This window comes from Pseudomonas fluorescens group sp. PF-1, from assembly GCF_054481335.1.
Genome location: NZ_JBTMNG010000002.1, coordinates 343,175 through 387,500, shown reverse-complemented (window position 1 = coordinate 387,500; position 44,326 = coordinate 343,175). Strand labels below are relative to the sequence as shown.

Genomic DNA, 44,326 nt, shown 5'->3' with positions numbered 1-44,326 from the left:
AAGGTCCGCAAGAATCTGTCCGGCCCATGGCCCGGCCAGCACCCGCGATAAATCCAGAACCCGTAGATGCGAAAGCGCGCCCATGGCCGTTCTCCTATTAATAGAACGCCTGGATGCCGGTTTGCGCACGACCAAGGATCAGCGCATGGACGTCATGCGTACCTTCGTAGGTATTCACCACTTCCAGATTGACCAGATGGCGAGCGACGCCAAACTCATCGGAGATGCCGTTGCCGCCGAGCATATCGCGAGCCATGCGAGCGATGTCCAAAGACTTGCCGCAGGAGTTGCGCTTCATCATCGAAGTGATTTCGACCGCCGCAGTGCCTTCGTCTTTCATGCGACCCAGACGCAGGCAGCCTTGCAGCGCCATGGTGATTTCGGTCTGCATGTCAGCCAGCTTCTTCTGAATCAGTTGAGTGGCGGCCAATGGGCGACCGAACTGCTGACGATCCAGCGTGTATTGGCGAGCGGTGTGCCAGCAGAACTCGGCAGCACCCAGCGCACCCCAGGCAATCCCGTAACGAGCCGAGTTGAGGCAAGTAAAAGGACCCTTAAGGCCACGGATATCGGGGAAGATGTTCTCTTCCGGCACAAATACGTTGTCCATGACGATTTCACCGGTGATCGACGCACGCAGGCCAACCTTGCCGTGAATGGCAGGAGCGCTCAGGCCCTTCCAGCCTTTCTCCAGAACGAAACCGCGGATATCACCCGCATCGTCTTTGCCCCAAACGACAAACACGTCAGCGATTGGGCTGTTGGTAATCCACATTTTGTTACCGGTCAGGCTGTAGCCACCTTCCACTTTGCGCGCACGGGTAATCATCGCGCCTGGGTCGGAACCATGGTTGGGTTCGGTCAGACCAAAGCAGCCGATCCATTCACCCGAGGCCAGTTTCGGCAAGTACTTCTGCTTCTGCGCTTCAGTACCAAATTCATTGATTGGCACCATCACCAGAGAGGACTGCACACTCATCATCGAACGATAGCCGGAGTCGACACGCTCGACTTCACGGGCAATCAGGCCATAGCTGACATAGTTGAGGCCGCTGCCACCGTACTGCTCAGGGATGGTCGCGCCCAGCAGGCCCACTTCACCCATTTCGCGGAAGATCGCCGGATCGGTCTTTTCATGACGGAAAGCTTCGAGAACGCGCGGCGCGAGGCTCTGCTGAGCGAACTGCGCAGCGGTGTCGCGGATCATGCGCTCTTCTTCAGTGAGCTGTTGATCCAGCAGCAAGGGATCGATCCAGTTGAAGCTAGCTTTACCGGCCATGAGTATGTCCTCTCGAAACAGGTCTAATAACGTGGACTGATGCTAGGCCGGGTTGGACCTCCCGACAAACGAGGATTTTGCATACTGTTGTGCTAATTTCTCACTCCGAAACGTCGCAAAACCCATTTAATGCAATGAATTAGTGAGGTTGGCGTACATGCGCAGAAAAATACCCAGCACAACCGCCCTGATCAGTTTCGAAGCGGCAGCGCGCAACGAGAGCTTTACCAAGGCAGCACAGGAGCTTTCGCTGACACAGGGCGCCATTTGCCGCCAGATTGCCAGCCTCGAAGACTTCCTCGGCGTAGAGCTGTTCCGACGCTCGCGACGCGGAGTCAAACTGACCGAAGCCGGACTTTCTTACAGCCGCCGAGTCGCCACTCAACTGGACGCGGTGGAGCGCGACACCTTGTCCGTGATGGGACAGCAGGGTGCCAACGTGATCGAGCTGGCCGTGGTGCCGACCTTCGGCACCCAATGGCTGCTACCTCGATTGAAGGATTTTCAGAAAAAGCACCCGGAAGTGACGGTCAACCTGACTAACCGCACACGCCCCTTCCTGTTTGCCGACACCGACTTTGATGCCGCGATTTACTTTGGTGACGCGGACTGGTCGGGTACAGAATCCCACCGACTGATGGGCGAGCATCCGCTCCCGGTATGTAGCCCTGCCCTACTGGGAAACAAGACCGTTCTGACAGCCGATGAACTCGCGGAGCTGCCCCTCCTGCAGCAGACCACCCGACCCTATGCCTGGCGGCAGTGGTTCGACTCCCAGCACCTGAATGTCCCTCGCGACATGACAGGGCCACGCTACGAGCTATTCTCCATGCTGGCTCAGGCAGCCATGCACGACATGGGAATTGCCCTGATACCGCCATTCCTGATTCAGCGCGAACTGACCGAGAAACGCTTGGTGATCGCCAACCCTCAGGCCCTCTCGAGCATCAAGGCCTATTACCTGATGATTCCTGAGCGAAAGGTCGAATCTGCGTCATTAAGGGCTTTTCGAGACTGGCTGGTGAATCAAGCACACAGCTACAGCCTAGAGAAATGAAGGCTTAGAGGCATTAGCTGACCCCGTAGTCAGCAAAATAAAAACCCTACAGATATAAGTATTTGTCGCATTTTCGCAGACTGTAGACAAAGGTAGTACAGACGTCCTACAAGCGCCTGAAGACGTGGCTTTGAGCTTCTATCTGAAAGCAATGCCGCATCATTCATATGGCCGATGCATAAATGGCTGAAAATCCGCCAAACTCCTTGCAAGGCACGGGTTATAAGGGATTGAGCCGATTAGTTGCGACATTCGGTCACGGGGTGACTTGTAGTTAATTTTCCGTCACCCGTCATAATTCCTTGAAGGGCACAAAGTTCGCCTGCAAAATGCCGCGCCCCGCCCTGATTTGGCGGGATCGTGCTGATCAGCCGCCCCAGTCGCACCATCCGTAGTGCATGGGTTTACTCAATAAGATCACGCAGGAGATTTGACGTGCACATTGGTGTTCCTCTCGAAACCCAGACGGGTGAAACACGGGTTGCTGCAACCCCGGAAACCATCAAGAAGCTGATCGGCCAGGGTCATAAGGTCACTGTACAAAGCGGCGCCGGCATTAACGCCAGTGTTGTCGACAGTGCTTATGAAGCGGCAGGCGCGATCATTGGCAGCGCCAACGATGCGTTTGGTGCGGAGCTGATTCTTAAGGTGGTCGCGCCCAGCGACAGCGAGCTGGCGCTGATCAAGCGCGGCACCGTTGTGGTGGGCATGCTCAACCCGTTCAGCAATGAAACCATCGCCAAAATGGCTGAGTGCGGCATGACCGCGTTCGCGCTGGAGGCCGCACCGCGTACCTCCCGCGCCCAAAGCCTGGATGTGCTGTCCTCGCAAGCCAACATTGCCGGCTATAAAGCCGTGCTGCTGGCCGCTCATTACTACCCGCGCTTCATGCCGATGCTGATGACCGCTGCAGGTACCGTGAAAGCGGCGCGCGTGCTGATTCTCGGCGCTGGCGTGGCCGGGCTTCAGGCAATCGCCACGGCGAAACGTCTGGGTGCCGTGATCGAAGCGTCTGACGTGCGCCCCGCGGTAAAAGAGCAGATCGAATCCCTCGGCGCCAAGTTCGTCGACGTGCCCTACGAGACCGACGAAGAGCGTGAATGCGCCGTCGGTGTCGGCGGTTACGCGCGGCCCATGCCGGCCAGCTGGATGCAGCGCCAGGCGGTGGCCGTGCACGAGCGCGCCAAGCAGGCAGATATCGTCATCACCACCGCGCTGATTCCGGGCCGCAAGGCGCCGACGCTGTTGAGCGCCGAAACCGTGGCCCAGATGAAACCGGGCTCGGTGGTCATCGACCTTGCCGCCGCCCAGGGCGGCAACTGCCCGCTGACCGTGGCCGATCAGGTGGTCGTCGAAAATGGCGTGACCATCGTCGGTCCGACCAACCTCGCCGGTGCGGTCGCGGCAGATGCTTCAGCGCTGTATGCCCGCAACTTGCTGGACTTCCTGAAACTGGTCTTCACCAAGGAAGGCCAGTTCGAGATCAACCTCGAAGACGACATCGTCGCCGCGTGCCTGATGTGCCGCGACGGCCAAGTCATCCGCAAAAACGCCTAAGCAGGGATTCAGACGATGGAAGAGCTTATCTCCCCCGGTATCTACAACCTGATCATCTTCGTGCTGGCGATTTATGTCGGTTATCACGTGGTCTGGAACGTTACACCTGCGCTGCACACGCCTTTGATGGCCGTGACCAACGCCATTTCGGCGATCGTGATCGTCGGCGCCATGCTGGCAGCGGCTTTGACCGTGACGCCACTGGGCAAGACCATGGGCACCCTCGCGGTCGCGCTGGCGGCGGTCAACGTGTTCGGTGGCTTCCTGGTCACCCGCCGCATGCTTGAGATGTTCAAGAAAAAAGCCCCGAAAGCCGTAAAAGAAGAGGCGCCGAAGTAATGAGCATGAACCTCGTAACGACGCTCTACCTGATCGCGTCGATCTGCTTCATCCAGGCCCTCAAAGGCCTGTCGCACCCCACCACGTCGCGTCGCGGCAACCTGTTCGGCATGCTCGGCATGGCGTTGGCGATCCTCACCACCGTGGGCCTCATCTATAAGCTGGGCGCGCTCTCTTTTGGACAAGGCGGGGCGACAGCGGGCATTGGTTACGTGATTGTCGGCCTGCTGATCGGCGGCACGGCCGGTTCGATCATGGCCAAGCGCGTTGAAATGACCAAGATGCCGGAACTGGTCGCGTTCATGCACAGCATGATCGGTCTGGCCGCGGTGTTCATCGCCATTGCCGCCGTCGTCGAGCCGCAGTCCCTGGGCATCGTCAAGCACCTGGGTGATTCGATTCCGGCGGGTAACCGTCTGGAACTGTTCCTCGGCGCCGCCATCGGTGCCATCACGTTCTCCGGTTCGGTGATCGCGTTCGGCAAGCTGTCCGGCAAGTACAAGTTCCGCCTGTTCCAGGGCGCACCGGTACAGTTCGCCGGCCAGCACAAACTGAACCTGCTGTTGGGCCTGGCCACATTGGCGCTGGGCGTGACCTTCATGCTGACCGGCAACCTCAGCGCCTTCGCCCTGATGCTGGCCCTGGCGTTCGTCATGGGCGTGCTGATCATCATCCCGATCGGCGGCGCCGACATGCCGGTGGTGGTGTCGATGCTCAACAGCTACTCCGGCTGGGCGGCGGCGGGTATCGGCTTCTCGCTGAACAACTCGATGCTGATCATTGCCGGCTCCCTGGTGGGCTCGTCCGGTGCGATCCTCTCGTACATCATGTGCAAGGCGATGAATCGCTCCTTCTTTAATGTGTTACTCGGCGGTTTCGGCAACACAGCCGACGCAGGCCCGGCAGGATCCAAGGAAGCCCGTCCGGTGAAATCCGGCTCGGCTGACGACGCGACCTTCCTGCTGACCAACGCCGACACCGTGATCATCGTTCCGGGCTACGGCCTGGCGGTGGCCCGCGCCCAGCACGCGCTGAAGGAACTGACCGAGAAGCTGACCCACCGTGGCGTGACCGTGAAGTACGCGATCCACCCGGTGGCAGGGCGGATGCCTGGCCACATGAACGTATTGCTGGCCGAGGCCGAGGTGCCTTACGACCAGGTGTTCGAGATGGAAGACATCAACTCCGAGTTCGGTCAGGCCGACGTGGTCCTGGTGTTGGGCGCCAACGACGTGGTCAACCCGGCCGCGAAGAACGATCCGAAATCGCCGATTGCCGGCATGCCGATTCTCGAAGCGTTCAAGGCCAAGACCATCATCGTCAACAAACGCTCGATGGCCAGCGGCTATGCCGGCCTGGACAACGAACTGTTCTACCTGGACAAGACCATGATGGTGTTCGGCGACGCCAAGAAGGTCATCGAGGACATGGTGAAGGCTGTCGAGTAATTCTCGCTGGCACCGAAAACGCCCCGACTTGTCGGGGCGTTTTTATTGGTGAAGACCGTCGGACAAACCGCCGCTTTGTTACCGATTCAGTAACAGTGTTTTGTTTAAAACATCAGGAATTGACGGCCCTTTTGCGACCTTGGTAGCGGGACGTGAACCTTCAAAATTCACTAGACTGCACATCCTGCTACCCGTTTCCCGAGATAACAATCCATGTACCGTGACCGTATTCGCCTGCCTTCGTTGTTGGATAAAGTGATGAGCGCCGCCGACGCCGCCGCTCTGATTCAGGACGGCATGACCGTCGGCATGAGCGGCTTCACCCGCGCCGGCGAAGCCAAAGCCGTACCCCACGCATTGGCCGAACGGGCCAAGGTCACGCCGCTGAAGATCAGCCTGATGACCGGCGCCAGCCTGGGCAACGACCTCGACAAACAGCTCACCGAAGCCGGCGTATTGGCGCGGCGCATGCCGTTTCAGGTGGACAGTACCCTGCGCAAGGCGATCAACGCCGGCGAAGTGATGTTCATTGACCAACACCTCTCGGAAACCGTCGAACAGCTACGCAACCAGCAACTGAAGCTGCCGGACATCGCCGTGATCGAGGCGGTGGCGATCACTGAACAAGGGCATATCGTGCCGACCACCTCGGTGGGCAACTCGGCCAGCTTCGCGATTTTCGCCAAACACGTGATCGTCGAGATCAACATGGCGCACAACTCGAATCTCGAAGGCCTGCACGACATCTATATCCCGACTTATCGTCCGACCCGTACGCCGATTCCGCTGGTCAAGGTCGACGATCGCATTGGCAGCACCGCCATCCCGATCCCGCCGGAAAAAATCGTCGCGATCGTGATCACCAACCAACCCGACTCGCCATCCACCGTGCTGGCGCCGGACGCTGAAACCCAGGCCATCGCCGACCACCTGATCAGCTTCTTCAAGCAGGAAGTCGACGCCGGGCGCATGACCAACAAGCTCGGCCCGCTGCAGGCCGGCATCGGCACCATCGCCAACTCGGTGATGTGTGGCCTGATCGACTCGCCCTTCGAAGACCTGACGATGTACTCCGAAGTGCTGCAGGATTCGACGTTCGACCTGATCGATGCCGGCAAACTGAGCTTTGCTTCGGGCAGCTCGATCACCTTGTCGAGCCGTCGCAACGCCGATGTGTTCGGCAATCTGGAACGCTACAAGGACAAACTGGTGCTGCGCCCCCAGGAGATCTCCAACCACCCGGAAGTGGTGCGTCGACTCGGCATCATCGGTATCAACACCGCGCTCGAATTCGACATCTACGGCAACGTCAACTCCACCCACGTCTGCGGCACGCGGATGATGAACGGCATTGGCGGCTCGGGCGATTTCGCGCGCAACGCGCACCTGGCCATCTTCGTGACCAAGTCGATTGCCAAGGGCGGAGCCATTTCCAGCGTGGTGCCGATGGTCAGCCACGTTGACCACACCGAGCATGACGTCGACATTCTCGTTACCGAAGTTGGCCTGGCGGACTTGCGTGGCCTGGCGCCTCGGGAGCGAGCTCGCGTGATCATCGATAACTGTGTGCATCCGGACTATCGCGAAGCACTCAATAACTACTTCTCGGCCGCTTGCGCCCTTGGCGGCCATACGCCACACATCCTGCGTGATGCCCTGAGCTGGCACATCAACCTGGAAGAAACCGGGAAAATGCTCCTGGCGTAACGGATACAGATAGCCGCTGACGCAAACACAGTTTCGTCAGCGGGCTACCTTCAAGCACTATCCCTTCAAAAACTGTACTGCTGTACCGGTCATTTCCTACCGAATCTGCCTACACTCCTGCTCAAAATCCGCAAAATCGCGCCATAATGGTGCAGACAAGTACAGTTGCCTCAATTTCGACCAGTACACCCCCCTTAAACAGTTAACTGAGCCCTCACAATACAGGTGAACTGTATCTACAGAGACTAGGCAAACGAGAGGATCATGGGCACCAGTTAAACCACTACCTAATGCCGCCACAAGCGGAAGGATGACCACCATGGAACGTACAATCAGTTCCGATATGTTTCTCGAAAACACTGCTGCAAAAACCCAGGCTTCCATGCCTCTGCGCGTTATCGCCAACCTGATGCTGTGGCAGCGCCGCATCTCCAGCCGCCATCAACTGGCTCGTCTGGATTCGCGTCTGCTGGCCGATGCCGGGATCAGCGAAGCACAACGCTACGAAGAGCTGAGCAAGCCGTTCTGGCGCTAAGTTAGCGTCGCTGGCTCTGACCTGTAGGGTCCACCGCCAGCAACCCGAATTGAAAAAACAAAACCCGTCGTGGGAAACCACGACGGGTTTTGTCGTTTAGGGTCACTAAATATGGCCACACAGTAGAGGTAGCGCCAGACAGGTACAGTTAAGTAAAAATCAGAACTGAACCAGTACAATTTAGGCGCATTGTGTCTGTCATGGAAAGAGCCTCGGTATCACGATAGGACCTCTAGTCAGCACAAGGGACTGCGCCATGAATCACTTGGTAGATGCGCCTGCTTCCACGCTTCAATCAAACCCACGTTCACACTGGTTTCGCAGACTCTTGAGAGGGCTCTGCAACAGCCTTGAAAGGGCAAGAACCCGGCGAATACTCGGCCAACTCGATGATCGGCAACTCTCGGACATGGGCATCAGCCATGCCGATCGTGTCAGCGAACTGGACAAACCGTTCTGGCGCTAATGCTCCACTCGAACAGACAGCACTGTGCTAATTGCCACGCGCAGGCCTAATATCGACCAGAACGTGGCGAACGCCGAATGCCTGGCGTCTGACTATTCAGGCACCGCGCCCTCTTTCAATCGATTTACCCAAAGGAGTTACACCATGCCCCGTCTTCGTCTGCTCAGCGCTGCAGCCCTGCTTGCCGTGGCTGCCAATTCCCACGCCAGCAGCTTCATCGTGACCACTGATGCGGTCGTCAACGCGCTCAAGGCCACATCCGATGCGACCACCGATGTCGTCTCGTCGTCGTTCAAGGACAACAAGATCGTCCTCGCTGCCCGTGACGACGCAGCGAGCTTTGTTGCCACTGAAGGCGCGATCCGCGGCGTAAAACTGGAAAGTGCACTCGACTACATTCGTCATCAGGCGCCACAACTGAATGCAACCGACGCGCAACTGGCGCAAGCGATTCTGACCATCTAAGCGGCTGGCCTGGAGCGGGACACGCCAGTCGTGTCCCAATGTTGCGATGCTGGCTCTAGACCGGTGCTTGCGCTAGCCTTGGGACTCACCTTCAACTGTCGAGTCTCATGCGCTTTCATTCAAATCTGTTGATCTCTACGGTGTTTTTCGCGGCCATCCACTCGGGTTCGGCCCACGCTTTCGATGCCTTCAACCTCTCTACACAAGGCACTGTCGCCAGCGGTTACGCCACAAGCATGGTGACCTCGGCGCCCTTCGACCATAAACTGCTGCTCGCCGCCCGGGATGACGCTGCAGCATTCATCGCCAGTGACGGCCAACTGAGAGGCGCACAGCTGGAATCGGCCCTGAATTACCTGCGCCGGACCCAGCCAAAACTTCATGCCAGCGACCTTGAACTGGCACAAGCAATTCTCGTCCAATAGCTATCCCAAGTTTCTCCGGAGTCGTTCCATGCGTAACCCGCTGATTGCCGCCACCCTTGGCCTGCTGCTGCTCGCCGACGTGGCCCAGGCCCATACCCTGGTTGCCACCAGTAACATGCTGATTCGTGCCACCCAGCGCACACTTGATTTCACATCCGATACCACCACCTCCATCCGGGATTCGAAAATCGTCCGCGATGCCCAGGACGATGCCGCCAGTTTCGTTGCCAGCAACGGCGACATTCGTGGTGCACACCTGGAAGCAGCCCTGGGAATGTTGCGCACCCGCGTACCGGAGGCCCGTGACGCCAGTGATCAGGTTCTCGCCGAAGCCATTCTCGCGCTGTGAGGTTTCCAGCTGCCTGGCTGTGGGCCGGGGCGTTGTTGCTGTTCGGCAACACAGCCCATGCCGGCCTTGAATTACATCTCAAGAGCGACGGTCTGAGTCCCGCCCAACAGCAAGCCAGCCAAGCCTTGCTCGATGAAGCCATGCAGGCTCTGCCGCCGCGCTTCATCGAGCAACTCGACCGGCGCATCGACGTCGGCTGGACCGACGACATGCCCGGCAACGCCTACGGCCAGGCGTCGCTGGTGTCGGAACTCGACCTGAATCGCAACCTGCTGGCCAGCCTCACCGACGGCAGCGCCGCAAGCAAAAAGACCTATCGCCCCCATGGCACCGTGCGCCGCGAGATGCTGGCGACGGTGCTGCACGAACTGACTCACATCTACGACCGTTCACGCCTGTGGTCGAAAGCGGAACGCCAACTGATTCAGCGCTGCACCCGGCACCAAAACAGTTCGGGGCTGATCGGTATCCCGGACGAATGCCGCGGTCAGTCCGATCGCCGCTTCACCCTCAGCGATGACCCACGCCTGCTCGACCTCGCCGGATGGCAGCAATACGTCGGCCGTCGTGGCGAACGCGAACAGCACAATCGCCAGATCGCCCGCAGCCCGGATATTTACGAGACAACCAGCCCCTTGGAGTTCGTCGCGGTCAACATGGAGTACTTCCTCCTTGACCCGGGCTATGCCTGTCGCCGCCCATCGCTGTACCGCTACTACAAAGAGCACTTCGGCTGGGCGCCCGCCGCCAAGGATGCTTGCGGCAAAACCTTCGCGTTCCTGAATGCCGGTAACGACTTCGCCAAAACACCCCTGGGGCAGGTCGATCCGGAGCGGGTCTACGCCGTCGACTATCTGCTGGCGGAGGCCAACCAGAACTGGGTGAGCCGCTGGGGCCATAGCATGTTGCGGCTGGTGATCTGTGCACCAGGCCGACCACGCGGGCCGGATTGTCGACTGGACCTGGATCAGCACCTGGTACTGTCCTACCGCGCCTTCGTCGGCGACGTTCAGCTGTCGAGTTGGGATGGCTTGGTCGGTAAATACCCGTCGCGCCTGTTCGTCCTGCCGTTGGCCCAAGTGATCGACGAATACACCAAGACCGAATTGCGCAGCCTGGCCTCGGTGCCACTGAATCTGTCGCGCCGCGAGATTGAAGATGTCGTGGAACGCGCCGCCGAAATGCACTGGAGCTACGACGGCAACTATTTCTTCCTGTCAAACAACTGCGCGGTGGAAGAGTTGAAGTTGCTGCGTGGCGGCACCAACAATCCCAAGTTGGTCGCTCTGGACAACATCATGCCAAACGGTCTGCTGGAAGTGCTCAAAGGTCGCGGACTGGCGGATACCAGCGTGCTCGACGACCCTCGTGAAGCCCTGCGCCTGGGCTATCGCTTCGACTCCTTCCGCGATCGTTATCAAGCCATGTTCGACGTGTTGAAAAAACACTTGCCGGTCAAGCAGGAAACCGTAGAGGACTGGCTGGACTTGAAAGCCGAAGAGCGCCGCAAATGGTTCGAACAGGCTGATTTGCGTACGAGCGCAGCGTTGCTCCTGCTGGAACAAGCGAGCTTTCGCCGCCAGTTGTTGTTGGCCCAGGACGAGGTCAAACAGCGTTATCTGGGCGCCAGAGAATTGAAAAACGGTGGAATGGACAAGGCGAACGAGACACTGAGGCAGATTCTCGATAACAGCGGCTTTCTAAGCCGACCGGCAGAATTGCTCGGCACCGGCGGATATGGCTTGCCACAGCCCAGTGAATCGCAACATCTGGAATCGGAAAGCAGCCAGCGACAGAAACAACTGCTGGCACTGTCCGGCGACCTGGATAAGGAAGTCAGAGCGCTGCTTGAACCGAGCCGTGCAGCCGAAATGGCGGCCAATGAAGCCAACGTGAAACAAATCGGAGAACACCTGCGCAAGTTGCACAAGGCAGCGGGCGGCTTGGAGTTACCTTAAGATCAGAACCTGTAGGAGCGAGGTTGCTCGCGGTGAGGCCGGCACATCCAGCATTGATACTGAAGGGCCTGCCGCCATCGCGAGCAAGCTCGCTCCAACAAGGGTCAGGACGTTCGCCCATCAGCCTGCAAACCTGTCAGTACAGAACCCCCTGCAAGACCTCATAGACAATCCCGGTTCCTACAGCGATCAGCACAACATCCGCACCCGCCCGGCGCCATTCGTAACCGGGGTAATACGGCAAGTGGTTCAACGCCCGGTTATCCAGGCGCTCGCCGTAATAACCTCGGGGCAGCGGTCGCCCACGCACCACAATGACACCTGGCGGCGGCGGTGCACCCCGCACGAAGTAGCCGTGATTGTCATGGATTGTCTGGCGCACCGGTCCGAAGTCCCGTGGTGGTGGACCGCCACGATGGTTGTCATGGTCGCGATGATCATCGCCATGATAGTCACCACGGTTATCGTAATGACCGCGATCGTCGTGCTGATCTGCACTGGCCGGCAACAACGGAGTGGCACTGAGCATCAGAACGCCCAGGCTGGCAATCAGACGCTTCGACATTTTCATCAGGTTTTTCCTCACGGCACACGCAGCAAAAAGGGCTTCAGAACGAGGTCCTGAAGCCCTGGGTCTTGCTCATTAGTCTGTGCCGTAGGGCGCTAATTCCTCTGTATCAGGAACTTTACCCTCAGCTGACGCGCGCTTTACGCACACCTTCGGCCAGCGCCGAACAAAGGCTCAGCACGCCATCCACCGCCTGCTCCGGCGTCGTGGCATTGGCGATGTGATCGATCAACGCCGACCCCACCACCACACCGTCAGCCAGACGCGCGATATTCGCGGCCTGTTCCGGGGTGCGGATGCCGAAACCGATGCTGATCGGCAGATCGGTATGACGACGCAGACGCGCGACCGCTGCTTCGACGTGCTCCAGAGTTGCCGCACCGGCACCGGTCACACCGGCCACCGACACGTAATACACAAAACCGGAGCTGCCATTGAGCACGGTTGGCAGACGCACATCGTCAGTGGTCGGCGTGGTCAGACGGATGAAGTCGATGCCCGCGGCCTGCGCCGGGTCGCACAATTCGCCGTTATGCTCGGGCGGAATGTCGACCACGATCAGGCCATCGACGCCGGCCTCTTTCGCTTCCGCAATGAAACGCGGCACGCCGTACTTGTGGATTGGGTTGAAGTAGCCCATCAACACCAGCGGCGTTTCGTTGTTGTCCTTGCGGAACTCACGAACCATTTCCAGGGTTTTCGCCAGGTTTTGCTTGGCAGCCAACGCACGGATGTTGGCCAGCTGGATCGCCGGGCCGTCGGCCATCGGATCGGTGAAGGGCATGCCCAATTCGATCACATCGGCGCCAGCCGCCGGCAGGCCCTTGAGGATCGCCAGGGAGGTGTCGTAGCTCGGGTCGCCTGCGGTCACGAAGGTCACCAGGGCGGCGCGGTTCTGTTCCTTGAGTTCGGCAAAGCGCGTTTGCAGGCGGCTCATCAGTGTTTCTCCTGCTTCGATTGTTCCATGTGGTGCATAACGGTTTGCATGTCTTTGTCGCCACGGCCCGACAGGTTGACCACCATCAGGTGATCTTTCGGCAGGTTCGGTGCGCGCTTGAACACTTCAGCCAGGGCATGGGCGCTTTCCAGGGCAGGAATAATCCCTTCCAGGCGGCAGCATTGGTGGAACGCCGCAAGGGCTTCGTCGTCGGTCACCGAGGTGTACTGAACGCGACCGATGTCATGCAACCAGGCGTGTTCCGGGCCGATACCCGGGTAGTCCAGGCCAGCGGAGATCGAGTGAGCGTCGATGATCTGGCCATCGTCGTCCTGCAGCAAGAAGGTGCGGTTGCCGTGCAGCACGCCCGGTACGCCGCCGTTCAGGCTGGCCGCATGCTTGCCGGTTTCGATGCCATAACCGGCCGCTTCGACACCGATGATCTCGATGCTCTTGTCGTCGAGGAACGGATGGAACAGGCCCATGGCGTTGGAGCCACCGCCGATGCACGCCACCAGACTGTCCGGCAGACGGCCTTCATGGGCCTGCATCTGCTCACGGGTTTCCTTGCCGATCACGGACTGGAAGTCGCGAACCATCGCGGGATAAGGATGCGGACCGGCCACGGTGCCGATCAGGTAGAAGGTATTGTCGACGTTGGTCACCCAGTCACGCAGGGCTTCGTTCATGGCGTCCTTCAAAGTACCGGTGCCGGATACCACCGGGATCACTTCGGCGCCCAACAGCTTCATGCGGAACACGTTGGCTTGCTGACGTTCGATGTCAGTGGTGCCCATGTAGATCACGCAATCCAGACCAAAACGCGCGGCCACGGTGGCGGTCGCCACGCCGTGCATGCCGGCGCCGGTTTCGGCGATGATGCGTTTTTTACCCATGCGTCGAGCCAACAGGATCTGGCCGATGCAGTTGTTGATCTTGTGAGCGCCAGTGTGGTTCAGCTCTTCACGTTTGAGATAGATCTTCGCGCCGCCGCAGAACTCTGTCAGACGCTCAGCGTAATAGAGCGGACTTGGACGTCCGACATAGTCACGCTGGAAGTAGGCCAATTCTTCTTTGAACGCAGGATCTTCCTTGGCAGCTTCGTACTCGCGGGCCAGATCGAGGATCAACGGCATCAGGGTTTCGGCGACGTAACGGCCGCCGAACGTACCGAACAGGCCGTTGGCGTCAGGGCCGTTGCGCAGATTTGTCTGGGTCATTTGGCGCTCCAGTTGAATGCGTGAAGTGACGTGTAAAGAGAGAGTGGATTCACTCTACCCCTGACGCCCCGGACTGAAAACCGATAAGATCGCCACAACCTGTCAGGAAAACTCACAGATCATGAGCCACGACCTCCCACCGCTCAACGCCCTGCGCGCCTTTGAAGCCACTGCTCGCTTGAACAGCGTGAGTCAGGCGGCCGAACAGCTGCACGTCACACATGGCGCGGTCAGCCGACAACTGAAGGTGCTCGAAGAACACCTTGGCGTGAGCCTGTTCATCAAGGACGGACGTGGCCTGAAACTCACAGATGCCGGTATACGTTTACGCGACGCCAGTACTGAGGCCTTTGAGCGCCTGCGTACGGTGTGCGCCGAACTCACGCAGAGCACGGCCGACGCACCGTTCGTCCTTGGCTGCTCGGGAAGCCTGCTGGCGCGCTGGTTCATTCCGCGGCTGGGGCGGTTGAATGCCGATCTGCCGGACCTGCGCCTGCATTTGTCTGCCGGGGAAGGCGATCTTGATCCCCGTCGCCCGGGCCTGGATGCCTTACTGGTATTTGCCGAACCGCCATGGCCGGCGGACATGCAGGTGTTCGAACTGGCCAGCGAGCGGATAGGGCCGGTCTTGAGCCCGCGATTCGTCGGCTATGAACGGCTGAAAGATGCACCGGCCACAGCGTTGCTGCAGGAATCCGTGCTGCACACCACCTCGCGCCCACAAGCCTGGCCCAGCTGGGCAGAGCAAAGCGGCCTCGACGTGAAGGCGTTGAAATACGGGCAGGGATTCGAGCATTTGTATTACTTGCTGGAAGCAGCCGTGGCCGGATTGGGCGTGGCGATTGCCCCGCAGCCATTGGTCGCCGAGGACGTGAAGGCTGGTCGCTTGGTCGCACCCTGGGGTTTCAGCGAAACCCCGGCACAACTGGCATTGTGGCTGCCCAAGCGCGCTGCGGACGGGCGCGCCCGGCAACTGGCGCAATGGCTCAAAAACGAGCTGCGCCAGACAAATTAGTCACCGCGTTTGCACAACAGATAGGCCGCCAACAGACCCAGCGCCCCCACGGCGACACCGGCTGTAGTCCAAGGGTGTTCCTGGGCGTAGTCCCGGGTAGCGATCCCCGTTTCCCGGGTTTTGACCTTGACCTCTTCATAGGCATCGGCCAGTAGATGGCGCGAATGCCTCAATGCGTTCTCGGCGTTGCCTTTGAGCACCTTGAGGGTTTTACGCGACTCGTCCGAGGCATCGTCCTTCAGGTTTTCCAGGGATTTGAGCAGACTCTCGATTTCCGCTTCCATGCTTTGCAATGAGGCTTTACGTAACGAGCTGTTGGCCATGGTGGCTCTCCTGCATTGTTGATGAGTGGCGTGTGTTGGTTGGGACTCCAGAGGCTCGAGAAAGTGCAGTAAATGTGAACCTCTCTGTCAAACCGAGCGACAAAAGTAAGACAGAAAATCACTGCTAGGCTGTATTTCACACCCTAAGGAGAACGCCATGACTGACCATCACACCTATAAAAAAGTCGAACTGGTAGGCTCGTCCACCAGCAGTATCGAAGATGCGATCAACAACGCATTGACCGAGGCCAGTAAAAGTCTCAAGTACATGGAATGGTTTGAAGTGACGGAAACCCGTGGGCACATCAAGGACGGCAAGGCTGCGCATTTCCAGGTGACACTCAAAGTCGGGTTCCGGATCGCCAGTAGCTGAGTTTTTATCCTGGCTTCTGAACTCGTGCGCTGGCCGAGTGCCACATGAAGTAGCAAAACGCTACATCACTGCGTCCGGCGGCTGGCTGGACGCTCCTTTGATCCGACCAGGGAATGCGACCAATGAAGAAGTTTATTTTGGCGGTAGGTTTATTGAGCCTTGCAGGCAGCGCATTGGCAGCCAGCAAATCGTGTGAAGAGCTCAAAGCCGAAATCGCCGCAAAACTCGATGCCAAGGGCGTTTCCGGGTATTCACTGGAGATCGTCGATAAAGGCGCTGCAGCCGGCGGGAAAATCGTCGGTAAATGTGAAGGTGGCGCCAAGGTCATTGTCTACAAAAAGTAGGCGATTCCTTTGCTCATTAAAAAGCCGACGCCATGGCGTCGGCTTTTTTGTAGCGTTAAACCTCAGCCCTTCATGACTTGCGCCAGCAATTCATAGGAATGCACACGATCGGAATGTTCATACAGGTCGCAGGTAAAAATCAGCTCATCGGCTTGAGTCTGCTCGATCAGCACCTCCAGCCTGGCGCGGATCTTCTGCGGGCTGCCGATCATTGCCAGGCCCAGGAAATCACTGACGGCTTCTCTCTCATGGGGCAGCCACAGACCGTCCATGGTTTTCACCGGTGGGCGCTGTACCAGGCTCTGGCCACGCATCAGGGCAAGAATGCGCTGGAACACCGACGTAGCCAGATAGTCGGCCTGCTCATCCGTATCGGCCGCCACCAGTGGCACACCGAGCATCACGTAGGGCTTGTCCAGCACCGCTGAAGGCTTGAAATGGTTGCGATAGACGCGAATCGCCTCATGCATGTAACGCGGTGCGAAATGTGAGGCGAACGCATAGGGCAAACCACGCTCACCGGCCAGTTGCGCACTGAACAGGCTGGAGCCCAGCAGCCAGACCGGCACCTGGGTACCGGTGCCCGGCATCGCGATGACTCGCTGATCCGGAGTGCGCGGCCCGAGATAACGCATCAGCTCTGCGACGTCTTCGGGGAAATCATCAGCGCTGCCGGAGCGTTCACGGCGCAACGCGCGAGCAGTCATCTGATCGGAACCGGGAGCACGCCCCAGGCCCAGGTCGATCCGGCCGGGATACAGGCTTTCAAGGGTGCCGAACTGCTCGGCGATCACCAGCGGTGCGTGGTTGGGCAGCATCACCCCGCCCGAACCGACGCGAATGGTCGAAGTACCGCCGGCCAGATAACCGAGCAATACCGAGGTGGCAGAACTGGCGATGCCGTCCATGTTGTGGTGTTCAGCGACCCAGAAGCGGTTATAGCCGAACTTTTCGACGTGCTGCGCCAGGTCCAGCGAGTTGCGCAACGACTGGGCTGCGCTGCCGTTCTCCCGTACAGGCACCAGATCGAGGGTCGAAAACTTGATATCGGACAGTCGTTTCATAAACCTGCTTCTCCAATTGAGGGCGCAGGTTTTTTCTTGCGAACGAAAACCTGCCGAATCCAACAGCGTGTTTCATGCAATGAGGGCATATACCCGAGTTTCAATGGCACAGCGAAAATTACTGCCGAATAGGCGGCGTGATCAGATCAGGTGAACTTTGCACCGCGGTCTATCCTCAGAACCCTAGCGAGGCAAATCACGTAGGCGCGACGCTCCGCGCCGGCTCTTGAGGAGACAAGCATGGCTATCATCAAAAAAGCATCGGCCCATTGGGAAGGTGATCTGAAAACCGGCATCGGTTCGATATCCACGGAAACCGGCGTTCTCAGGGAAGCGCCCTACGGCTTCAAGGCACGTTTCGAAGGCGGCAAGGGCACCAACCCCGAGGAACTGATTGGCGCGGCCCACGCCGGTTGTTTCTCCATGGCGTTTTCCATGATTCTCGGTGACGCCGGCCTCAAAGCCGACAGCATCGATACCAACGCCGAAGTGACCCTGGACCAAGTGGACGGCGGCTTTGCGATCACGGCGGTGAAACTGATCCTCAAGGCGAAAATCCCCGGAGCGAGCCAGGCTCAGTTCGAGGAGTTGAGCAACAAGGCCAAAGAAGGTTGCCCGGTGTCCAAAGTGTTGAATGCCAGGATCAGTCTGGATGCGACTTTGGTCAGCTAGCGCATAAAACATCGCCGCTTCGGCAGCTCAAAGAACCTGCCGAAGCGGCGATCTTTTTTTGCATGGCCAGAGATTTGCCAGATAAAACTGTGGTCGAATAAATGACAGCAGCCGAATCGCATGATCATCCGCGCTGCCTCAAGGGAGCTTCAACCATGAAACGGTTTACCTTGGCGGTTATCTGTTGCGCACTGGCTACTTCAGCCCTGGCGGCACCGAAACCTTGCGAAGAACTCAAGGCCGAAATCGAAGCCAAGATCCAGGCCCGAGGGGTTACGTCCTACACACTGGAAATCGTCAAAAACGAAGAAGTCCACGATCAGAATATGGTCGTTGGCTCATGCGAATACGGCACCAAGAAAATCATCTACCAGAAGAACGATCGCTGATCGGCCTCACGGTATACAGTTGATCTGCCTGGCTTCGGCGACGATTTCACGTTTGGCGTTGAACAAACGTGCTTCGGGAGTAAACGCCATGGAACGGGCTTCCAGCAGATAGCGCTGACCGGCCTCGAAATGATCGTACTTGATGATCATGTAGCACAGCCGCTCCGTACCTCCGTCGAACAAGTCAGAGCCCCCGCCGGGCACCTCGAAATCAAAGCGCACAGTCAGCTCGTGACTACCGGGCGTCACCTGGAAAAAACGCCCGTCGCGTGATCGCACGTTGTCCAGCCGTTCGGCCATCAGCAATTTGTCATTGGGGAATGGCGTAGAGAAATCGACCCACGCCATCTGCGGGTTGACCGCCGGCATAGGACTCGAACAACCGGCGACCACACTTGCAGCGAGTAATAGCATCAACCTGCGCATGATGAATGTCCCGAATATCAGGTATTCAGCATAGCGCCGATCAGGTGCGTTGGCAGCCCGCCGGTGTGCCCTTGCCGATCACTTTTCGCTGTTGATCGTAAAGCCTGGCCCACGGCCTGAAACCAATATTCCCCGCTTGCAGCTGATAACGCTCACCCGCATTGAAGTCATCGAATTTCACGTTTATCTGGCAATCACGCCACAGTGTCTCCGCGTTGGGGCCGATATTGCTGGGTTGAACGGGGAACTGGTAGCGAACCTTCAGCTCATGACTGCCAGGTTGCACCTCGAAATAGCGTTTATCGTTGGCCGCCTGTTTATCCACTGCCAACGCTTGCAACGCCGTATCTTCCTGCTGCGAATCCAGATCGATCCACGCCTGTGAAGGATCCTGGCGTGGTATTCCGAATCCAGCACAACCGGCCAGCATCAGCAGGCCTCCCGTCAGCATCAACTTGCGCATAGCGGAGCTCCAGTCAAGCGGGATAGTCTTGCGAGCAGACTTTCCAGGGATTTTTTATTTTGATCAGGCCGCGTCCAAGCCTTGGGTTACTTGATCGCGTTTTGCGCGTTTTGTTTCCGGGCATGTTGTTTTTGTTGCTCAACGGTTGTGCCAGCGTCAGCTACTACAGCCAGCTGGCCAGCGGTCAACTGCAGTTGCTGCGGGCACGGGAGCCGGTTTCCCGTGTGATTGCCGATCCCGATCGCGATCAAAAACTGCGTGCACACCTGATCCAATCACAAAAAGCCCGCACATTTGCCAGCCAACAGCTGCATCTGCCGGATAACCAGAGCTACCGCTTGTATGCCGACATCGGTCGGCCCTATGTGGTCTGGAATGTATTCGTCACGCCGGAATTTTCCCTGAAGCCTCAGAACCATTGCTTCCCCATCGCCGGTTGCGTGGCCTACCGCGGTTACTACAGCCAGAGTGCTGCCCGGGGCGAGGCGGCGCTGCAACGCCTGCAAGGCATGGACGTGTCGATCGGCGGTGTCGAGGCTTACTCGACCCTGGGCTGGTTCAACGATCCGATCATGAATTCGATGATGGGCTGGGGCGATGAGCGCCTGGCCACGCTGATCTTTCACGAACTGGCGCATCAACGTGTGTATGTGAAAGACGACACAGAGTTCAACGAGTCATTCGCCACCTTCGTCGAACAGGAAGGCACCCGCCAATGGCGCGCATTCCGTAGCCTTCCACCGGACGATAATAAACAGGCAAGACATCGGGACCAGTTCATTCAATTGGTTCTGAACACCCGGACACAACTGGAAGCGCTCTACGCCCTGCCGCTGCCGCCCGAGCAAATGCGCCAGCGTAAAGTCGCAGCGTTTGAGCGGTTACGCGCCGAATACCGTCAGTTGCGCGATGACCAATGGGCTGGAGACAAACGTTATGACGCCTGGATCAACGCACCGTTGAACAACGCACGGTTGCTGCCGTTTGGCCTGTACGACCAGTGGGTGCCGGCGTTTGCGGCGCTGTTCAAGCAACAGGGAGGCGATTGGGTGAGGTTTTATGCGCAGGTCGAGAAGCTTGGGGCTTTGCCGGTTGAGCAGCGCAAGGCGGTGCTCAAGGCAATGGCGGAACCCAAGAGTACCGATGGCTGAACAGGCCTCTACGCGGGCAAGCCCGCGAAGGCCGTTTGTCTAACGCCGCAAAAACGCCTGATGCATGTCATCCAGGGTTTCAAAATGATAGGTCGGCGCCTCGGCGCTCAGTTCTTCCCGACTGCCAAAGCCATAACCGACAGCCGCCGCGTCCATCCCATTGCTCCGCGCACCGATCAAATCGTGCTTGCGGTCACCGATCATCAGGGTATTGGCCGGGTCCAGGCCTTCTTCGGCGATCAAGTGAGCGATCAGCTCGACTTTGTTGGTACGGGTGCCATCCAGTTCGCTGCCGTAAATCACCTTGAAGTGCCTGGCGAAATCGAAATGCCGGGCGATTTCCCGGGCGAACACCCAGGGTTTTGACGTCGCAATGTAAAGCTGTCGCCCTTGTCCGCCGAGGGTTTCCAGTAGCGGCGTGACACCGTCGAAAACGCGATTCTCGTAGAGCCCGGTCACTTTGAAGCGCTCCCGGTAAAAATTGACCGCTTCCCAGGCCCTGGCCTCATCGAAGTCGTAGAACTGCATGAACGCTTGTAACAACGGCGGGCCGATGAAGTGTTCGAGTTTGCTAAGGTCGGGCTCATCGATGCCCAGTTTGCCCAGGGCAAACTGAATTGAACGGGTGATGCCCTCACGGGGGTCGGTCAAGGTGCCATCGAGGTCGAACAAAACGGTCTGGTAATGCATGAAAATTCCTGGGCAATCGTGGGAGGCTGTCCGTTATCCGGGGCTCAAAGCTGGTCGTAGCCTTCGGCCAGATGCAGATCCTTGAGCTTCACGTAGTTCGCCGCGCTGTAGGTGAAAAAGGCTTGCTCCTTGTCAGTCAGCGGCCGGACTTGCTTCACCGGGCTGCCCACATAAAGGAAACCGCTTTCCAGGCGTTTGCCCGGTGGCACCAGGCTGCCGGCGCCGATGATCACATCGTCGGCGACCACCGCACCGTCCATGACAATACTGCCCATGCCGATCAACACCCGGCTGCCCACGCTGCAGCCGTGCAGCATGACCTTGTGGGCGATAGTCACGTCATCGCCGATCAGCAATGGGAAACCCTCGGGGTTGAACGGCCCGGCATGGGTGATGTGCAGTACGCAGCCGTCCTGCACGCTGGTGCGCGCACCGATGCGGATGCGGTGCATGTCGCCACGGATCACCGTCAGTGGCCAGACGGAGCTGTCTTCACCGATTTCGACGTCGCCAATCACCACCGCCGAACGGTCGACAAAAGCGCCTTTGCCAAGCAGCGGCGTGTGGTTCTGATACTTGCGAAGGGACACGATAGGTTCTCTCTCTGTCGCTGATAGCTGCGGTGAGTGTCGATTGTAATTAAGATGGCTGCATGTTTCTCCAGCCAAGGTATCAACCGTGAGCGTGAACAACCCTCTCTTGCAGCCCTACGACCTGCCGCCGTTCTCCACGATCCGTGCCGAACACGTGCAACCGGCCATTGAACAGATCCTGGCTGACAACCGTGCCGCCATTATCGAGATCCTCAAAACCCAGGGCAAACAGCCGACCTGGGCTGGGCTGGTACTGGCAATGGACGAGCTCAACGACCGCCTCGGCGCTGCCTGGAGCCCGGTCAGCCACCTCAATGCCGTGTGCAACAGCGCCGAACTGCGCGAGGCCTACGAGTCCTGCCTGCCGGCCCTGAGCGCCTACGCCACTGAATTGGGCCAGAACCGCGAACTGTTCCAGGCCTTCGAAGCCCTGGCCAACAGCCCGGAAGCCGCCGGTTTCGACGTGGCGCAGAAAACCATTCTGGAACACTCCCTGCGCGATTTCCGCCTGTCGGGTATCGACCTGCCGGAAGCCGAGCAAAAGCGTTATGCCGAAGTGCAGAGCAAGCTGTCCGAACTGGGCAGCCGCTTCTCCAACCAGTTGCTCGACGCCACTCAGGCCTGGACCAAGCACATCACCGATGAAGCCGCCCTCGCCGGCCTGACCGACTCGGCCAAGGCGCAAATGGCTGCTGCAGCCCAGGCCAAAGACCTGGACGGGTGGTTGATCACCCTGGAGTTCCCGAGCTACTACGCGGTAATGACCTACGCCCAAGACCGAAAATTGCGCGAAGAAGTCTACGCCGCCTACTGCACACGTGCGTCGGACCAAGGCCCGAACGCCGGTCAGAACGATAACGGCCCGGTGATGGAACAAATCCTCGATCTGCGTCAGGAGCTGGCAAAACTGCTGGGCTTCACCAGTTACTCCGAGTTGAGCCTGGCCACCAAAATGGCCGAATCCAGCGATCAGGTCCTGAGCTTCCTGCGTGATCTGGCCAAGCGCAGCAAACCGTTTGCCGTCCAGGACCTGGAGCAGCTCAAGGCTTACGCGGCGGAACAAGGCTGCCCGGACCTGCAAAGCTGGGACAGCGGTTTCTACGGCGAAAAACTCCGCGAACAGCGCTACAGCGTGGCCCAGGAAGCCCTGCGTGCCTACTTCCCGATCGATAAAGTGCTGAGCGGGCTGTTCGCTATCGTGCAACGCCTGTACGGCATCGAAATCGCCGAACTCAAAGGCTTCGACACCTGGCACCCGGACGTGCGCCTGTTCGAGATCAAGGAAAACGGTCAGCACGTCGGCCGCTTCTTCTTCGACCTCTATGCCCGAGCCAACAAGCGCGGCGGCGCCTGGATGGATGGTGCGCGCGACCGTCGTCGTACCGCTGGCGGCGTTCTGCAAAGCCCGGTGGCCAACCTGGTGTGCAACTTCACCCCGGCCGACAGCGGCAAACCTGCCCTGCTGACCCACGATGAAGTGACCACCCTGTTCCACGAATTCGGTCATGGCCTGCATCACCTGCTGACCCGGGTCGAGCACGCTGGCGTGTCCGGCATCAATGGCGTGGCGTGGGATGCAGTCGAGTTGCCAAGTCAGTTCATGGAAAACTGGTGCTGGGAACCTGAAGGCCTGGCGTTGATTTCCGGCCACTATGAAACCGGCGAGCCACTGCCTCAGGACCTGCTGGGCAAAATGCTCGCAGCGAAAAACTTCCAGTCCGGCCTGATGATGGTGCGTCAACTGGAGTTCTCGCTGTTCGACTTCGAACTGCACGCCACCCACGGCGACGGTCGTGGCGTGCTGCAAGTGCTCGAAGGCGTGCGCGACGAGGTGTCAGTCATGCGTCCACCCGCCTACAACCGCTTTCCCAACAGCTTTGCGCACATCTTTGCCGGGGGTTACGCAGCGGGGTACTACAGCTACAAGTGGGCTGAAGTGCTCTCGGCCGACGCCTTCTCGAAATTTGAAGAAGAAGGCGTGCTCAACGCCGACACCGGTCGCGCGTTCCGCGAGGCCATACTGGCGCGTGGAGGATCCCAGGAGCCGATGGTGTTGTTCATCGATTTCCGTGGTCGTGAGCCATCGATTGACGCACTCTTGCGTCACAGCGGCTTGAGTGAGGACGCAGCAGCATGAGTGAGGGTCCAGTGGTAACAAAACGACGCTTTATCGCCGGTGCGGTTTGCCCGGCTTGCAGCGAGCCGGACAAATTGATGATGTGGAACGAGGATGGCGTGCCGCACCGCGAATGCGTGGCCTGCGGTTACTCCGACACACTGAATGAACAAGGCTTGTCGGTACCCAAGGAGTTGGGCACCCGGGTCAACACCCCCGCCTTGAAAGCACCGGATGCCAAGGTTCAGGCAGTGCAGTTCTTCCCGAACCCGAAGCTGAAGAAAAAGTCAGACGAGCAACACTGAGTGACATGAACCGCCTTCCACTGCGCAATGCAGTGGAGGGCAGGGTTACTCGACATGTGCCGACTTGAACCAACTTTTCATCGAACACGCCGCGAACGGGCTAGTGCTGCAATCGCCGTTGGCCAGCGCGGTGCGAAGTTTGTCGACATCGGCCTGCATCATGTAACGAATACCGTCCTTGAAGTGGGTGCTGTCACCAAAGCCACCATGGGTCATTTCGTTCAGTGCGTCTTCCTTGCTCCAGCCCTGCACCACAACCCGATACATGGCCGCGATCAAACCGGTTCGGTCAGATCCATGCTTGCAGTGCATCAAAACCGGACCTTTGGCTTCGGCGGTTTGAATGGTGCGCAGGGCCTTGATGATGTCTGCGTCATCCACATGGTTTGTGCGATAGGGCAGTTGTACCTGGGCGATACCGGGTGTCGACAACCAGCTTGAATCCGGCTCCGGAAGAAAACTGATCACGGTGCCGATCTTGAGTTTTTCCAGAAGCGAAACAGCGCCACTGTCGGGCAGTGCGCTGCGATAGAGCGTCGGGCTCATCTGAAAGAGGTTGTACTGCACCTCGACCGGTTGCGCCCACTCCGGCGGACGAGGCAAAGCCGTGTCATCCGCGAAGGCCGGTGTAAGGTTGAAAAGTGCAACAAGCGATAGGCACATCGCCGGAAAAATGCGCGGTAGGGGCATGCTCGGTTGACCGTTCAGGGAGAGACTGGATGTTGATGTCTTATGTTCAGCCCTGAGCGGTCAAAGGCCCGTGAGGCAGGTGTCAATGAAACGTGAAATATGCGCGGATCAGCTGAATTTACAATCTCAATTTGATGAACGCTTTTATCAGGTTTTCCAGGCCGGGGGTTTCATTGACAGCTGGGCCGGAATCGGGATTGATCCTTCTTACGGAGAAACTTTCACCCTTATCAGAAGAAGTGGCGTTCAAAAGATAATTGAATTCCGGTTGCTCAAAATCTTCCAGGTCCAACACACTAACTAGCACCAGAAGTCTTTTATCCTCGACAGGAGTGACTTCAAGAAAAACTCCACTATCGGAGCTGATTGCTGTCTGATCACGAAACTCCAGCGCGAGCCGAGTAATCACATTTATATCTTTCTCATCAATGCTGCCATCCGCAACAACATTTATGTTGGACCAGGGATCAAACTGCAGAGAGTATTCTTCTGTATCGTTCGGATTAAAATTCAAAACCGTGACTGTTTCTTCAGCAAGATCTGCGTAATCAGCACCAGATGGCTTCCTCAGAATTTTTAGAACTATTTTATTACTTTCCGGTGTTTCTATTCGCTGTAAGAACACACCCGTGCTTGCGGGATTCCACATGATGGACTTCCTTATCTGCAGCTGCGCACAGCTCGTGTGCGCAGCATGCCACTCCACCTTCGGCAACTGAACGTGCCGACAGTGACTGGCAATCATGAATCAGGGACGAACGATATTTGCATAGGCTTTGGCGAGTGCCAGCAATCTGGCCCTGTCGTCATTATCGATATCGCCATCACCATCTACATCTTTGGCGTTGCCAATACTGAAAGATTGGCCACCGTCAGTAGAGGATGCAATGAAAATGGTGGAATCAAGCAACTTTTCAGTGATCGCTCCTTCTTCATCCTGTGCAGGCTCTTTCAGAGCGAATTGCATGGAAACCAGCACTTCATCCGGATCGACTACGGTCGGGCCAAGTTTCTGAAGAAAAATACCACGACGATTGAAATACGACATTATTAAATCCTTTTAAGCGATATCCATAATTAGGGTTTGCTGCAAAAAAATAATACCGATACTTATTGCCTGCAAACCAGACTACATATGTATCTATTAATTACCACACTCTGGCTTATATAATTAAAACAGAAAAATGCCGAACGGCACTGGTCGACCACGGCGCAGCGATATACTGTATGTGCGTACAGCTAACAGGATGCCCCCATGCAAACGCCATTGCCCCCCCGTGGCCGCGGCACCGCGACCAACCCGCACAATCGCTTCGCCCCCAATCGTTCGGTGGCCGAGGACGACGGCTGGTATCAGGAAGTGCCGATCACGCAAGGCACCGAGGTGCGCATCGAGACGGCGAAAACCATCATCACCCGCAACAATTCGCCAGATCTGCCCTTTGATCGTTCGATCAATCCTTACCGCGGATGCGAGCACGGTTGCATTTATTGCTATGCACGACCGAGCCATGCCTATTGGGACATGTCCCCGGGACTGGATTTCGAAACGCGCCTGATCGCCAAGACCAACGCCGCTCAGGTGCTGGAGGAACAACTCTCCAAGCGTGGCTATCAATGCGCGCCGATCAATCTTGGCTCCAACACCGACCCGTATCAGCCGATCGAGCGCGAACACAAAATCACCCGCCAAACCCTGGAAGTGCTGCTGCGTTATCGCCACCCGGTGACCATCATCACAAAAGGTTCGTTGATCCTGCGCGATCTGGACCTGTTGGCCGAACTCGCCCGGCAGAGACTGGTGGCGGTGATGATCAGCCTGACCACCCTGGATGACGAACTCAAACGCATCCTTGAACCCCGAGCGGCGGCGCCCAAGGCCCGGCTTCGCGCGATCAGGGTCATGCGTGAGGCGGGAATTCCGGTGGGAGTGCTGTGCTCACCGATGATTCCCATGATCAACGACAGCGAACTCGAAAGCCTGCTGACCGAGGCCCATGCGGCCGGAGCACAGAGTGCGGCGTATATGATGCTGCGCTTGCCGCTGGAGGTTGCACCGCTGTTCGAGGAATGGCTGGGCGCTCATTACCCGCAACGGGCGGCTCATGTCCTGAGCCTGATTCGCCAGAGCCGTGGTGGTGAGTTGTACGACAGCCGTTTTGGCGCACGGATGCGCGGCGAAGGTCCCTTTGCCGACCTGTTGGCACAGCGCTTTTCCAAAACCATCAGGCGCCTGGGGCTTGATCAACGGGGAGGGTTTAACCTGGATTGCGAATCCTTTTGCCCGCCAGGTCGCCAAATGTCATTGATTTAAGGACGATTGACCTATTGCTGAGTATTGGGAAAGCGCTCGCCGGCATCGGGGTATTGATCGTCCTGTCACAGGTGCATGTGATGCTCGATGCCGCGCCCAGGCCTTCGGAACTGGATAACCTGGCTGATCCCGCCCTGCCGATCGCCGCGTTTGCCGTGACCTTTATCGCCAGCGCCGAAACCCTGTTGTCCGCCGCCGCAGTAGACCGCATGCACAGTGGTCAGCGTTCGGATTTCGATCGCGAACTGTCGGCACAAGGAATCGGCAACACGCTCTGCGGACTGCTTGGCGCATTGCCGATGACCCGCGTGATCGTTCACAGCTCAGCCGATGTGCAAGCCGGAGCCACCACACGGTACTCGACGATTTTCCAAGGACTGTGGCTGCTGGCGTTCGTGATGCTGCTGTCGAGCGTGCTGCAAAGCATTCCCGTGGCAAGTCTGGCCGGCGTGCTGATCGGCTTTGGCTTGACCCTGGCCAAACTGGCCTGGAAAGCCTCACGCTTGAAGGTCAGCCTGATCGACCTGCCCAAAGAGGAAGAAATGGAGTTGCGGCTGGTGGACGCGGCCACCTTTCTCAAAGTGCCGGCGCTGACCCGGATACTCGCCAGCATTCCTGACGACGCGACGGTGCATGTGCCGCTCAATAATCTGAGCTACATCGATCATGCGTGCCTGGAGCTACTGGAGGAATGGGGTCGGGCGAATGTGGCGAAGGGCTCGAAGTTCTTGATCGAGTCCCGGGGATTGAAGCGCCGGTTGGAGGGACGGGTACGGACCAACACCGGCATAGGTGCATCGGGCTGAATACCCCTGCAGGAGCGAGCTCGCGATGGGCAAAAGAATACCGCGGGGTGTCAGGATGCCCGCGTAACCGTTGTCGACCATCGCGAGCAGGCTCGCTCCTACAGTGGACGGAGGTGGATCAGGCTTCCAGCTCCAGGCCCACGCCCAGGCGGCGGGACATGCACGGCCAACGCTTCCACGCGGCGCCGGTGTCCGGGCTGCTGAGCTTCTCGCGGTAGGCCTCTACCGACTCCAGAGCGAAACTCTCTTCGTTGAGCATCTCGTCGAAAGCGTGATGCACCGCCTCGTCCAGTTGGTTGGCGAATTCCTCACCGATCAATTGGTGGGCAATCAGGTTGGCGACAGTCATGTCCAGGGGGATCAGTGGCTGGCCAAAATGCTTGATGTACAGGTCATTGACCTCTTCGACAAACCGATGCGCCAGGTAGGCCTCGTCCAGCAGGCTGTCGAGCCCGACGTGCCCGGCCATGATCGCCGGTGGCTGGAGGAAATACTGCTCGGCGATTTTCAGCACCGGTTTGATCTGTGACTCGATACCCGCTTCCCTGGCGACTTCATTGGCTGCGTCCAGCAGATCGGGCACTTCGTCGATGTAGGCGGCGACAAAACGTGTCAGTACCCCATTGGCATCCGCCTCCGGCAATTGGATCGCCGGATGCAAGCGAGGCAGTTTGCTTTCCAGCTGACGCGTCAGCAGGCCGGTTTCGGATTCGTGTTGTTGGGCTTTTTGGATCTGCTCGCGCAATGCGGCGGTGTTCATGAAAACTCCAGGAAACAAGGCAATGAAATAGGGAAGACATAACTTAGCTGGCTTACGAAAAATGCTAAGACGCATTTGTCATAATTATTTCATCCTTGAGACACCTGCGTTATATCGATTTGCCACCACTCGTCTGCATCCTTCTCCTTTCGTGGCCTGCAACGCAAGTTAATGCTGTTTCAGATCATTTACGCCTTCGCATTGCGAGGTGAGAGTCGCTGTCTATACTCGGACTTGAATGGAGTTAGCTGATGACGCCCGACTGCAAATGCAGCAAGGCCCGGCGATTCAAGTTCGTAGTCTGATGCAGCCGCTCCCTTGCCGCAGGTGAAAGCCGGCGGGATAACAAGAACGATAAGGGGAACCCGCAATGATGCGACATCCACATGTCTGGATGGGCCTCCTGTTGTGGTCGATTTTCAGCCAGGCGCAAGCCGCCTGGACTGTGAATATGGCGCCTGGAGCGACTGAAATCAGTCACGCTGTATTTGACCTGCACATGACCATTTTCTGGATCTGTGTGGTGATCGGCATCATCGTCTTTGGCGCCATGTTCTGGTCGATGATTCTGCACCGCCGCTCGACCGGGCAGGTGGCCGCAAAATTCCATGAAAGCACCACCGTCGAAATCCTCTGGACCATCGTGCCCTTCATCATTCTGGTGGCCATGGCGGTTCCCGCGACGGCGACCCTGATCAAGATGTACGACCCCAGTGAGCCGGATATCGATATCCAGATCACCGGTTATCAGTGGAAGTGGCATTACAAATACCTGGGCCAGGACGTCGAGTTTTTCAGCAACCTGGCCACCCCCGCCAACCAGATCCACAACAAGGAAGCCAAGGGCGAGCATTACCTGCTTGAGGTCGACAAGCCGTTGGTGCTGCCGATTGGCGCCAAGGTGCGCTTCCTGGTGACATCCGCCGACGTGATCCACTCCTGGTGGGTGCCGGCCTTTGCGGTCAAGCGCGATGCGATCCCGGGGTTCGTCAACGAAGCCTGGACCCGCGTCGACAAACCCGGCATCTACCGTGGCCAGTGCGCCGAGCTGTGCGGCAAGGATCACGGCTTCATGCCGATCGTGGTCGAGGTCAAGGAAAAGGCCGATTACGACAAGTGGCTGGCCGACCGCAAAGCCGAAGCCGCTCAGCTTAAAGAACTGACCAGCAAGGAATGGACCCTCGACGAGCTCAAGGAGCGCGGCGACAAGATCTATCACACCACGTGCGTAGCCTGTCACCAGGCCGAAGGCCAGGGACTGCCGCCCATGTTCCCGGCGCTCAAGGGCTCGAAAATCGCCACCGGACCGAAAGAGGCTCACCTGAGCCTGGTCTTCCACGGCAAGCCAGGCACCGCCATGGCGGCGTTCGGCAAGCAGCTCTCGGAAGTCGATATCGCGGCGGTCGTGACCTACGAACGTAACGCCTGGGGCAACAACAAGGGCGACATGGTCACTCCTAAAGAAGTGCTGGAGCTGAAACAGGCGGAAAGCAAATGACCCGGTCTATTGCGCATGTAAGGAACCGGTCGGGGCACAGTGCCCCGGCCTGCCCAGCCCATCTGTTGACAGGAGACAGGCCATGAGCGCCGTTATCGATGACCACGGTCATGCCGACCACGCCCACGGCCCCGCCAAAGGCCTGATGCGCTGGGTGCTGACCACCAACCACAAGGACATCGGCACGCTGTACCTGTGGTTTGCCTTCACCATGTTTCTGTTGGGTGGTTCGTTCGCGATGGTGATTCGCGCCGAATTGTTCCAGCCAGGCCTGCAAATCGTCGAACCGGCGTTCTTCAACCAGATGACCACCATGCACGGTCTGGTGATGGTGTTCGGTGCGGTGATGCCGGCGTTTGTCGGCCTCGCCAACTGGATGATCCCGCTGATGATCGGCGCACCGGACATGGCCCTGCCACGGATGAACAACTTCAGCTTCTGGCTGCTGCCGGCGGCGTTCATCCTGCTGGTCTCGACCCTGTTCACCCCCGGTGGCGGACCGAACTTCGGCTGGACCTTCTACGCCCCGCTGTCAACGACCTATGCACCGGAAAGCGTGACGTTCTTCATCTTCGCCATCCACTTGATGGGGATCAGTTCGATCATGGGCGCGATCAACGTGATCGCCACCATCCTCAACCTGCGCGCCCCCGGCATGACGTTGATGAAAATGCCGCTGTTCGTCTGGACCTGGCTGATCACCGCGTTTCTGCTGATTGCGGTGATGCCGGTACTGGCCGGGTGCGTGACGATGATGCTGATGGACATCCATTTCGGCACCAGCTTCTTCAGCGCCGCCGGTGGCGGTGACCCGGTACTGTTCCAGCACGTGTTCTGGTTCTTCGGCCACCCCGAGGTGTACATCATGATTCTGCCGGCCTTCGGCGCCGTCAGTTCGATCATCCCGACCTTCTCGCGCAAGCCGCTGTTCGGCTACACCTCGATGGTCTACGCCACGGCGAGCATCGCGTTCCTGTCGTTCATCGTCTGGGCGCACCACATGTTCGTAGTCGGCATTCCGCTGGTGGGCGAGCTGTTCTTCATGTACGCCACGCTGTTGATCGCGGTGCCGACGGGCGTGAAGGTGTTCAACTGGGCCAGCACCATGTGGCAGGGCTCGCTGACCTTCGAGACACCCATGCTGTTTGCCGTGGCGTTCGTGATCCTGTTCACCATCGGCGGTTTTTCCGGGTTGATGCTGGCCATCGCCCCGGCGGACTTCCAGTACCAGGACACCTACTTCGTGGTCGCGCACTTCCACTATGTGCTGGTGCCAGGGGCGATCTTCGGGATCTTCGCCTCGGCCTACTACTGGATGCCGAAATGGACCGGCCACATGTACGACGAAACCCTCGGCAAGCTGCATTTCTGGCTGTCGTTCATCGGCATGAACATGGCCTTCTTCCCGATGCACTTCGTAGGGCTGGCCGGCATGCCGCGCCGGATTCCGGACTACAACCTGCAATTCGCCGACTTCAACATGGTGTCGTCGATCGGCGCGTTCATGTTCGGCGCCACGCAGATCTTCTTCCTGTTCATCGTGATCAAGACCATTCGCGGCGGCCCGCCGGCACCGGCCAAACCGTGGGATGGGGCCGAAGGCCTGGAGTGGAGCATCCCGTCGCCGGCGCCGTATCACACCTTCACCACGCCGCCGGAAGTGAAATGAACGTAACCCCTGTAGGAGCGAGCCTGCTCGCGAAAAACCTGAGAGCGCCGCGGAGCATCAGGCTTGCAGCGTTATCGTTGACGACCATCGCGAGCAGGCTCGCTCCTACAGGGGGCCCGGTTGCGGGTTGGAACCATGGCTGACTCGATTTCGATGAAGAAACTGGTCACCCGCCTGCTATTGGTGGTGGTAGCGATGTTTGTCTTCGGCTTTGCCCTGGTGCCTATCTACGACGTGATGTGCAAGGCATTCGGCATCAATGGCAAGACCGCCGGGCAGTATGAGGGCGAGCAAACGGTCGACACCTCGCGGCAGGTTCGCGTGCAGTTTCTGTCGATGAACAACGCCGACATGCCGTGGGAGTTCTATCCCAAGGGTGATGATCTGGTGGCCCATCCGGGGGCGGTGAACGAGATGATCTTCATCGCGCATAACCCCACCGACCGCCCGATGAGCGCCCAGGCCGTCCCGAGCATCGCGCCCAGCACTGCGGCGGCGTATTTCCACAAGACCGAATGTTTTTGCTTTACCCAGCAAGTGCTGCAGCCCGGTCAACGGATCGAGATGCCGGTACGTTTCATCGTTGACCGTGACATGCCCAAGGATGTGAAGCACCTGACGCTGTCCTACACGCTGTTCGATATCACCGCCCGACATCCACCGGTAGTCGTTGCGAACACTGGCGGTTGAGCGTGCCCGATAAGGAGAACAATCAATGGCAACTCATGAACATTATTACGTTCCCGCCCAGAGCAAGTGGCCGATCATTGCCACGCTCGGCATGCTCACCACCGTGTTCGGCCTGGCCACCTGGTTCAACGACCTGAAAGCTGCGCGGCCGGAATCACATGGTCCGCTGATCTTTTTCGTCGGTGGCCTGCTGTTGGCCTACATGTTGTTCGGCTGGTTCGGCGCGGTGATCAAGGAAAGTCGCGGCGGTCTGTACAGCCCGCAGATGGATCGCTCGTTCCGCTGGGGCATGAGCTGGTTCATTTTCTCGGAAGTGATGTTCTTCATCGCCTTTTTCGGCGCGCTGTTTTATGTGCGCCACGTCTCCGGCCCGGCTCTGGGTGGCGAAGGCGCCAAAGGCATCGCCCATATGCTGTGGCCGAACTTCCAGTTCACCTGGCCACTGCTGAACAATCCGGACTCCAAACTCTTCCCGCCGCCCAAGGAGGTCATCAGCCCCTGGGGCCTGCCGCTGCTCAATACCGTGTTGCTGGTGAGCTCCAGCGTGACGGTGACGATCGCCCACCACGCCTTGAAGAAAGGCCATCGCGGCGCGCTGAAACTCTGGCTGGCGATCACCGTGCTGCTCGGTTGCGCGTTCCTGACCTTCCAGGCCGAAGAATACATGCACGCCTACCACGAACTGGGCCTGACCCTGGGCTCGGGCATCTATGGCGCCACGTTCTTCATGCTCACCGGCTTCCACGGTGCCCACGTGACCATCGGCACCATCATCCTGTTCGTGATGTTGATGCGGATCATGCGCGGGCACTTCGACGCCGATCACCAGTTCGGCTTCGAGGCGGCGAGTTGGTATTGGCACTTCGTGGACGTGGTGTGGATCGGACTGTTCGTTTTCGTCTACGTGCTTTAAGAGCAGCTATAAGCCGCAAGCTGCAAGCCTCAAGTTGGAAGCGCTTGAAGCTACCACGGAACGTGGGACACCAACTGGCCGCTGAAGAAGCCCCAGGCGATCAAGCCGACGGTGGTGGCGGCCAGTGCAACACGGACACTCAAGGCAATGACGAGGCGGTTCGAGCTGCTGTCGTCCTTGACCAGAAAAAACAGGCCGCTGAACAGGCTGACAACCGTGGCAATCAGCATCAGGACGATGGCTGCTTTGAGCATGGGTAAGACTCCGGGGGGACAAGCGATGCACTTGAGTATAGCTATCGCGATGACCGACTTTCTGGCGACGCCATGAAGCGCTTCCGGCCGGGCATCGTGCCGACACTGGTGGTGGCGCTGTTGCTGCCGCTGCTGGTGTCCCTGGGGTTCTGGCAATTGAGCCGGGGCGCCGAGAAAAGCGCGCTGCTGCAAAGCTACACCGAGCGCCGGGCCGCCGAGCCGATGGCCAGCACCGAGCTGCAACACACCGCAGACCCGGCCTTTCGCCGCGTGCGCCTGCACGGCCAGTTCGATGCCGCCCACAGCCTGCTGCTGGACAACCGCCAGCGCGACGGCAAAGTCGGGGTCGAGCTGCTGCAACCGTTTCAGGATCAGGCAACAGGGCTCTGGCTGCTGGTCAACCGCGGCTGGCTGCCATGGCCGGACCGGCGCACACCGCCTCAATTCACCACCCCTGCCGAGGCCTTGAGTCTCGACGCGTGGGTCTACGTCTCCCCCGGCGCGACCTTCCAGCTCCATGCCGATCCCAACTCAACGACCTGGCCTCAACTGGTCACGGCGGTTGACCCGGCAAAACTCTGGTCAGCGCTCGAGCGCGAAGGGTTCGCCTACGAATTACGCGAGGAAAGCGGCCCCGCGTCCTACCAGGCTGACTGGCCGGTGGTCGCCATGGGCCCGGAAAAACACATCGCTTACGCCGTGCAGTGGTTCGCCATGGCGATCGCCCTGTTCGGCCTTTATCTCTACCTCGGCTGGCACAACGCAAAGGAGAAACACCATGGGAGCGGCCATGAATCCACCCAGCATGTCTGAGGCGAAAACGCCGGCGAGTCGGCGCAAGGGTCGCTTGCAGTTGCTGTTGATCCTGCTCGGGGTGATCGGTCCGATGATCCTCGCCACCGGCATGTACAAACTGCAGTTCTGGGTGCCGGAGGGCCGCAGTTATCACGGCGAACTGATCGGCAACGGCCAGACTCGCGCCGACATCGGCGTGCAGGCGCAGGAGGACCGCTGGCAGATGCTGGTCACCGCGCCGAAGGATTGCGCATTGGACTGCCAGCAGTTGGTGTATCTGGCACGGCAAATCCAGATCGGCCTCGGTCGCGATGCCTCTCGCGCCAGCCATGCACTCGCGGCCGCCCAACCGTTGACGTCCGAGTACGACGCCAAACTGACTCGGGAATATCCGCAGCTGCAGCGCTATCCGCTGGATTTGAGCACTTTCAGTCATTCGAACGGCGACAAGACCACGCCGCAACTGTGGATCATCGATCCACACGGCAATCTGGTGCTGCGCTACGACCCGTCGGTCAAGGGCAAGGACTTGCTCAACGACCTGCGCCACCTGCTGAAACTGTCGAACATCGGATAAGGGCATCGTCATGGCCAAACCTGGATTTCGCCTCGCGCTGTTTGCCACCTTGCTGGCGCTGATTGTGGTGTTGCTCGGCGCCTATACCCGCCTGACCCACGCCGGCCTCGGCTGCCCGGACTGGCCCGGCTGCTACGGCTTTATCAGTGTGCCGAAAAGCGAAGCCCAGCTGGCCCATGCCGAATTGCATTTCCCTGACGCTCCAGTCGAGGCCCACAAGGGCTGGAACGAGATGATCCATCGCTACTTTGCCGGCACCCTCGGCATGCTGATCTCGGTACTGGCCGGACGCGCCTGGATCAATCGCCGGCATCCGGGACAACCGCTGAAGCTGCCGTTGTTCCTGCTGGCGGTGGTGTTCGGCCAAGCGGCGTTCGGCATGTGGACGGTGACGCTCAAGCTCTGGCCGCAAGTCGTCACCGGACATTTGCTGGGCGGTTTTGCCACGCTGAGCCTGTTGTTTCTGCTGACCTTGCGCCTGTCCGGCGTACTGCCGGCGCTGACCGTGCCACGACGCTTGCAACACTGGGCGACGGCCGGGTTGCTGCTGGTGATCCTGCAAATTGCCCTCGGCGGCTGGGTCAGTTCCAACTACGCCGCCGTGGCCTGCATCGACTTCCCGACCTGCCACGGTCAATGGCTGCCCCCGGCGGACTTCGCCAACGGTTTTCACCTGACCCAACACATCGGCCCGAATTACCTCGGCGGGCAACTGGACAGCGATGCCCGCACCGCGATTCACCTGACGCACCGCATCGGCGCGTTGCTGGTGACCCTCGTGCTACTGGGTCTGGCGTGGCAACTGAAGGCGGTCGGCATGACGCGCCTGGCGGGCCTGGTACTGATCGCTCTCGCCGCACAAATCACCCTCGGTATCAGCAACGTGCTGTTTCATCTGCCCCTGCCAGTGGCCGTCGCGCACAACGCCGGGGGCGCTGCGCTGCTGCTGACCATGGTGTTGGTCAATTATCACGCCCGCACCAGCCTGATTCGGGTCAAGCAACCGGCTCGCTGGCGCTTCAGTCCGCGTAAACAAACAGCCGGGCCCATAACAATAAAAGGAGAGATGCCATGGCGATTCTGATCGGCGAACGTCCCAGTCAGGCGATCTGGCGTGACTACCTGGAGCTGACCAAACCGAAAGTGGTGGTGCTGATGCTCATCACCTCACTGGTGGGGATGTTCCTCGCGACCCGCGCCGGTGTGCCATGGACCGTGTTGCTGTTCGGCAATCTGGGAATCGCCCTGTGCGCGGGCGGTGCGGCAGCGGTCAACCATGTGGTGGACCGGCGCATCGATGCGGTGATGGCCCGCACGCACAAACGGCCACTGGCTGAAGGCCGGGTGACACCGGCCGCCGCGCTGACCTTTGCCCTGGTGCTGGCGGTGCTCGGCCAGGCCTTGCTGCTGGCCTTCACCAATGCGCTGACGGCCTGGCTGACCCTCGCCTCCCTGCTCGGCTATGCCGTGGTGTACACCGGTTTCCTCAAGCGCGCGACGCCGCAGAACATTGTCATCGGCGGGCTGGCCGGTGCCGCTCCGCCCTTGCTCGGCTGGACCGCCGCCACCGGTCATGTCAGCGCCGAACCGCTGTTGCTGGTCCTGATCATCTTCGCCTGGACCCCGCCACACTTCTGGGCCCTGGCCATTCACCGCAAAGAGGAATACGCCAAGGCTGATATTCCGATGCTGCCGGTGACCCATGGCGAGCATTACACCAAGGTGCATATCCTGCTTTATACCGGCGCGCTGCTGGCCGTCAGCCTGATGCCGTATGTGATTCACATGAGTGGCCTGCTCTACCTGATTTGCGCCATCGGACTGGGCGCCCGATTTCTGCAATGGGCGGTGGTGCTGTACCGTGGCACTCGGCCGCACGCGGCGATCAACACCTTCAAGTACTCTATTTACTACTTGTTTCTGCTGTTCATCGCCCTGCTCGTTGACCACTACTTATTGTTGAATCTATGACTCGAACCCAGAAAACCGTCTTCATCCTCGTCGCCCTGATCGCGCTGGTCCTGGGCCTGACCATCAACAAAGTGCTGTCGGGCAAAGGCCAGGGCGACCCGACGGCGCTGATCGATGCGGGAATCATCCTGCTGCCGCAAAGCCGCAGTCTGCCGAGCGTGACGATGACCAATCAGGACGGCCAACCGGTCACGATCAACGAGTTGAAAGGCAAATGGAGCCTGCTGTTCTTCGGCTACACCTTCTGCCCGGACATCTGCCCGACCACCCTCGCCCAACTGCGCCAGATCAAAAGCGAACTGCCGCCCGAGGCGGTGGACAAGTTGCAGATCATACTGGTCAGCGTCGACCCGAATCGCGACACGCCCAAGCAGCTCAAGCAGTACCTGGGCTACTTCGATCCACAGTTCATCGGCCTGGCCCCGGCATCGGTCGAAGAACTGCAAAAAGTCGCCAATGCCGTGAGCATCCCGTTCATTCCGGCGGACACCAGCAAACCGAACTACACCGTCGACCACAGCGGCAACCTGGCGGTGATCGGACCGGACGGGACACAGCGCGGTTTTATCCGGGCGCCGTTGAACAACCAGAAACTGGTGGCGCAATTGCCGGTGATGTTGAAGCGTCAGTGAGAACACCACGGAACCTGTAGGAGCGAGCTTGCTCCCACAGAGTCCGTTTTTCAGGCATAAAAAATGGGGCGCATTCAATGCGCCCCATTTTTTGTTAACACTTCAGATCAGAACGCCGGCACTACCGCGCCTTTGTACTTCTCGAGAATGAACGCTTTCACTTCCGGGCTGTGCAGCGCAGCAACCAGTTTCTTCATCGCATCGCTGTCCTTGTCGTCCGGACGGGCCACGAGGATGTTCACGTAAGGCGAGTCGCTGCCTTCGATGACCAGTGCATCCTTGGCCGGATCGAGTTTGGCTTCCAGGGCGTAGTTGGTGTTGATCAGGGCCAGGTCGACCTGGGTCAGCACGCGCGGGATGGTCGCGGCTTCCAGTTCACGGATTTTCAGGTCCTTGGTGTTCTCGGTGATGTCCTTGACGGTCGACAGGATGTTGTTCGAATCCTTCAACTTGATCAGGCCAGCCTTCGCCAGCAGCAGCAAGGCGCGACCGCCGTTGGTGGCGTCGTTCGGGATCACCACGTTTGCGCCGCCCGGCAGATCTTCCAGTTTTTTATGCTTGCTGGAGTAGGCGCCCAGCGGCTCCAGGTGTACACCGGCTACCGAAACCAGGTTAGTGCCCTTGGCCTTGTTGAATTCATCGAGGTACGGCTGGTGCTGGAAGAAGTTGGCATCCAGGCGTTTTTCCGCGACCTGCACGTTCGGCTGGATGTAGTCGGTGAAGACCTTGACCTTCAGGTCCACGCCTTCTTTGGCCAGGGCCGGTTTAACGAATTCGAGGATTTCCGCGTGTGGAACCGGGGTCGCCGCAACCGTCAGGGTGTCGGCAGCGTGAGCGGAAAAAGCTGCAACGGCAGCGAAGGCGACGAGTAGTTTTTTCATTCAGCTAACTCCTTGTGGGTACTCGCTGGCGACGCCTGAAACCAGCGCCTGCCAGCCAATGGCCAGTTCATTGATCATTTACGGGAAAAGTGGACAACCAGTTTGTCGCCGACGGTTTGCAGTACCTGAACCAGTACCAGCAGTAAAATCACGGTGACCACCATTACATCAGTTTGAAAACGCTGGTAACCGAAACGAATCGCCAGGTCACCCAGCCCACCCGCACCGACCACACCCGCCATCGCCGTGTAGGACACCAGTGTAATCGCTGTCACCGTAATCGCCGCGAAGATGCCCGGACGGGCTTCAGGCAGCAACGCATTGGTGATGATCTGCCGCGTCGTCGCGCCCATGGATTGGGTCGCTTCGATGATGCCGCGATCCACTTCACGCAACGCGGTTTCCACCAGTCGCGCGAAGAACGGCGTGGCGCCCACCACCAGTGGCGGAATCGCACCGGCGACACCCAGGGAGGTACCGGTGATCAACACGGTGAACGGGATCATCACGATCAGCAAAATGATGAACGGCAGCGAGCGCAGGATGTTCACCACCAGCGACAACATCGCGTAGATGCCTTTGGCTTCCAGCAACTGACGCGGGCTGCAGAGGAACAACAACACACCCAGCGGCAGACCCAACAATACGGTGAACAACAGCGAACCACCGAGCATCAGCAAGGTGTCACCGGTGGCCAGCCAGATTTCGAACCAGTCGATATTGGCGAAGAAACTTGTCAGGGCTTCCATTAACGCAGCACCTCCATGTGGACGTCGGCGGCGCTGAAGCGGGCGAAGGCCGCCTCCATGTCACCACCGGTCACGGCCAGGGTCAGTTGCCCGTAGGGAATGTCTTTGATGCGATCGATACGACCGGCGAGGATGCTGTAGTCCACCCCCGTTTCCCGCGCGACGGTACCCAGCAGCGGCGCGTAGGTCGCTTCGCCCTGGAAGGTCAGACGCAGGATGCGCCCCGGTACGTGAGCGAAATCATCGCGCTGTTCGCCTTCGTCGATTTGCTCGTCTTCTTGCACGAAGCGCTTGGTGGTCGGGTGCTTCGGATGCAGGAACACCTCGGCCACCGAGCCTTGCTCGACGATCACGCCAGCGTCCATCACCGCCACCTGGTCACAGACGCGACGGATCACATCCATCTCATGGGTAATCAGCACAATGGTCAGCTTCAGCTCGCGATTGATTTCGGCCAGCAATTGCAGAACCGAGGCCGTGGTCTGTGGGTCCAGGGCACTGGTGGCTTCGTCGCACAGCAGGATTTTCGGCTTGGTCGCCAGGGCGCGGGCAATGCCGACACGCTGCTTTTGACCGCCAGACAATTGCGCCGGGTACTTTTTGGCGTGGTCGGACAAACCGACCCGGGCCAGCAATTCGGCCACACGCCGATCAATGTCAGCACGCGACAGCTCACCGGCCAGGGTCAGTGGCAGCGCGACGTTGTCGGCAACGGTCTTGGACGCCAGCAAATTGAAATGCTGGAAGATCATCCCGACCTGTTGACGGAAACGGCGCAAACCGTTGGCGTCGAGCGCCGTGACTTCTTCGCCGTCGACGATGATCTTGCCGCCACTGGAGTTTTCCAGGCGATTGATCAGGCGCAGCAGGGTACTTTTTCCCGCACCGGAATGGCCGATCAGGCCAAAGACCTGACCGTTCTCAATCGTCAGACTGGTCGGGTGCAGGGCGGGAATTTCCTTACCGGCGACGCGGTAGGTTTTATGGACGTTTTGAAACTCGATCACGTAGCGAACCTTGTGGGGCGCGTTAGAAAAGGATCAGCGGTTAGCCGGGCGCGCATTTTAGCCTGTCCGTATAGAGGTTCTTAGCATTTATTTCGCATTCAACCAGCCATTTGGCAATAACGCGATCAAAGGTCAGATAAAAGGAACGGTCAAAAACGTCATCAGTCACTACTAAGGCCACTCGAAAATAGCCCGAGGAGTTATGCCTGATGAGTACCAAGAAGCCTGCCGCCCCCAAGAGCGCACTGGCCGGGACCGATACCCTGGACCGCAGCAATACCAACGCCAAACTCGATAGCCTGGAAAAATTCCGCTCCGACGCCACCGATCAGGCCTTGCGCACCAATCAGGGCGTGAAGGTGGCGGATAATCAAAACACCCTGAAGGCCGGGGCCCGCGGGCCTTCGCTGCTGGAAGACTTCATCATGCGTGAAAAAATCACGCACTTTGACCATGAACGTATTCCCGAGCGCATCGTTCACGCTAGGGGCACGGGTGCCCATGGCTACTTTCAGTCCTACGAAAACCATAGCGTGCTGACCAAGGCGGGTTTCCTGCAGGACCCAAGCCAAAAAACGCCGGTATTCGTTCGTTTTTCCACCGTGCAAGGCCCTCGTGGATCGGGCGACACGGTCCGGGATGTACGAGGCTTCGCGGTGAAGTTTTTCACCGACGAAGGCAACTTCGATCTGGTGGGCAACAACATGCCGGTGTTTTTCATTCAGGACGCCATCAAGTTTCCTGACTTCGTGCACGCGGTGAAACCCGAACCTCACAATGAGATACCCACCGGCGGCTCGGCCCACGATACGTTCTGGGACTTTGTCTCGTTGCAACCGGAATCGGCGCACATGGTGATCTGGGCCATGTCCGACCGGGCGATCCCGAAAAGCCTGCGCAGCATGCAGGGGTTCGGCGTTCACACTTTTCGCCTGATCAATGCCGAAGGAAAATCACGCTTCGTCAAATTCCACTGGCGTCCTACGGCCGGGACTTGTTCGCTGGTGTGGGATGAAGCGCAGAAACTGGCGGGCAAGGACACCGACTACCACCGTCGCGACCTCTGGGAATCCATCGAGATGGGGGACTACCCGGAATGGGAGCTCGGCGTACAGGTGATCGAAGAGGAAAACGAACACGCTTTTGACTTCGATATCCTCGACCCCACCAAACTGATTCCGGAAGAGCTGGTACCCATCACACCGCTGGGCAAAATGGTGCTCAATCGCAACCCCGATAACTTCTTTGCCGAAACCGAGCAGGTCGCTTTCTGTCCGGGCCACATTGTGCCGGGAATCGATTTCTCCAACGATCCGCTGCTGCAAGGACGGCTGTTTTCCTACACCGATACGCAGATCAGCCGACTCGGCGGACCGAACTTTCACGAGATTCCCATCAACCGTCCGGTCACGCCGTTCCACAACGGCCAGCGGGATGCGCTACACCGCACCACGATTGATAAGGGCCGCGCATCCTACGAACCAAACTCAATCGACGGCGGCTGGCCGAAAGAAACACCACCCGCCGCGCAGGACGGCGGTTTCGAGACGTATGCCGAACGCATCGACGCCAACAAGATTCGTCAGCGCAGCAAGTCGTTCAGCGACCACTTCTCCCAGGCACGGCTGTTTTTCCACAGCATGAGCCAGCATGAGCAGGAGCACATCATCTCGGCGTACAGCTTCGAGCTGGGCAAGGTTGAACGGGAGTTCATCCGCGCACGGCAAGTGAACGAAATCCTCGCCAACATCGACCTGGAACTGGCCAAGCGTGTGGCGCAGAACCTCGGCTTGCCGGCACCGAAGGCCGGAACGGTCGCTGTGCCGAAAATTTCTCTGGAGCGTTCGCCTGCCCTGAGCCAGGCCAATCTGCTACCGGGCCATATCAAGACGCGAAAAGTCGCCATCCTTGCAGCCAACGGTGTCGATGGTGCGGCCATTGATGCCATGAAGAAAGCGCTGGAAGCGGAAGGTGCGCACGCCAAACTGCTTGGCCCGACTTCCGCCCCCGTGACGACCGCCGATGGCAAGGCATTGCCAGTGGATGCATCCATGGAAGGTTTGCCTTCCGTAGCGTTCGACGCCGTGTTCGTGCCCGGCGGTGCAGCGTCGATCAAGGCCTTGAGCGCGGACGGCGTAGCCCTGCATTACCTGTTGGAGGCTTACAAACACTTGAAGGCGATTGCGCTGCAGGGCGAGGCGAAGCAGTTACTGGATGTGTTGAAACTGGAAGCCGACGCGGGGTTGATCGTCGGCGTGGATGCCAAGCTGATCAAGCCGTTTTTTGCGGCCATCGGGCAGCATCGGGTTTGGGACAGGGAGCCGAAGGCCAAGGCTGTTCCGGCCTGAAGATTTTTAGCGATAGAAAGGCCGTCATCGAGAGCAAGCTCGCTCCTACCGTTGATTTGCAATGAACACAAATCAAACGTGGGAGCGAGCCTGCTCGCGATGCTTTTAAGGTTTTTTGCGAGGGCTGAGCACCATTTGCGCCGGAACGCTGCGCAGGATCTGCCGCTCCAGCTTCAGGTCGAACTCCGGATCGAGTTTCTTCACCCGCTTGCTCAGCAAATTCGCCAACCAGGGGTAATCATCAGTACGCGGAGCCTGAATGCTCACATCACACTGAAAATTCACCACATCGGCGGCGATAGCGTCCAGTTGTCGACGTAATTTGCCCATATCGTTGATATTCAGCGCAACCGTGGTGCTTTCAGCCGTGGGGTCTATGACCTTGGCTTTTGGCTGGGCTTCGGCCGCCTTGAGAGCAGCTTCGGCCTTTTCCAGTTCAGCCTTGCGCGCCTGGGCGATGGCGCCATTGACCCCACCGGTCAGCGCTGGGGCCTTGGGCATCAGCGCTCGAGCGCGACTCAGAGCAGTGGCTGCGGCGTTTACATCACCTTTTTGCAACACGATCTGACTGCGCATCAAATAGGCTTCAGCCAGTTGACGCTGATATTGCTCAAGGGATTGATCGTTGGGCGATTCGGCCTGCAAGGCAGCCAGTTGATCTTCCGCCGTGGCCAGTTCGCTGCTGGCCAGACTTTGCTCAAGCTGTGCAATGGCGGCGGCCCGCGCATCGGGGGCTTCGGTGGCCGCCGGTGGCGTGCTTTGGCAAGCGCCCAGCAGCACGGAAAATGCGACAAGGAGCAGATAACGGGAGGCGAACGACTTCATTCCTGCGACTCTCTATTTGCGCAAAAAACGAGCAAGTCTACACCCCTCGACGGGGCAGAACAAAACTCAGCAGAAACAGCGCGGCGGCCGCCACCACAATTGACGGGCCGGCCGGGGTGTCCTTGAACCAGGACAACGCCAATCCGCCACACACGGCGAGTATGCCCAGCAGGCTCGCACCCAGTGCCATCTGCTCCGGTGAGCGGGCGTGACGCTGTGCCGCAGCCGCCGGGATGATCAGCAACGAGGTGATCAACAACACACCGACGATTTTCATCGCCACGGCAATCACCACGGCGATCAACAGCATCAGCGCCATGCGTAATCCGGCTACGGGCAAGCCCTCGACCCTGGCCAGCTCCTCGTGCACGGTAATGGCCAACAACGGCCGCCACAAGGCTACCAGCAGCGCCAGAACGGCCGCGCTACCACCCAGGATCCAGGCCAGATCGGTCGGGCTGATCGCCAGCAGGTCGCCGAACAAATACGCCATCAGGTCGATCCGCACTTCGTGCATGAAGCTTAGTACCACCAGGCCCAGAGAGAGCGTGCTGGGTGCAAGAATTCCCAAAAGCGTGTCAGACGCCAGCGGCTGACGCTGTTGCAAAGTCACCAGCAACACCGCCAACAGCAAGCAGCCCACGGTCACCGCAACGGTCGGACTGACATCCAGCAAAAACCCCAACGCCACGCCCAGCAGGGCCGCGTGGGAC

Annotated in this window: 51 protein-coding genes and 1 pseudogene (2 of these 52 cut by a window edge); 31 read left to right on the top strand and 21 right to left on the bottom strand. The window is 58.8% G+C overall.

The window, feature by feature from the left end; genetic code table 11:
* Both ACX3YD_RS16500 and ACX3YD_RS16495 read right to left on the bottom strand, forming a co-directional pair.
* A protein-coding gene (locus tag ACX3YD_RS16500) for a CaiB/BaiF CoA transferase family protein (protein WP_458960518.1) crosses the window boundary here: on the bottom strand, window positions 1-84 show its start. 1,137 nt of this gene lie to the left of the window's left edge; the window shows 84 of its 1,221 coding nt (coding positions 1-84); it begins with the start codon at window positions 82-84; its stop codon lies beyond the left edge, outside the window.
* A 13-nt stretch (window positions 85-97) separates the two neighbouring features.
* Window positions 98-1,279: an acyl-CoA dehydrogenase gene (locus ACX3YD_RS16495; protein WP_047535952.1), complete on the bottom strand. Its 1,182-nt coding sequence runs from the start codon at window positions 1,277-1,279 to the stop codon at window positions 98-100.
* 157 nt (window positions 1,280-1,436) lie between these two features.
* Between ACX3YD_RS16495 and ACX3YD_RS16490 the strand changes: the two genes are divergently transcribed.
* The 11 genes from ACX3YD_RS16490 (at window position 1,437) to ACX3YD_RS16440 (ending at window position 11,585) form a co-directional block, all read left to right on the top strand.
* Window positions 1,437-2,336 carry a LysR family transcriptional regulator gene (locus ACX3YD_RS16490; protein ID WP_458960517.1) on the top strand — a complete coding sequence of 300 codons (900 nt, stop codon included), beginning with the start codon at window positions 1,437-1,439 and terminating at the stop codon, window positions 2,334-2,336.
* Window positions 2,337-2,771: 435 nt separating this feature from the next.
* Window positions 2,772-3,893, top strand: a complete 1,122-nt coding sequence (locus ACX3YD_RS16485; RefSeq protein ID WP_103405402.1) for a Re/Si-specific NAD(P)(+) transhydrogenase subunit alpha — start codon at window positions 2,772-2,774, stop codon at window positions 3,891-3,893.
* A gap of 15 nt (window positions 3,894-3,908) precedes the next feature.
* Window positions 3,909-4,232 (top strand): NAD(P) transhydrogenase subunit alpha part 2, encoded by a 324-nt coding sequence (locus ACX3YD_RS16480; RefSeq protein ID WP_003187010.1) that lies wholly within the window; start codon window positions 3,909-3,911, stop codon window positions 4,230-4,232.
* Window positions 4,232-5,680: an NAD(P)(+) transhydrogenase (Re/Si-specific) subunit beta gene (locus tag ACX3YD_RS16475; RefSeq protein WP_103405401.1), complete on the top strand. Its 1,449-nt coding sequence runs from the start codon at window positions 4,232-4,234 to the stop codon at window positions 5,678-5,680. Before ACX3YD_RS16480 ends, ACX3YD_RS16475 begins: the two co-directional genes overlap by 1 nt.
* A 213-nt stretch (window positions 5,681-5,893) precedes the next feature.
* Window positions 5,894-7,387 (top strand): acetyl-CoA hydrolase/transferase family protein, encoded by a 1,494-nt coding sequence (locus ACX3YD_RS16470; RefSeq protein WP_047535941.1) that lies wholly within the window; start codon window positions 5,894-5,896, stop codon window positions 7,385-7,387.
* 319 nt (window positions 7,388-7,706) lie between these two features.
* A complete protein-coding gene (locus ACX3YD_RS16465) occupies window positions 7,707-7,922 on the top strand; it encodes a DUF1127 domain-containing protein (protein WP_047535938.1) in 216 nt (71 codons plus the stop codon).
* Window positions 7,923-8,178: 256 nt separating this feature from the next.
* Window positions 8,179-8,388, top strand: coding sequence for a DUF1127 domain-containing protein (locus tag ACX3YD_RS16460; RefSeq protein ID WP_090466046.1), 210 nt, complete (start codon window positions 8,179-8,181; stop codon window positions 8,386-8,388).
* A gap of 144 nt (window positions 8,389-8,532) precedes the next feature.
* Window positions 8,533-8,853, top strand: a complete 321-nt coding sequence (locus tag ACX3YD_RS16455) for a DUF2388 domain-containing protein (RefSeq protein ID WP_103405400.1) — start codon at window positions 8,533-8,535, stop codon at window positions 8,851-8,853.
* 107 nt (window positions 8,854-8,960) lie between these two features.
* Window positions 8,961-9,278, top strand: coding sequence for a DUF2388 domain-containing protein (locus tag ACX3YD_RS16450; protein WP_047535932.1), 318 nt, complete (start codon window positions 8,961-8,963; stop codon window positions 9,276-9,278).
* A 28-nt stretch (window positions 9,279-9,306) separates the two neighbouring features.
* The gene (locus ACX3YD_RS16445) at window positions 9,307-9,627 is read left to right on the top strand and encodes a DUF2388 domain-containing protein (protein ID WP_047535930.1); all 321 of its coding nucleotides are present in this window, start codon (window positions 9,307-9,309) and stop codon (window positions 9,625-9,627) included.
* Entirely contained in the window at window positions 9,624-11,585 is a 1,962-nt protein-coding gene (locus ACX3YD_RS16440) for a DUF7844 domain-containing protein (protein WP_458960516.1), read from the top strand. The genes ACX3YD_RS16445 and ACX3YD_RS16440 overlap by 4 nt, the downstream gene beginning before the upstream one ends.
* A 136-nt stretch (window positions 11,586-11,721) precedes the next feature.
* On the opposite strand, the gene ACX3YD_RS16435 is transcribed toward ACX3YD_RS16440, so the two are convergent.
* From ACX3YD_RS16435 to trpB, 3 genes are all read right to left on the bottom strand, one after another.
* Window positions 11,722-12,156: an anti-virulence regulator CigR family protein gene (locus ACX3YD_RS16435; protein WP_458960515.1), complete on the bottom strand. Its 435-nt coding sequence runs from the start codon at window positions 12,154-12,156 to the stop codon at window positions 11,722-11,724.
* Between the two features lie 121 nt (window positions 12,157-12,277).
* The gene (gene trpA / locus ACX3YD_RS16430) at window positions 12,278-13,090 is read right to left on the bottom strand and encodes a tryptophan synthase subunit alpha (protein WP_047535924.1); all 813 of its coding nucleotides are present in this window, start codon (window positions 13,088-13,090) and stop codon (window positions 12,278-12,280) included.
* Complete coding sequence (trpB, locus tag ACX3YD_RS16425) at window positions 13,090-14,310, bottom strand: tryptophan synthase subunit beta (RefSeq protein WP_458960514.1); 1,221 nt, start codon at window positions 14,308-14,310, stop codon at window positions 13,090-13,092. Before trpB ends, trpA begins: the two co-directional genes overlap by 1 nt.
* 121 nt (window positions 14,311-14,431) lie before the next feature.
* Here trpB and ACX3YD_RS16420 point away from each other — a divergent pair, with 121 nt between their 5' ends.
* Complete coding sequence (locus ACX3YD_RS16420; RefSeq protein ID WP_458960513.1) at window positions 14,432-15,325, top strand: LysR family transcriptional regulator; 894 nt, start codon at window positions 14,432-14,434, stop codon at window positions 15,323-15,325.
* Here the strand turns inward: ACX3YD_RS16420 and ACX3YD_RS16415 are convergent.
* Window positions 15,322-15,648, bottom strand: a complete 327-nt coding sequence (locus ACX3YD_RS16415; RefSeq protein WP_047535917.1) for an ElaB/YgaM/YqjD family protein — start codon at window positions 15,646-15,648, stop codon at window positions 15,322-15,324. The genes ACX3YD_RS16420 and ACX3YD_RS16415 overlap by 4 nt on opposite strands.
* Window positions 15,649-15,805: 157 nt before the next feature.
* Here ACX3YD_RS16415 and ACX3YD_RS16410 point away from each other — a divergent pair, with 157 nt between their 5' ends.
* Both ACX3YD_RS16410 and ACX3YD_RS16405 read left to right on the top strand, forming a co-directional pair.
* Entirely contained in the window at window positions 15,806-16,021 is a 216-nt protein-coding gene (locus ACX3YD_RS16410) for a dodecin (protein WP_047535914.1), read from the top strand.
* Between the two features lie 122 nt (window positions 16,022-16,143).
* Window positions 16,144-16,365, top strand: coding sequence for a DUF1161 domain-containing protein (locus ACX3YD_RS16405; RefSeq protein ID WP_458960512.1), 222 nt, complete (start codon window positions 16,144-16,146; stop codon window positions 16,363-16,365).
* A gap of 62 nt (window positions 16,366-16,427) precedes the next feature.
* Here the strand turns inward: ACX3YD_RS16405 and ACX3YD_RS16400 are convergent, their stop codons facing one another.
* A complete protein-coding gene (locus tag ACX3YD_RS16400) occupies window positions 16,428-17,429 on the bottom strand; it encodes an LLM class flavin-dependent oxidoreductase (protein WP_103405394.1) in 1,002 nt (333 codons plus the stop codon).
* Between the two features lie 240 nt (window positions 17,430-17,669).
* On the opposite strand from ACX3YD_RS16400, the gene ACX3YD_RS16395 reads away from it, so the two are divergent.
* Both ACX3YD_RS16395 and ACX3YD_RS16390 read left to right on the top strand, forming a co-directional pair.
* On the top strand, window positions 17,670-18,101 hold the full coding sequence (locus ACX3YD_RS16395) for an OsmC family protein (protein WP_103405393.1): 432 nt from the start codon (window positions 17,670-17,672) through the stop codon (window positions 18,099-18,101).
* Between the two features lie 155 nt (window positions 18,102-18,256).
* Entirely contained in the window at window positions 18,257-18,490 is a 234-nt protein-coding gene (locus ACX3YD_RS16390; protein WP_103405392.1) for a DUF1161 domain-containing protein, read from the top strand.
* 6 nt (window positions 18,491-18,496) lie between these two features.
* On the opposite strand, the gene ACX3YD_RS16385 is transcribed toward ACX3YD_RS16390, so the two are convergent.
* Both ACX3YD_RS16385 and ACX3YD_RS16380 read right to left on the bottom strand, forming a co-directional pair.
* Entirely contained in the window at window positions 18,497-18,916 is a 420-nt protein-coding gene (locus tag ACX3YD_RS16385; protein WP_103405391.1) for a PA0061/PA0062 family lipoprotein, read from the bottom strand.
* 40 nt (window positions 18,917-18,956) lie between these two features.
* Entirely contained in the window at window positions 18,957-19,379 is a 423-nt protein-coding gene (locus ACX3YD_RS16380; protein ID WP_047535895.1) for a PA0061/PA0062 family lipoprotein, read from the bottom strand.
* A 59-nt stretch (window positions 19,380-19,438) separates the two neighbouring features.
* On the opposite strand from ACX3YD_RS16380, the gene ACX3YD_RS16375 reads away from it, so the two are divergent.
* On the top strand, window positions 19,439-20,530 hold the full coding sequence (locus ACX3YD_RS16375) for an aminopeptidase (RefSeq protein WP_458960511.1): 1,092 nt from the start codon (window positions 19,439-19,441) through the stop codon (window positions 20,528-20,530).
* 39 nt (window positions 20,531-20,569) lie between these two features.
* Here ACX3YD_RS16375 and ACX3YD_RS16370 read toward each other — a convergent pair whose 3' ends face one another.
* Window positions 20,570-21,220, bottom strand: a complete 651-nt coding sequence (locus ACX3YD_RS16370; RefSeq protein ID WP_103405389.1) for an HAD family hydrolase — start codon at window positions 21,218-21,220, stop codon at window positions 20,570-20,572.
* 44 nt (window positions 21,221-21,264) lie between these two features.
* Window positions 21,265-21,810, bottom strand: coding sequence for a gamma carbonic anhydrase family protein (locus tag ACX3YD_RS16365; RefSeq protein WP_103405388.1), 546 nt, complete (start codon window positions 21,808-21,810; stop codon window positions 21,265-21,267).
* 88 nt (window positions 21,811-21,898) lie between these two features.
* Between ACX3YD_RS16365 and prlC the strand changes: the two genes are divergently transcribed.
* Together prlC and ACX3YD_RS16355 are read left to right on the top strand one after the other, a co-directional pair.
* Window positions 21,899-23,950: an oligopeptidase A gene (gene prlC, locus ACX3YD_RS16360; protein ID WP_458960510.1), complete on the top strand. Its 2,052-nt coding sequence runs from the start codon at window positions 21,899-21,901 to the stop codon at window positions 23,948-23,950.
* Entirely contained in the window at window positions 23,947-24,234 is a 288-nt protein-coding gene (locus ACX3YD_RS16355) for a YheV family putative zinc ribbon protein (protein WP_103405386.1), read from the top strand. The genes prlC and ACX3YD_RS16355 overlap by 4 nt, the downstream gene beginning before the upstream one ends.
* Before the next feature lie 45 nt (window positions 24,235-24,279).
* Here ACX3YD_RS16355 and ACX3YD_RS16350 read toward each other — a convergent pair whose 3' ends face one another.
* The 3 genes from ACX3YD_RS16350 to ACX3YD_RS16340 form a co-directional block, all read right to left on the bottom strand.
* On the bottom strand, window positions 24,280-24,924 hold the full coding sequence (locus ACX3YD_RS16350) for a phosphatase domain-containing protein (RefSeq protein ID WP_458960509.1): 645 nt from the start codon (window positions 24,922-24,924) through the stop codon (window positions 24,280-24,282).
* A 118-nt stretch (window positions 24,925-25,042) separates the two neighbouring features.
* Complete coding sequence (locus tag ACX3YD_RS16345; protein ID WP_458960508.1) at window positions 25,043-25,573, bottom strand: hypothetical protein; 531 nt, start codon at window positions 25,571-25,573, stop codon at window positions 25,043-25,045.
* A gap of 99 nt (window positions 25,574-25,672) precedes the next feature.
* Entirely contained in the window at window positions 25,673-25,972 is a 300-nt protein-coding gene (locus tag ACX3YD_RS16340; RefSeq protein WP_103405383.1) for a hypothetical protein, read from the bottom strand.
* Window positions 25,973-26,179: 207 nt separating this feature from the next.
* Between ACX3YD_RS16340 and ACX3YD_RS16335 the strand changes: the two genes are divergently transcribed.
* Together ACX3YD_RS16335 and ACX3YD_RS16330 are read left to right on the top strand one after the other, a co-directional pair.
* The gene (locus ACX3YD_RS16335; RefSeq protein ID WP_103405382.1) at window positions 26,180-27,238 is read left to right on the top strand and encodes a PA0069 family radical SAM protein; all 1,059 of its coding nucleotides are present in this window, start codon (window positions 26,180-26,182) and stop codon (window positions 27,236-27,238) included.
* A gap of 14 nt (window positions 27,239-27,252) precedes the next feature.
* Window positions 27,253-28,044: pseudogene (locus ACX3YD_RS16330) on the top strand (solute carrier family 23 protein); the annotation flags it as partial.
* Window positions 28,045-28,162: 118 nt separating this feature from the next.
* On the opposite strand, the gene ACX3YD_RS16325 reads toward ACX3YD_RS16330, so the two are convergent.
* Window positions 28,163-28,804 carry a hypothetical protein gene (locus ACX3YD_RS16325; protein ID WP_103405381.1) on the bottom strand — a complete coding sequence of 214 codons (642 nt, stop codon included), beginning with the start codon at window positions 28,802-28,804 and terminating at the stop codon, window positions 28,163-28,165.
* 370 nt (window positions 28,805-29,174) lie between these two features.
* On the opposite strand from ACX3YD_RS16325, the gene coxB reads away from it, so the two are divergent.
* The 4 genes from coxB to ACX3YD_RS16305 all read left to right on the top strand — a co-directional run bounded on the left by coxB (window position 29,175) and on the right by ACX3YD_RS16305 (window position 33,574).
* On the top strand, window positions 29,175-30,302 hold the full coding sequence (coxB, locus tag ACX3YD_RS16320) for a cytochrome c oxidase subunit II (RefSeq protein ID WP_047535858.1): 1,128 nt from the start codon (window positions 29,175-29,177) through the stop codon (window positions 30,300-30,302).
* 82 nt (window positions 30,303-30,384) lie between these two features.
* Window positions 30,385-31,971 carry a cytochrome c oxidase subunit I gene (gene ctaD / locus ACX3YD_RS16315; RefSeq protein WP_047535857.1) on the top strand — a complete coding sequence of 529 codons (1,587 nt, stop codon included), beginning with the start codon at window positions 30,385-30,387 and terminating at the stop codon, window positions 31,969-31,971.
* Between the two features lie 135 nt (window positions 31,972-32,106).
* Complete coding sequence (locus ACX3YD_RS16310) at window positions 32,107-32,661, top strand: cytochrome c oxidase assembly protein (protein WP_047535851.1); 555 nt, start codon at window positions 32,107-32,109, stop codon at window positions 32,659-32,661.
* Between the two features lie 25 nt (window positions 32,662-32,686).
* On the top strand, window positions 32,687-33,574 hold the full coding sequence (locus ACX3YD_RS16305; RefSeq protein WP_047535850.1) for a cytochrome c oxidase subunit 3: 888 nt from the start codon (window positions 32,687-32,689) through the stop codon (window positions 33,572-33,574).
* A gap of 50 nt (window positions 33,575-33,624) precedes the next feature.
* Here ACX3YD_RS16305 and ACX3YD_RS16300 read toward each other — a convergent pair whose 3' ends face one another.
* A complete protein-coding gene (locus tag ACX3YD_RS16300) occupies window positions 33,625-33,828 on the bottom strand; it encodes a twin transmembrane helix small protein (RefSeq protein ID WP_103405380.1) in 204 nt (67 codons plus the stop codon).
* A 72-nt stretch (window positions 33,829-33,900) separates the two neighbouring features.
* On the opposite strand from ACX3YD_RS16300, the gene ACX3YD_RS16295 reads away from it, so the two are divergent.
* Genes ACX3YD_RS16295 through ACX3YD_RS16275 form a run of 5 tightly spaced genes read left to right on the top strand, consistent with a single transcriptional unit; the run spans window position 33,901 to window position 37,803 of the window.
* Window positions 33,901-34,641 carry an SURF1 family protein gene (locus tag ACX3YD_RS16295; RefSeq protein WP_458960507.1) on the top strand — a complete coding sequence of 247 codons (741 nt, stop codon included), beginning with the start codon at window positions 33,901-33,903 and terminating at the stop codon, window positions 34,639-34,641.
* On the top strand, window positions 34,607-35,200 hold the full coding sequence (locus ACX3YD_RS16290; RefSeq protein WP_103405378.1) for a hypothetical protein: 594 nt from the start codon (window positions 34,607-34,609) through the stop codon (window positions 35,198-35,200). Before ACX3YD_RS16295 ends, ACX3YD_RS16290 begins: the two co-directional genes overlap by 35 nt.
* A gap of 10 nt (window positions 35,201-35,210) precedes the next feature.
* Entirely contained in the window at window positions 35,211-36,284 is a 1,074-nt protein-coding gene (locus ACX3YD_RS16285; protein WP_103405377.1) for a COX15/CtaA family protein, read from the top strand.
* On the top strand, window positions 36,272-37,171 hold the full coding sequence (cyoE, locus tag ACX3YD_RS16280) for a heme o synthase (RefSeq protein WP_458960506.1): 900 nt from the start codon (window positions 36,272-36,274) through the stop codon (window positions 37,169-37,171). Before ACX3YD_RS16285 ends, cyoE begins: the two co-directional genes overlap by 13 nt.
* A complete protein-coding gene (locus ACX3YD_RS16275) occupies window positions 37,168-37,803 on the top strand; it encodes an SCO family protein (protein WP_047535832.1) in 636 nt (211 codons plus the stop codon). The genes cyoE and ACX3YD_RS16275 overlap by 4 nt, the downstream gene beginning before the upstream one ends.
* 107 nt (window positions 37,804-37,910) lie before the next feature.
* On the opposite strand, the gene ACX3YD_RS16270 is transcribed toward ACX3YD_RS16275, so the two are convergent.
* From ACX3YD_RS16270 to ACX3YD_RS16260, 3 genes are all read right to left on the bottom strand, one after another.
* The gene (locus ACX3YD_RS16270; RefSeq protein ID WP_047535829.1) at window positions 37,911-38,684 is read right to left on the bottom strand and encodes a MetQ/NlpA family ABC transporter substrate-binding protein; all 774 of its coding nucleotides are present in this window, start codon (window positions 38,682-38,684) and stop codon (window positions 37,911-37,913) included.
* 74 nt (window positions 38,685-38,758) lie between these two features.
* Window positions 38,759-39,433, bottom strand: coding sequence for a methionine ABC transporter permease (locus ACX3YD_RS16265; protein ID WP_047535826.1), 675 nt, complete (start codon window positions 39,431-39,433; stop codon window positions 38,759-38,761).
* A complete protein-coding gene (locus tag ACX3YD_RS16260) occupies window positions 39,433-40,440 on the bottom strand; it encodes a methionine ABC transporter ATP-binding protein (RefSeq protein WP_458960505.1) in 1,008 nt (335 codons plus the stop codon). Before ACX3YD_RS16260 ends, ACX3YD_RS16265 begins: the two co-directional genes overlap by 1 nt.
* A gap of 209 nt (window positions 40,441-40,649) precedes the next feature.
* Here ACX3YD_RS16260 and katE point away from each other — a divergent pair, with 209 nt between their 5' ends.
* The gene (katE, locus tag ACX3YD_RS16255; RefSeq protein ID WP_458960504.1) at window positions 40,650-42,788 is read left to right on the top strand and encodes a catalase HPII; all 2,139 of its coding nucleotides are present in this window, start codon (window positions 40,650-40,652) and stop codon (window positions 42,786-42,788) included.
* Between the two features lie 105 nt (window positions 42,789-42,893).
* Here the strand turns inward: katE and ACX3YD_RS16250 are convergent, their stop codons facing one another.
* Complete coding sequence (locus tag ACX3YD_RS16250) at window positions 42,894-43,613, bottom strand: PA5502 family lipoprotein (RefSeq protein ID WP_103405373.1); 720 nt, start codon at window positions 43,611-43,613, stop codon at window positions 42,894-42,896.
* A gap of 37 nt (window positions 43,614-43,650) precedes the next feature.
* Window positions 43,651-44,326: the 3' portion of a zinc ABC transporter permease subunit ZnuB gene (znuB, locus tag ACX3YD_RS16245; RefSeq protein ID WP_090327107.1), read on the bottom strand. 113 nt of this gene lie beyond the right edge of the window; the window shows 676 of its 789 coding nt (coding positions 114-789); the start codon falls outside the window, past its right edge; the stop codon is at window positions 43,651-43,653.

Coding starts and splice junctions, on each gene's coding strand:
- ACX3YD_RS16495 (WP_047535952.1), bottom strand. CDS start 1,279: ATGGCCGGTAAAGCTAGCTTCAACTGGATCGATCCCTTGCTGCTGGAT.
- ACX3YD_RS16490 (WP_458960517.1), top strand. CDS start 1,437: ATGCGCAGAAAAATACCCAGCACAACCGCCCTGATCAGTTTCGAAGCG.
- ACX3YD_RS16480 (WP_003187010.1), top strand. CDS start 3,909: ATGGAAGAGCTTATCTCCCCCGGTATCTACAACCTGATCATCTTCGTG.
- ACX3YD_RS16475 (WP_103405401.1), top strand. CDS start 4,232: ATGAGCATGAACCTCGTAACGACGCTCTACCTGATCGCGTCGATCTGC.
- ACX3YD_RS16470 (WP_047535941.1), top strand. CDS start 5,894: ATGTACCGTGACCGTATTCGCCTGCCTTCGTTGTTGGATAAAGTGATG.
- ACX3YD_RS16465 (WP_047535938.1), top strand. CDS start 7,707: ATGGAACGTACAATCAGTTCCGATATGTTTCTCGAAAACACTGCTGCA.
- ACX3YD_RS16460 (WP_090466046.1), top strand. CDS start 8,179: ATGAATCACTTGGTAGATGCGCCTGCTTCCACGCTTCAATCAAACCCA.
- ACX3YD_RS16455 (WP_103405400.1), top strand. CDS start 8,533: ATGCCCCGTCTTCGTCTGCTCAGCGCTGCAGCCCTGCTTGCCGTGGCT.
- ACX3YD_RS16450 (WP_047535932.1), top strand. CDS start 8,961: ATGCGCTTTCATTCAAATCTGTTGATCTCTACGGTGTTTTTCGCGGCC.
- ACX3YD_RS16445 (WP_047535930.1), top strand. CDS start 9,307: ATGCGTAACCCGCTGATTGCCGCCACCCTTGGCCTGCTGCTGCTCGCC.
- ACX3YD_RS16435 (WP_458960515.1), bottom strand. CDS start 12,156: ATGAAAATGTCGAAGCGTCTGATTGCCAGCCTGGGCGTTCTGATGCTC.
- trpA (WP_047535924.1), bottom strand. CDS start 13,090: ATGAGCCGCCTGCAAACGCGCTTTGCCGAACTCAAGGAACAGAACCGC.
- trpB (WP_458960514.1), bottom strand. CDS start 14,310: ATGACCCAGACAAATCTGCGCAACGGCCCTGACGCCAACGGCCTGTTC.
- ACX3YD_RS16420 (WP_458960513.1), top strand. CDS start 14,432: ATGAGCCACGACCTCCCACCGCTCAACGCCCTGCGCGCCTTTGAAGCC.
- ACX3YD_RS16415 (WP_047535917.1), bottom strand. CDS start 15,648: ATGGCCAACAGCTCGTTACGTAAAGCCTCATTGCAAAGCATGGAAGCG.
- ACX3YD_RS16410 (WP_047535914.1), top strand. CDS start 15,806: ATGACTGACCATCACACCTATAAAAAAGTCGAACTGGTAGGCTCGTCC.
- ACX3YD_RS16405 (WP_458960512.1), top strand. CDS start 16,144: ATGAAGAAGTTTATTTTGGCGGTAGGTTTATTGAGCCTTGCAGGCAGC.
- ACX3YD_RS16400 (WP_103405394.1), bottom strand. CDS start 17,429: ATGAAACGACTGTCCGATATCAAGTTTTCGACCCTCGATCTGGTGCCT.
- ACX3YD_RS16395 (WP_103405393.1), top strand. CDS start 17,670: ATGGCTATCATCAAAAAAGCATCGGCCCATTGGGAAGGTGATCTGAAA.
- ACX3YD_RS16390 (WP_103405392.1), top strand. CDS start 18,257: ATGAAACGGTTTACCTTGGCGGTTATCTGTTGCGCACTGGCTACTTCA.
- ACX3YD_RS16385 (WP_103405391.1), bottom strand. CDS start 18,916: ATGCGCAGGTTGATGCTATTACTCGCTGCAAGTGTGGTCGCCGGTTGT.
- ACX3YD_RS16380 (WP_047535895.1), bottom strand. CDS start 19,379: ATGCGCAAGTTGATGCTGACGGGAGGCCTGCTGATGCTGGCCGGTTGT.
- ACX3YD_RS16370 (WP_103405389.1), bottom strand. CDS start 21,220: ATGCATTACCAGACCGTTTTGTTCGACCTCGATGGCACCTTGACCGAC.
- ACX3YD_RS16355 (WP_103405386.1), top strand. CDS start 23,947: ATGAGTGAGGGTCCAGTGGTAACAAAACGACGCTTTATCGCCGGTGCG.
- ACX3YD_RS16350 (WP_458960509.1), bottom strand. CDS start 24,924: ATGCCCCTACCGCGCATTTTTCCGGCGATGTGCCTATCGCTTGTTGCA.
- ACX3YD_RS16345 (WP_458960508.1), bottom strand. CDS start 25,573: ATGTGGAATCCCGCAAGCACGGGTGTGTTCTTACAGCGAATAGAAACA.
- ACX3YD_RS16340 (WP_103405383.1), bottom strand. CDS start 25,972: ATGTCGTATTTCAATCGTCGTGGTATTTTTCTTCAGAAACTTGGCCCG.
- ACX3YD_RS16335 (WP_103405382.1), top strand. CDS start 26,180: ATGCAAACGCCATTGCCCCCCCGTGGCCGCGGCACCGCGACCAACCCG.
- ACX3YD_RS16325 (WP_103405381.1), bottom strand. CDS start 28,804: ATGAACACCGCCGCATTGCGCGAGCAGATCCAAAAAGCCCAACAACAC.
- coxB (WP_047535858.1), top strand. CDS start 29,175: ATGATGCGACATCCACATGTCTGGATGGGCCTCCTGTTGTGGTCGATT.
- ctaD (WP_047535857.1), top strand. CDS start 30,385: ATGAGCGCCGTTATCGATGACCACGGTCATGCCGACCACGCCCACGGC.
- ACX3YD_RS16310 (WP_047535851.1), top strand. CDS start 32,107: ATGGCTGACTCGATTTCGATGAAGAAACTGGTCACCCGCCTGCTATTG.
- ACX3YD_RS16305 (WP_047535850.1), top strand. CDS start 32,687: ATGGCAACTCATGAACATTATTACGTTCCCGCCCAGAGCAAGTGGCCG.
- ACX3YD_RS16300 (WP_103405380.1), bottom strand. CDS start 33,828: ATGCTCAAAGCAGCCATCGTCCTGATGCTGATTGCCACGGTTGTCAGC.
- ACX3YD_RS16295 (WP_458960507.1), top strand. CDS start 33,901: ATGAAGCGCTTCCGGCCGGGCATCGTGCCGACACTGGTGGTGGCGCTG.
- ACX3YD_RS16290 (WP_103405378.1), top strand. CDS start 34,607: ATGGGAGCGGCCATGAATCCACCCAGCATGTCTGAGGCGAAAACGCCG.
- ACX3YD_RS16285 (WP_103405377.1), top strand. CDS start 35,211: ATGGCCAAACCTGGATTTCGCCTCGCGCTGTTTGCCACCTTGCTGGCG.
- cyoE (WP_458960506.1), top strand. CDS start 36,272: ATGGCGATTCTGATCGGCGAACGTCCCAGTCAGGCGATCTGGCGTGAC.
- ACX3YD_RS16275 (WP_047535832.1), top strand. CDS start 37,168: ATGACTCGAACCCAGAAAACCGTCTTCATCCTCGTCGCCCTGATCGCG.
- ACX3YD_RS16270 (WP_047535829.1), bottom strand. CDS start 38,684: ATGAAAAAACTACTCGTCGCCTTCGCTGCCGTTGCAGCTTTTTCCGCT.
- ACX3YD_RS16265 (WP_047535826.1), bottom strand. CDS start 39,433: ATGGAAGCCCTGACAAGTTTCTTCGCCAATATCGACTGGTTCGAAATC.
- katE (WP_458960504.1), top strand. CDS start 40,650: ATGAGTACCAAGAAGCCTGCCGCCCCCAAGAGCGCACTGGCCGGGACC.
- ACX3YD_RS16250 (WP_103405373.1), bottom strand. CDS start 43,613: ATGAAGTCGTTCGCCTCCCGTTATCTGCTCCTTGTCGCATTTTCCGTG.